This window comes from Aquibacillus salsiterrae, assembly GCF_028416595.1.
Lineage (GTDB): Bacteria > Bacillota > Bacilli > Bacillales > Amphibacillaceae > Aquibacillus_A > Aquibacillus_A salsiterrae.
Map to the genome: position 1 here is coordinate 57672 of NZ_JAMQKC010000007.1, position 57671 is coordinate 115342.

General features: G+C 37.6%; 53 protein-coding genes (2 of these 53 cut by a window edge). 13 read left to right on the forward strand and 40 right to left on the reverse strand.

From position 1 onward, the window contains the following. From asnB to NC799_RS10000, 12 genes are all read right to left on the reverse strand, one after another. A protein-coding gene (gene asnB, locus NC799_RS09945) for an asparagine synthase (glutamine-hydrolyzing) (protein WP_272446373.1) crosses the window boundary here: on the reverse strand, nt 1-1840 show its 5' portion. 8 nt of this gene lie to the left of the window's left edge; only the first 1840 of its 1848 coding nucleotides appear in the window; the start codon lies at nt 1838-1840; its stop codon lies beyond the left edge, outside the window. Nucleotides 1841-2215: 375 nt separating this feature from the next. Further along, on the reverse strand, nt 2216-2587 hold the full coding sequence (locus NC799_RS09950; protein ID WP_272446301.1) for a YisL family protein: 372 nt from the start codon (nt 2585-2587) through the stop codon (nt 2216-2218). A 75-nt stretch (nt 2588-2662) separates the two neighbouring features. Further along, the gene (locus NC799_RS09955; RefSeq protein ID WP_272446302.1) at nt 2663-3163 is read right to left on the reverse strand and encodes a GDYXXLXY domain-containing protein; all 501 of its coding nucleotides are present in this window, start codon (nt 3161-3163) and stop codon (nt 2663-2665) included. Further along, nucleotides 3160-4371 (reverse strand): DUF2157 domain-containing protein, encoded by a 1212-nt coding sequence (locus tag NC799_RS09960; RefSeq protein ID WP_272446303.1) that lies wholly within the window; start codon nt 4369-4371, stop codon nt 3160-3162. Before NC799_RS09960 ends, NC799_RS09955 begins: the two co-directional genes overlap by 4 nt. 7 nt (nt 4372-4378) lie before the next feature. After that, complete coding sequence (locus tag NC799_RS09965; protein ID WP_272446304.1) at nt 4379-5566, reverse strand: DUF418 domain-containing protein; 1188 nt, start codon at nt 5564-5566, stop codon at nt 4379-4381. Nucleotides 5567-5713: 147 nt separating this feature from the next. After that, complete coding sequence (locus tag NC799_RS09970; protein ID WP_272446305.1) at nt 5714-7207, reverse strand: DUF4153 domain-containing protein; 1494 nt, start codon at nt 7205-7207, stop codon at nt 5714-5716. A gap of 112 nt (nt 7208-7319) precedes the next feature. Beyond that, on the reverse strand, nt 7320-7952 hold the full coding sequence (locus NC799_RS09975; protein WP_272446306.1) for a hypothetical protein: 633 nt from the start codon (nt 7950-7952) through the stop codon (nt 7320-7322). Further along, complete coding sequence (locus NC799_RS09980; RefSeq protein ID WP_272446307.1) at nt 7949-8281, reverse strand: PadR family transcriptional regulator; 333 nt, start codon at nt 8279-8281, stop codon at nt 7949-7951. The genes NC799_RS09975 and NC799_RS09980 overlap by 4 nt, the downstream gene beginning before the upstream one ends. Before the next feature lie 359 nt (nt 8282-8640). Beyond that, a complete protein-coding gene (addA, locus tag NC799_RS09985) occupies nt 8641-12369 on the reverse strand; it encodes a helicase-exonuclease AddAB subunit AddA (RefSeq protein ID WP_272446308.1) in 3729 nt (1242 codons plus the stop codon). Nucleotide 12370: 1 nt separating this feature from the next. Beyond that, entirely contained in the window at nt 12371-15859 is a 3489-nt protein-coding gene (addB, locus tag NC799_RS09990) for a helicase-exonuclease AddAB subunit AddB (RefSeq protein ID WP_272446309.1), read from the reverse strand. 244 nt (nt 15860-16103) lie between these two features. Next, nucleotides 16104-16652, reverse strand: coding sequence for a signal peptidase I (gene lepB / locus NC799_RS09995; RefSeq protein WP_272446310.1), 549 nt, complete (start codon nt 16650-16652; stop codon nt 16104-16106). A gap of 53 nt (nt 16653-16705) precedes the next feature. Next, entirely contained in the window at nt 16706-17377 is a 672-nt protein-coding gene (locus NC799_RS10000) for a TVP38/TMEM64 family protein (protein WP_272446311.1), read from the reverse strand. A gap of 187 nt (nt 17378-17564) precedes the next feature. On the opposite strand from NC799_RS10000, the gene NC799_RS10005 reads away from it, so the two are divergent. Next, the gene (locus tag NC799_RS10005; RefSeq protein WP_272446312.1) at nt 17565-17939 is read left to right on the forward strand and encodes a YhjD family protein; all 375 of its coding nucleotides are present in this window, start codon (nt 17565-17567) and stop codon (nt 17937-17939) included. Nucleotides 17940-18085: 146 nt separating this feature from the next. Here the strand turns inward: NC799_RS10005 and NC799_RS10010 are convergent, their stop codons facing one another. The 5 genes from NC799_RS10010 to NC799_RS10030 form a co-directional block, all read right to left on the reverse strand. Then, the gene (locus NC799_RS10010; RefSeq protein ID WP_272446313.1) at nt 18086-18496 is read right to left on the reverse strand and encodes a hypothetical protein; all 411 of its coding nucleotides are present in this window, start codon (nt 18494-18496) and stop codon (nt 18086-18088) included. 149 nt (nt 18497-18645) lie between these two features. Next, nucleotides 18646-19158 (reverse strand): competence protein ComK, encoded by a 513-nt coding sequence (locus NC799_RS10015; RefSeq protein WP_272446314.1) that lies wholly within the window; start codon nt 19156-19158, stop codon nt 18646-18648. Nucleotides 19159-19573: 415 nt separating this feature from the next. Continuing rightward, a complete protein-coding gene (locus tag NC799_RS10020) occupies nt 19574-20749 on the reverse strand; it encodes a M48 family metalloprotease (RefSeq protein WP_272446315.1) in 1176 nt (391 codons plus the stop codon). A gap of 129 nt (nt 20750-20878) precedes the next feature. Beyond that, complete coding sequence (locus tag NC799_RS10025) at nt 20879-21874, reverse strand: lipoate--protein ligase (RefSeq protein ID WP_272446316.1); 996 nt, start codon at nt 21872-21874, stop codon at nt 20879-20881. A gap of 112 nt (nt 21875-21986) precedes the next feature. After that, nucleotides 21987-22718 carry an MBL fold metallo-hydrolase gene (locus NC799_RS10030; RefSeq protein ID WP_272446317.1) on the reverse strand — a complete coding sequence of 244 codons (732 nt, stop codon included), beginning with the start codon at nt 22716-22718 and terminating at the stop codon, nt 21987-21989. Nucleotides 22719-22832: 114 nt separating this feature from the next. On the opposite strand from NC799_RS10030, the gene yhfH reads away from it, so the two are divergent. Both yhfH and mnmH read left to right on the forward strand, forming a co-directional pair. Then, complete coding sequence (gene yhfH, locus NC799_RS10035) at nt 22833-22961, forward strand: protein YhfH (protein ID WP_272446318.1); 129 nt, start codon at nt 22833-22835, stop codon at nt 22959-22961. Nucleotides 22962-23130: 169 nt separating this feature from the next. Beyond that, nucleotides 23131-24177, forward strand: coding sequence for a tRNA 2-selenouridine(34) synthase MnmH (gene mnmH, locus NC799_RS10040; RefSeq protein WP_272446319.1), 1047 nt, complete (start codon nt 23131-23133; stop codon nt 24175-24177). A 136-nt stretch (nt 24178-24313) separates the two neighbouring features. Here the strand turns inward: mnmH and hemY are convergent, their stop codons facing one another. The 4 genes from hemY to NC799_RS10060 form a co-directional block, all read right to left on the reverse strand. After that, nucleotides 24314-25714, reverse strand: a complete 1401-nt coding sequence (gene hemY / locus NC799_RS10045; protein WP_272446320.1) for a protoporphyrinogen oxidase — start codon at nt 25712-25714, stop codon at nt 24314-24316. Then, nucleotides 25707-26657, reverse strand: coding sequence for a ferrochelatase (hemH, locus tag NC799_RS10050; protein ID WP_272446321.1), 951 nt, complete (start codon nt 26655-26657; stop codon nt 25707-25709). Before hemH ends, hemY begins: the two co-directional genes overlap by 8 nt. 17 nt (nt 26658-26674) lie before the next feature. Continuing rightward, nucleotides 26675-27712 (reverse strand): uroporphyrinogen decarboxylase, encoded by a 1038-nt coding sequence (gene hemE / locus NC799_RS10055; protein WP_272446322.1) that lies wholly within the window; start codon nt 27710-27712, stop codon nt 26675-26677. A gap of 119 nt (nt 27713-27831) precedes the next feature. After that, entirely contained in the window at nt 27832-29985 is a 2154-nt protein-coding gene (locus NC799_RS10060) for a PBP1A family penicillin-binding protein (protein ID WP_272446323.1), read from the reverse strand. 297 nt (nt 29986-30282) lie between these two features. Between NC799_RS10060 and NC799_RS10065 the strand changes: the two genes are divergently transcribed. Next, nucleotides 30283-30789, forward strand: coding sequence for an antibiotic biosynthesis monooxygenase family protein (locus NC799_RS10065; protein WP_272446324.1), 507 nt, complete (start codon nt 30283-30285; stop codon nt 30787-30789). A gap of 751 nt (nt 30790-31540) precedes the next feature. Here NC799_RS10065 and NC799_RS10070 read toward each other — a convergent pair. The 5 genes from NC799_RS10070 to NC799_RS10090 form a co-directional block, all read right to left on the reverse strand. Further along, nucleotides 31541-31987, reverse strand: a complete 447-nt coding sequence (locus NC799_RS10070; RefSeq protein WP_272446325.1) for a thioredoxin family protein — start codon at nt 31985-31987, stop codon at nt 31541-31543. Between the two features lie 2 nt (nt 31988-31989). Next, nucleotides 31990-32622, reverse strand: coding sequence for a response regulator (locus NC799_RS10075; RefSeq protein WP_272446326.1), 633 nt, complete (start codon nt 32620-32622; stop codon nt 31990-31992). A gap of 48 nt (nt 32623-32670) precedes the next feature. Continuing rightward, entirely contained in the window at nt 32671-33708 is a 1038-nt protein-coding gene (locus NC799_RS10080; protein WP_272446327.1) for a sensor histidine kinase, read from the reverse strand. 11 nt (nt 33709-33719) lie between these two features. Continuing rightward, nucleotides 33720-34493, reverse strand: coding sequence for a cell wall-active antibiotics response protein LiaF (gene liaF, locus NC799_RS10085; protein WP_272446328.1), 774 nt, complete (start codon nt 34491-34493; stop codon nt 33720-33722). A gap of 154 nt (nt 34494-34647) precedes the next feature. Then, entirely contained in the window at nt 34648-35322 is a 675-nt protein-coding gene (locus tag NC799_RS10090; RefSeq protein WP_272446329.1) for a phosphatase PAP2 family protein, read from the reverse strand. Between the two features lie 143 nt (nt 35323-35465). On the opposite strand from NC799_RS10090, the gene NC799_RS10095 reads away from it, so the two are divergent. Both NC799_RS10095 and NC799_RS10100 read left to right on the forward strand, forming a co-directional pair. After that, entirely contained in the window at nt 35466-35930 is a 465-nt protein-coding gene (locus NC799_RS10095) for a ferritin-like domain-containing protein (protein ID WP_272446330.1), read from the forward strand. Between the two features lie 233 nt (nt 35931-36163). Further along, a complete protein-coding gene (locus NC799_RS10100) occupies nt 36164-37336 on the forward strand; it encodes an amidohydrolase (RefSeq protein ID WP_272446331.1) in 1173 nt (390 codons plus the stop codon). 147 nt (nt 37337-37483) lie between these two features. Here the strand turns inward: NC799_RS10100 and NC799_RS10105 are convergent, their stop codons facing one another. The 3 genes from NC799_RS10105 to NC799_RS10115 are packed head-to-tail and all read right to left on the reverse strand — an operon-like array spanning nt 37484 to nt 40159. Then, nucleotides 37484-38197, reverse strand: coding sequence for an EcsC family protein (locus NC799_RS10105; RefSeq protein WP_272446332.1), 714 nt, complete (start codon nt 38195-38197; stop codon nt 37484-37486). An 11-nt stretch (nt 38198-38208) separates the two neighbouring features. Further along, nucleotides 38209-39423 (reverse strand): ABC transporter permease, encoded by a 1215-nt coding sequence (locus NC799_RS10110; RefSeq protein WP_272446333.1) that lies wholly within the window; start codon nt 39421-39423, stop codon nt 38209-38211. Further along, the gene (locus tag NC799_RS10115; protein WP_272446334.1) at nt 39416-40159 is read right to left on the reverse strand and encodes an ABC transporter ATP-binding protein; all 744 of its coding nucleotides are present in this window, start codon (nt 40157-40159) and stop codon (nt 39416-39418) included. The genes NC799_RS10110 and NC799_RS10115 overlap by 8 nt, the downstream gene beginning before the upstream one ends. Before the next feature lie 495 nt (nt 40160-40654). Here NC799_RS10115 and NC799_RS10120 point away from each other — a divergent pair, with 495 nt between their 5' ends. The 3 genes from NC799_RS10120 to NC799_RS10130 all read left to right on the forward strand — a co-directional run bounded on the left by NC799_RS10120 (nt 40655) and on the right by NC799_RS10130 (nt 42405). Then, nucleotides 40655-41089, forward strand: a complete 435-nt coding sequence (locus NC799_RS10120) for an HIT family protein (protein ID WP_272446335.1) — start codon at nt 40655-40657, stop codon at nt 41087-41089. A 213-nt stretch (nt 41090-41302) separates the two neighbouring features. Beyond that, nucleotides 41303-41818 carry a tryptophan transporter gene (locus tag NC799_RS10125; RefSeq protein ID WP_272446336.1) on the forward strand — a complete coding sequence of 172 codons (516 nt, stop codon included), beginning with the start codon at nt 41303-41305 and terminating at the stop codon, nt 41816-41818. Between the two features lie 221 nt (nt 41819-42039). Further along, on the forward strand, nt 42040-42405 hold the full coding sequence (locus tag NC799_RS10130) for a YtxH domain-containing protein (protein WP_272446337.1): 366 nt from the start codon (nt 42040-42042) through the stop codon (nt 42403-42405). Nucleotides 42406-42525: 120 nt separating this feature from the next. Here NC799_RS10130 and NC799_RS10135 read toward each other — a convergent pair whose 3' ends face one another. From NC799_RS10135 to NC799_RS10145, 3 genes are all read right to left on the reverse strand, one after another. Further along, nucleotides 42526-43491, reverse strand: a complete 966-nt coding sequence (locus NC799_RS10135; RefSeq protein ID WP_272446338.1) for a glycine betaine ABC transporter substrate-binding protein — start codon at nt 43489-43491, stop codon at nt 42526-42528. Between the two features lie 70 nt (nt 43492-43561). Next, nucleotides 43562-44398 carry an ABC transporter permease gene (locus NC799_RS10140; protein ID WP_272446339.1) on the reverse strand — a complete coding sequence of 279 codons (837 nt, stop codon included), beginning with the start codon at nt 44396-44398 and terminating at the stop codon, nt 43562-43564. Then, complete coding sequence (locus NC799_RS10145) at nt 44391-45590, reverse strand: quaternary amine ABC transporter ATP-binding protein (protein ID WP_272446340.1); 1200 nt, start codon at nt 45588-45590, stop codon at nt 44391-44393. Before NC799_RS10145 ends, NC799_RS10140 begins: the two co-directional genes overlap by 8 nt. A 284-nt stretch (nt 45591-45874) precedes the next feature. Here NC799_RS10145 and NC799_RS10150 point away from each other — a divergent pair, with 284 nt between their 5' ends. Beyond that, on the forward strand, nt 45875-46399 hold the full coding sequence (locus NC799_RS10150) for a GbsR/MarR family transcriptional regulator (RefSeq protein ID WP_272446341.1): 525 nt from the start codon (nt 45875-45877) through the stop codon (nt 46397-46399). On the opposite strand, the gene NC799_RS10155 is transcribed toward NC799_RS10150, so the two are convergent. Then, nucleotides 46396-46743: a DUF1878 family protein gene (locus tag NC799_RS10155; RefSeq protein WP_272446342.1), complete on the reverse strand. Its 348-nt coding sequence runs from the start codon at nt 46741-46743 to the stop codon at nt 46396-46398. The genes NC799_RS10150 and NC799_RS10155 overlap by 4 nt on opposite strands. 254 nt (nt 46744-46997) lie before the next feature. On the opposite strand from NC799_RS10155, the gene NC799_RS10160 reads away from it, so the two are divergent. From NC799_RS10160 to NC799_RS10170, 3 genes are all read left to right on the forward strand, one after another. Further along, nucleotides 46998-47531: a DUF3267 domain-containing protein gene (locus NC799_RS10160; RefSeq protein ID WP_272446343.1), complete on the forward strand. Its 534-nt coding sequence runs from the start codon at nt 46998-47000 to the stop codon at nt 47529-47531. Nucleotides 47532-47805: 274 nt separating this feature from the next. After that, complete coding sequence (locus tag NC799_RS10165) at nt 47806-47985, forward strand: hypothetical protein (RefSeq protein ID WP_272446344.1); 180 nt, start codon at nt 47806-47808, stop codon at nt 47983-47985. 236 nt (nt 47986-48221) lie between these two features. Next, nucleotides 48222-49106 (forward strand): peptidylprolyl isomerase, encoded by an 885-nt coding sequence (locus NC799_RS10170; protein ID WP_272446345.1) that lies wholly within the window; start codon nt 48222-48224, stop codon nt 49104-49106. Nucleotides 49107-49262: 156 nt separating this feature from the next. Here the strand turns inward: NC799_RS10170 and NC799_RS10175 are convergent, their stop codons facing one another. The 7 genes from NC799_RS10175 to NC799_RS10205 form a co-directional block, all read right to left on the reverse strand. After that, a complete protein-coding gene (locus NC799_RS10175; protein ID WP_272446346.1) occupies nt 49263-49463 on the reverse strand; it encodes a sporulation YhaL family protein in 201 nt (66 codons plus the stop codon). An 86-nt stretch (nt 49464-49549) separates the two neighbouring features. Then, the gene (locus tag NC799_RS10180; protein WP_334313860.1) at nt 49550-50749 is read right to left on the reverse strand and encodes an MDR family MFS transporter; all 1200 of its coding nucleotides are present in this window, start codon (nt 50747-50749) and stop codon (nt 49550-49552) included. Nucleotides 50750-50897: 148 nt separating this feature from the next. Next, nucleotides 50898-51842: a 3'-5' exoribonuclease YhaM gene (yhaM, locus tag NC799_RS10185; RefSeq protein WP_272446348.1), complete on the reverse strand. Its 945-nt coding sequence runs from the start codon at nt 51840-51842 to the stop codon at nt 50898-50900. Between the two features lie 217 nt (nt 51843-52059). Next, entirely contained in the window at nt 52060-52611 is a 552-nt protein-coding gene (locus tag NC799_RS10190; RefSeq protein ID WP_272446349.1) for a GbsR/MarR family transcriptional regulator, read from the reverse strand. A 159-nt stretch (nt 52612-52770) separates the two neighbouring features. After that, a complete protein-coding gene (locus tag NC799_RS10195; protein ID WP_272446350.1) occupies nt 52771-55716 on the reverse strand; it encodes an ATP-binding protein in 2946 nt (981 codons plus the stop codon). A 7-nt stretch (nt 55717-55723) separates the two neighbouring features. After that, nucleotides 55724-56953: a metallophosphoesterase family protein gene (locus NC799_RS10200; RefSeq protein WP_272446351.1), complete on the reverse strand. Its 1230-nt coding sequence runs from the start codon at nt 56951-56953 to the stop codon at nt 55724-55726. A 367-nt stretch (nt 56954-57320) separates the two neighbouring features. Then, nucleotides 57321-57671, reverse strand: partial view of a YlbF/YmcA family competence regulator gene (locus tag NC799_RS10205; protein WP_272446352.1) — the 3' portion only. The gene runs 3 nt beyond the window's last position; the window shows 351 of its 354 coding nt (coding positions 4-354); its start codon lies off the right edge, out of view; it ends in the stop codon at nt 57321-57323.

The window sequence follows — 57671 nt, forward strand, 5'->3', positions numbered from 1 at the left end:
CAATTTTAATATCGTAATGACGTAACCAATGATCAATTTGACCGAGGTGAGCCAGTAATTGTGGGCCGGTCATTAGCTGGCCAAACCAAGGCGCATCAATTTCTTCTCCTTCACTCTCGACAAGCTTCCGAATTGCTTCTTTATCAAATATTTCAAATAACCGTGCATTGGGATCTTCTAAGATTTCATTCATCCATGCAATAACAGCATTTTTGTATACAGGATTATGCGTTTTTGGATATGGACTCTTCTTCCGGTAAAGAATATCATCCGGAAGTAGTCCTTCTAAAGCTTTACGAAGAATTCCTTTTTCACGGCCTTTATACGTCTTCATCTCCCAAGGAATATTCCACACATACTCGACTAACCGGTGATCACTAAACGGAACCCTAGCCTCAAAACTTGCGCCCATACTCATGCGGTCCTTCCGGTCAAGAAGATTTGGCATAAACCATAGCATATTTAAATAGAACATCTGTCTTCTTTGTCGTTCAATCTCATTGTCCCCTTCAAATGCAGGTGTATCATCAATCGTTTCTTGATATCTTTTTAACATATAGTTTTGTAAGTCAAGCTTTTCTTTCCATTGATCATTTAAGAGAGAGTTCCTCACTTCAGACGAACGAATCCACGGAAAGCCTTCTCTTGCTAAATCATCTTCACGGTAAAACCATGGATAGCCTCCAAAGATTTCATCTGCGCACTCACCAGATAATGCAACCGTCACTTTTTCCTTTACTTTTCTGCAGAACCATAATAAGGATGAGTCAACATCAGCCATTCCAGGCAAATCTCTTAGCTCCACTGCCTCTTTAAGCATATCCGCCAACGTTTTATTATCAATTATAAAATTATGATGATCTGTTTCATGTTTATCAACCATCTGCCATAGAAAGTCCTGGTCACTATTCGGCTGAAAATCACTCTTTTCAAAGTATTTGTCGTTGCCTTCGTAATCAATGGAGAACGTTTTAAGTGTTCCTTTGTTATGCTTTTTCAAGTAGTTAGCAGCAATAGCTGTAATTGCACTAGAATCGACTCCCCCTGATAGGAACGTCCCAAGCGGAACATCAGATACTAATTGTCGCTCAACCGCATCTGTTAGTAAAAAGCGAATTGTATCTGCTGTTTCCTCCACATCATCGGTATGTGCTGTACTTGTGACATTCCAATACCTGCGCGTTCTAAAGCCATTCTTATCAAAAATGCCTATGTGTGCTGCGCGTAATTCATTAATGCCTTTAAAGACACCGTGCCCTGGTGTTCTTGATGGACCAAGTGCTAATACTTCACTTAACCCCTCTTTATCAATAACTGGATCAATTTCATCATGAGCAAGTAATGCTTTTATTTCTGATCCAAACAGGATTCCGCCGTTTCTTTCAGTATAAAATAATGGTTTCACACCTAAGCGGTCACGAACTAGAACTAATTGTTCTTTAACCGGATCCCAAACTGCAAAGGCAAAGATACCATTTAATTTATCAACACATGATTCTCCCCATTCGATATAGCTTTTTAGTAATACTTCTGTATCTGAGTGGGAATCAAATGTCCAATTTCTAGTAAGTAACTCCCTTCTTATATCCTCTGTGTTATATAATTCCCCATTATAAACTAGGACGTAATTAGATTTATCTTTAGCACGTTCCATCGGTTGTTTTCCACCTTCTGGATCGACAACAATTAGGCGTTGATGGCCGAATGCAATGTGATTTGATATCCATTCATTAAACTCATCAGGCCCGCGATGAAAAATTGCACTAGCCATTTTTCTAACGTTAGTCACTTCTTTTGATAAATCTCGTTTGAAATCTACCCAGCCTGTTATTCCGCACATATTCAATCAACACCCCTTTAAATCTAGATAGGCCACTATACATCCATATGATAAAAGTGCCCAGAGTGTGAAAACTTTTTTGAAAAAGTGTGCCTCGGCACCGTTGGCGAGGCTCGCTCGGGAGTCAAAAAGGAATCCTGAACCTAAAGATCCCCTATAAAACTAAGGAAAATCAACGCCTTGGTCACCCCCGACAAGCTTTTTTGCTTAAGACCTCAGGCGAGGTAGGCGCCGGGATCTAGACAGCTCTTAGATCTTTTTATTTCTTATCTTTAAATAAAAGAAGGAAGAAACGTTTAACAATATAAACGTTTCTTCCTTCTTTTTGTTTGGACTTTTTCAGTGGCCTAAAGGTTTAGTGCTAAGTTTTTTTGGTTACGAGAATAGGGCAAGGCCCATTGGCAGACGCCCAAATCCAAGTATTAGCACTAATACAAATGCAATGACAAATTGAATCCAAAACGCCTTCGTCGGCTTATTCTTCGACTGTTTAACTAGAATCATCTCAAGCGCTGCAATTACCCATAATCCAAGAAAACTCTTAGTAATAACTTCCCCTAACATTGTTCCAAGTGTGAAATACTCAGACAAAAGTGACCCACCCGAATAAAGAATGAACAAATAATCTAACCGCAAAATCATATGCAGAATTTTACCAGACTTTTTTCCTTGTTTATAAAACACTAAAGCCAAAAAGAACAGAATTAACGCGAGTACCCATGACGTAATATGTAAGTGTGTTGTCAAACTTCTCTCCTCCTTTTAAGGTCAAGCATATCATATCATGTTTTGGTTTTGGTTTCATCGTTTATACGTTTCTTTTTAATCTAACGAGACTATTTTCTTCTGCCCCCACGGAGCGATTGCTACAGTTACAATCATTTTTCCAGACTGTTCATAATTCTTTCCACTGCCGTCTTCAATATAATAACGGCCTAACCCATAGTCCACATGCATAACGCGATCATATGAGTCGCGGTAAAGGTACCTCCCTTTTAGCATTACTTCTTTTGCCCCCACTTCGAGTCTATCTGTTGAGCCCTGAACTACTTGATACGTGCCATCGTCAGTTTCTTCGACCAACACATAAACAGTATCGCCATTTTCAGGCTCCTTATCTCCTTGCCATTTGGACTCATCGATTTGTTCAATCTCATAACGCAGTGTCACATAATCACCGTAAAAGATGTCTTGTGGGTCCACCGGCAGTGTTTCTAGCTTAATTGTTTTACCAACTTGATCAATTAAATAATAGGAAAGAGACATGCCAACTAAAAACAACGCTTGCAATGTGATAACGAAATAGGTTAGTAGCCGTTTCATCTAGTTGTCTCCTCCTTATTTTCACTCTTCATCTGTCTTCTTTTTCGCTCCAACAAATAACTTAAGGTAAATAGGAGAATTCCTCCGATAAAGAAAAATAATGATTTATTTAGAAAAGCCCACGCTAACTGGACGTATGCAATGAATGTGCTAATCAAAAAGGCAAACGTACCATGATATATTCGTTTAGTATCCACCACTTGATAGCCGTTTAAAAGTAGTCCGAGCGAGAAAATAAATAGAGCTAACATCGCAATCATGTCTCCAAATGGAAAATAGAAAATTGGCAAGAATAGGACAACCTCAGTGAGCTGCTCATATGATTTTCTCCATATCTTTTCAACAAGAATTAAACCAAACAACACAAACCAAACCACGAGGAACACAAAGTTATATTCCATCTCCCAAGATAAGAAGTAGGTACCATTAAGGATAAATATGTGAAAAATGTTCCAGACAAACATCGACAATACGCCTATCCTATAGAATGGTATCTTGATCGATTGCTCATTCGCTACACGACTTAGAAAGTAAATGACTAGCATAAAACAGACAAACCAAATATATTCAAAGCGTTCTAAAAAGGTAAACACGAGTGATTGAATCATGAAGCTTGTCACAAATAGATAGCTGTATAAGTACCTCGCATGATGGTACGTAAAATGACCAAATGCAAAAACCAATAATAAGAACAACCAATAATTAAATGAGCTATACACTGCGGCACTATACAACTGTCCAACCGTTGTTATGAATATAGCAACAGCAAAGAGAGGTGCTCGCTGGTAAATAGCAAACAAGCAAAATCCTGCAACAGACCAAATAACGAATGGAGTTGCAGCAAAATACATGTAATTATACAATTGACCTGTGAGAAAAATACCAGCTCCAAAAACAAATAACCCAATAATGATTAAACAAATTCCGACGGTTTCTGTTCTATTACGGTAAACATGTTCCCCAATCAGGTAAAAACCTAACATAAAAAATAAGATGATAGTCATCTTCGCTAAATCTGGAATCAGCGACCAGTTTGAGGCAATAAATGTTAAAAAACCTAATCCAATAAATAGACTAGCGAACAATAATAAAAGTACTCTCCCGTTTCTTTTTGGATACAAGCCCAGAATTTTGTCTTTCTGCTCTTCTGTAATAATTCCTTCCTGCACCCATTTTCGTGACTCTTTTTTTAATAACTCTTGATTCATCAACTGCTCATCCCCTTTTCACCATCCGCTTAATGGCAAAATTTTGGCCATACATGAGTACTCGCCATAGCCACTCCAATGGACCAAACTTGTACCGCTTCATCCACCATTTACTTGCCAGTATTTGAAAACAATAAATTACTAACACGATGATGACACTTCCAAATGGACTAACTTTTCCGTATAGACCAAGGCCAACCGAATAAAACAGCCAGAAGCTAATAACAGATTGCAAAATATAGTTTGAAAGTGACATTCTCCCGACATAAGTGAATGGGACCAAATATCTTTGTAAATTCCTTTTTTGGTAGAGAAGCGTAAGACTGATTATATAAAAAATGGCTGATGCAGTACCACCAATGATATCCTGTGGAAAAGATAACCATGTTGGATTACCTACTAGGTATGGTCCAGCTTTTCCGACGATAAACAAAACAAGGGTAATAATCCATAACCTTTTTAATACAGTTTTATTTACTTCCACATCATGCAGCCAGCGTTTTCGAGCAAACACCATTCCTAACAGAAACAATGGTAGTAAGGTGCAGATTAAAAAGAAATAGCCAAACACTGTATTGGTATTAGCCCAATCCTGATAATTTTGTTGAAGTACTTCTATGTATGTCCCCTGTCCATAGTTGGCAAATGCTTGGCTAATCGCTTGATTATCGACTACATCCAATTGATCACGGAACTGATAAAGTAAATAGGTATATAAACCTGCTGGGATAAGTAATAAAGAAAAAGCCCAGAGCGTTAGTGTTCTATTTGTACGCTTAAAAAACAAGAACAGAAACATCCCTATCAAACCATAGGATAATAAAATGTCGCCATGCCATAATAGAAACGCATGAATCAGTCCAAAGCATAGTAATACAAACAATCTGCGAAAAATGAAAGTATTGATTTTCGCTGTTCTTGTAGACAACCGGTCGATAAGCATCTGAATGCCAAAACCAAACAAAAATGAAAAAAGTGTATAAAAGCTAGCCTGGAAGAAAATATCAATAAATGATTGGGTCATGTAGTCTATTGAACTACTAAAGTATTCCTTCTCGCCACCGTACAAAAAGAATGGTGCATTAAATGCAGGGACATTAACCATAAAAATTCCTAAGATGGCAAACCCTCTTGCCGCATCAATCCATGCTAGTCGATCATTCGTGTCTGAAAGTGGTCCATTAATTTTTTGCATATTTTGCATCCCCCCACCATGTAACGTCAATTGTATCCTAAACGAAACAGTTACTCTACACATTTGACGCTCACATTGGTTCTAGTGTTTCACTAAAAAGACAAGATGTTTAAAATTTGTGTGAATTAAAGTAGGTGGTGGGAAAACCTACTCAAGCTCTAAGTCCTTTAATCTGCCCACAACATGCGCTTTACTTATATTATACGATTGCCAGTTTGTTTCCTGATCGTTTGCCCACTTAATTCTTCGCGATAAGATTGACCTCAACTCAGGATAATCCGGATTTTTTTCATACAAATCGATTAATCCATCAACACCTGTATATGAAAGTCTATTTAAATAATCAACATCAATTTTACCGGACTGCACATACCTTTCCATATTATATTCAACAATAATTTTATCTAACGGCACAATGTTGAGCGCTGTGTAAAAGAGTAACGCTGTAACAAAATAAAAGTGACGTAATGCTAAATGCTCCATCCAGACTCGCATTAGTGTATAAGCAAAAATAATAAGTAAATAAATCATAAAGGCATGGGCCAAAATGCGGTCAAATGTAAACCCATAAGCGGCTTCATACAGGCTCAAGCGTTGGAATGCTGAGGCAAGCATCACCCCACTAACCACTACTAACGATGAATAAAGCACCTTTAACAACATGTTTGTTCGAGGACCGATTTCGCGGACAGTGGTTAGGCACGCAATCAATACCGTCCAGTTAATTAACGTAACTAACACTAATTCAAAAAAACCTTTTCTAGCATATTCCGCATACGTTAAGCCTTCTTGCAAAGCAGTACCAAAAAAATAACTAAATTGAATAACGGTAAATAGCAGATAGACGCTATTTAACAATATAAGTATAGTAGCAACGACGACACCATCTAATTTATACACATCGTGTTTGACAAGAGGAAACTCGCCTCTTCCGGCTTCAAGTTGTTTCTGCTTCACTGTATGACTATTGGTGGTTAACACTTGAAAAACACCAAAAAAGACAAATAAGTAAAAGATGACAATCAGTGAACGTAACAACTGTTCTTGAAAATCAAGTTCCAAGATTATATTTGGAATACGACCAACAAGACTTTCAAAAACACTGTCAGCTGACATTAATAACGAAGTGACGATGCCTAGTAGTGGAACACCTATTAACAGACCAAGTCCAACTCTTTTTATCATCGTGGCTGTTTTTTCATCGATATTTTTAAACAAGTACCGGAAACAACTAGAGATAAAACGGTTGTTGTAAGAAGCAGCATAAAGTAGTTTCTCAAATAGCTTTTGAACAAAGGGTAATGAAAACCATTCAAGGCGCTTTGCTGAAGTTATCAAAACAATATGTGTGAAAATAAGCCCTGGAATCAGGAGGATGTTCAACCAATAAAAAAAGAAGTGATCATACAAAAAGTAACTGATAGACAATAGCCATATCACAAGTACGAGTAACATACCCATTCGTCGATGAGTAAACATGACAGTACGAAAGTGTACAAAAAACACGGCATAAAACGCTGTTACAAATACGAGATAAGAAATACCTATCTCACCATGAAAAAAGCTAAGTTCTGCTAGGATTGCAAGACCTAAACAGACGAGTAGAAACAATAAATTTTGTTTTGTCAGTTGCTTTTCCATTTAAAAACCACCTTACATCGTTTTTCTATATACATAGCATTTCTATGTATATGATCAAAAAAATATCTGGACTACAGTGGCACTGATGACAGACACAGCACCACGCCAACAGTTACACAGAAGCCTTCTTCCCCCACCTATAGCCAAGCACGCTAATCGGATAAAGTAATGCCGTAAACCCAATACAAATGAGGATAAATTTAATGTTCAATAGTGGTTGGAACCATTCCATCGGTATAATACCAAACACAGTCAGATTCATTAAAAGTACATTCGGGGCAATACAAACAAGAAAAGTTCGCTTTAACATTTTCCTCCCTCTTGGTCCAAACTCCTTACCAATTTCATAACCGAGTAATGCCCAAAAAACGAGATAAATCATAATGATTATCGCTGGAATCGATGTGAGGTAAGACCAGGTGATCTCAATCAAACTCCAATCCAACAAGTTGTAACCGATCGTTAATAGGCCACCACCAACAAACAAACAACTATTAAAAATAATAAAAATAAGTTGTGTTTTTCTTGGTGTGATGACTATTTCTTCCTGCCAAAGTTTGGCAATTTCAGCAGGAGTACCTAGTCGTTGTTCAATTTTCAAATACTGATCTTGATGATTAGCGTCGTCTTCTTCGGCAATAATTTCCGAAACATGTAACTGATATTCCATTAAAATTTCTTGTTTATTAGGATAGTTACCTAGCGATTGATCAAGATTCTTCATGAATTTATCAGCAGTAGTCATGATTCATTTCTCCGAATCAAGTTGTTCATCACTTGGACATAACGATGCCATTCACTTGTTTTCTCTTCTAACATTTCTTTACCGTCGGCTGTTATTTTATAGTATTTTCGGGCAGGACCCTTTGTTTGATTTTCCCAGTAACACTCGATGTATTCCTGCTTTTCTAACTTATGCAGGGCAGGATACAGTGTACCTTCTTTAATTTGAAAATGATTATCGCTACGTTTTTCCATTTCTTTGACAAGCTCATAGCCATACATATCGCGCTCATTTAGCAGTTGTAATACAAGTAAAGAAGTACTCCCCTTTACCAGTTCCCGATTAAACATATTATCACCTACCTAGTAATATGAGGTATAGTCTTATAATACCTCATATTACTAGGTAACGCAATGTGAATTTGAAAAACACAACAGCAATTACATGCTGTTGTGTTTTTATTAATAGGTAAGAATCCACCATGGCTTTCTGCAGCCACCGAGGATGAAGAAAGGATAGCATTTATTAATTTTGAGTATACTGTATTTTCGGTTAAACGGTAGTAAAAAACGATATACACGCCCGAGCGAGCACATCCAACGGCCAAACGGATTCTTATTAATTTATACGCTGCTTACAATGTCTTTTTTCATACAAAAGTATAAAAAATCCAAGAGCTGTCTAGCTCCAGGCGCGATTTGCATTTTTCTTAATCAGATTGAACCAATAATCCTCGGTCAAAGAAATATAAGTACTTAAGATTAACTGGCTGTTTCCAAATGTCCTCCAATGCTTTAGCGTAGAGATCAAGTTGAACCTTATACCGTTGTTTTAAATTCGCAATAGTTGCTTCTGTTATTTCACCTGGTATCGTATCCGTCTTATAATCTACTAGGATAAAGCCATCATCCTCTGGAATCAAACAGTCAACAACCCCTTGGATCAATACCTTCTCATCTGTTTCCTGGTTCCAATTGGCATAAACCTCTATAGCTGGAACCGTGTAACTAAACGGTATTTCTCTTTGGATTGCACTCGTTTGAACAATCTTCTCCCCTAACTCTGTCCCGAAAAATTGCTCAATCGCTTTGACGTCAATGACGTCTGCTTCTTCATCTGTTAAAATTTCTTTAACGACAAGGTAGCTAACAAATTCTGATATCTCATCTGCATCCCATTTCTTTGTTAATGGGATATGTTGCATCACTGCGTGCATCGCCGTACCTTTTTCACTTGCCGTCAATTTTTTTTCCTTCTGCAGGAATTTAGGGCGTTTGACAATCGGTGCCTTAAATGCTTGTACTAAGGAAGAATCACTATATTCATCCTTCATTTCCCGTTGTCTTTTAATTTCGGTGACAGACTGTTTAGCACGGTACATAGAAGCATCAGAGAATGGATAGGTAAACGATAGCCGCTCACTCACCTTTTCATCAAGTTCCACGTCTTTATACTTGACAGGTTCCCAGGTTGAAATTGCCTGTTTTAGTTCCTCTTCTTCTATTTCATTAGCTACATTCCTACCAGCAAACTCACTTCCATGCCTTAGCATTATATTCCACTGCGACTTATCTTTTCTAATCGATTCTGGTACTTGTTCACTAACTGTAATTGTCCTTAATGCTTCCCCTTGATCATGACGGATTAACGCAGGAGCCACCCAATCTAAATAACTTTTGGACTCTAACCGATAATGTGGCGGCAAGACCCATTCTTGATGGTCAATCACTTCTTGCCACCTCTCTTGTTTTTTCGCAAAAGAGGTAACATTTCCAACCATAACAAGCTTTTCCTTTGCCCGGGTTAGCGCAACATAGAGCACCCGCAATTCTTCTGCCCATAATTCTCGTTGCTTTTCTTTTTTTAAGGCGTGAAAAACAAGGGTAGGATAGACAATTCGTTTGTCAGGATCGATATATTTACTACCAAATCCTAAATCTTTATGAAGCAAATATCTTTGACGTAAATCTTGTTGGTTAAACTGCTTATCCATTGCTCCCAAAATAACAACCGGAAACTCTAACCCTTTACTTTTATGGATAGTCATAATTCTTACAACATCTTCTTGTTCACCGAGTGCACGCGCTGCACCTAAATCGTCACCTTTATCCTCCATTCGTTCAATAAACCGTAAGAAGCGAAACAACCCCCTGAACGACGTAGATTCATAGGCACGAGCTCTGTCATACAAGGCGCGTAAATTTGCTTGACGCTGTCTTCCACCAGGCATCCCACCAACAAAATCATAATAGCCAGTTTCCCTGTAGATGTGCCAAATTAATTCAGAAAGCGAACCTTGTCTTGAGCGCCTGCGCCAATCCTTTAGCTGATTTAAGAAATTCTCAACTTGAATCGCCTTTTCATTTGATTCTGTTTGTTTGATAAAGCTTGCTAGCGCATCATAGTATGCTGCCCGTCTATTGATCAATCGAATTTGTGCTAAGTCGTTTTCATTTAAGCCAACAATTGGCGAACGCAACACCGCAGCGAGCGGAATATCCTGTTTTGGATTATCAATAATTTTTAATAAACTAAGCATAACCTTAATCTCAATCGCTTCAAAATAACCAGTAGATAGCTCTGCATAAACAGGTATGTTGTTTTGTTTTAACTCATCTGTGATCGTTGGTGCCCAAGTCATAGACCTAAGTAATATGACAATGTCACGATACTGTATATCTCGCTTGGTCCCTGTTCCTTTGTCTACGACCTGCATTGGCACACCATCATTATGGCCAATCCACTTTTTTATCATATCAGCATAGGCTCTTGCTTCAATTTGTGCCTTTTCTAAATCCTGAAAATTCTCTTCTTCGGTTTCTTCTTGGCTATTTTCTTCCTGAAATTCACGATCAATAATAACTAGGTCAGCTTCGGCATTACTTAACACAAGCTGGTCATATAGTTGATTCGAATAAATAAGTTCAGCATCTTGATCGTAATCAATTTCCCCTACCTCTTCGTTTAAAAGCTGTCGAAACAAATAATTCGTAGCCGCTAATACTTGATCCCGGCTTCTAAAATTACGAGCTAAATCAATCCGTTTTCCGGGATCAGCATCTTGACTAAATTTCTTATACTTATTAATAAACAACGTTGGTTCCGCATGCCGAAATCGGTAAACACTTTGTTTCACATCCCCAACCATAAACATATTTCCCGCACCTTTTCGATTAGATATGAGGGAGATAATGGTTTCTTGTACTAGGTTTGTATCTTGATACTCATCAACCAAAATTTCCGAGAATTGATTTTGCATGTCAACAGCAACAGAAGATGGAATAATATCAGCTTGTGTTGCTGATTCTTCTAATAGTAACTGAAGTGCATAATGCTCTAGGTCAGAGAAATCAACGAGCGCTTTTTCCTTTTTCAACTGATTAAATTGCTGTTTAAACTCTTTTACCAGTTTCGTTAAGTGATGAACAGTTGGATAAAGCACGCGCATATCGGCTAGATAAGAAGATAGTTTCCTAGAAAACCAGTCACCGGCAAGGTCATTCCACCGCTTTTTATAACTATTTCTTACTGCCTTTACTTTCTCTTTTTTATCTTCATCACAGTCTACCTTTTTCCGTGATAAGCCTTGAAATTTACCGGATATAAATACTTCCTGGACCTCGTCCCAACCAAATGCAAGCATTGCTTTTGCTTCATGAACCAAAGCTAAATCAGCATCAATTGCGTCAGCATAATGATACGGTCCGTCACTCTGTCTTGTTAACTCCAATGCTGCATGGGCTTCTTTTTCCATTGCAGCTAACTGACTAGCTACCTCTCGCTTTAAAATAGCTAACCACGGAATGTCAGCCTCGTCGACGTCTTCTGTGACATCATACATCTGAGCTATTTGATCCAGCCATTCATCTGGAGCAGGATTTTGCATTGCGAAGTCATATAACGTTAAAATTAATTCCTCAACGTCTAGGTCACTACGGTCGTTAGAAAAACGATCAACAACGGAGAAAAAAGCAGCTTGCTCTTCTCCTTCTTTGCCGTACCAAGTTTCAAACAAGTCTTCCAAAACTTCCTGCCTGATCATATCTGCTTCAACATCATCAGCAATACGAAAACCTGGGTCAATGTCCAGTAAATAGGCATACCTTCTTACTAAATCCATACAAAAAGAGTGTAGTGTTGAAATCGAAGCACGTTGTAGTAAAGATAACTGCTTTTTTAAATGGGTTGAATTCGGATTCGCTTCTAGTGCTGCCTCTAGTGCTTCACCAACACGATTACGCATTTCTTGTGCCGCAGCATTGGTAAATGTTACGACGAGTAGGGAATCAATATCAATAGGGTTCTCACGGTTTAATAGCTTTTGAATAATTCGTTCCACGAGGACAGCTGTTTTACCTGAACCAGCTGCTGCAGCTACTAAAATATCACTGCCACTTGAATAAATCGCATCTTCTTGTTCCTTTGTCCATTTCGGCACATTATCCCCCCCTTTTTGCAATCCTATCTAATATTTCATCGTCCTTCATTTCTTGTAATCTTCTAAAGTTATTTTCTGCTAGCGTTGGATCAAATTGACAGACCGATTTAAAGTCACAATACGTGCAAGCTGTCATTTGCTTGTGCTGGTATGGATTTAAGTGAATCTGTCCGCTCGTTATATCCATTCCTGCATCAACCATTAAGTCGCGTATATACCCTTTTAGTCTATGGAATGTATCAGCCTTAGCTGTATTCGAACCTTTGCGAAACTCGCCGTCCTTCTTCAAGCCAGCAGGAACGATTCGACTAGAACCACTATCTAAACTAGTGTCCATCAACTTAACGATCTGTTCATCTTCTAAAAGAAGCCCTTGCATCTTAAACTTTTTAAAAATTTCTTCTTCAATAGCTTCATCGTCCAACTGTTTGTTTTCACTAATCATTGGGTTGTGCACGTGAAAATAAAGGACCCCGGCTGGATTTGCTTGTTTCCCTAACCATTTCTCGGCATTGGCTAGTACAACATCCAAGTAGCTTAGCATTTGCATGGCAAGACCATAGTAAACCTCGACTAAGTTTAATCCTTTCGAGCTAGACTTATAGTCAATGATTCGCAAATATAACTCATCTTGATTAACCGCTTTGTCGACTCGGTCAATTCTACCTCTTAACACTAATTCAAAACCATTAGGTAATGACAAGGAAATTGGTGCTAAGTTTTCATTTCCTGTCCCAAAGCCTAGTTCAAGGCCGACCGGAGAAAATTTACTTTTACGAGATTGCTCACTAAGAACGAAGGTTGCCCGTGCAATAACGTCTTGGAGTTTTTGCTGTATATACTTATAACGATTCGAGCTATGCAAAATTTGATGTTGCAAAATGGGCGCTAAGCTTTTGACAGCTCGCTCAGCGTAAAACATTGCTTCATCGCGTTGTATTTGTGAGAAGTCTCTACCTTCTGTTTGGATCCATTCAGTTATTTGCTTTAGTGCTTCATGAAACAGCTGACCAATATCTGGTGCATCAAGCTTATACAAACGGCGATCTTCTAAAGCTAAGCTGTACCTGAGAAAATGTTGGTACGAACATCGATGGTACATTTCTAAGCGTGAGACACTAGCCTTGATTTGTTTGGAATAAATTTGATTCACGGTTTCTTTAGCTAAATTGGTCGGTTCATTTTTATAAAATAAGCTCTGTACTATTTTGTTTGTCGTCCCTTGTTTCTCGCTATGCTCTACATACCAGTTAAATACACTCCACCAAATGGGATCAACTGGATATCCCCGTAGTTTCTTAGCCAATTGTGAAGTAAGTGCTGACCTTGTTTTCGTCGCTGTTGTAACAAACCTGTCTGCATCAACCATTTCCTCAGGGTCTTGCAAAAGTAAGTGAGTGACTGCTGGAAATAAATCTTCCATTCGCTTGATAAGCTGTGAAGGCACTTTTGACTTACCTTCTTCATCACTAAGCGGGTAACTAACCCATAATCTGTCTTTTGCCGAAGTGAAAGCTAAATGAACATAAAACCAATCATCGAGAAGCTGTCGCTTACTTCCTTCAGCAAGCTGAATGCCTTGCTCTGATAATAATGTGCGTTCATCTTCAGAAATCATCCCGTCTGTCTGTGGTTTCATTGGCCATACACCTTCATTAACCCCTAAAAGGAAGGAACATTTTATCCCACCAATCCGGGAACGATCAATGGAGCCGATGACGACATGGTCCATACTCGGTGGAACGTGAGCAAACTTTAATGATTCTAATCCCGCCTCAATTGTTGCTTGAAATAACGGCAATGACAGCTTTTCATCACCAACAATCTCAACCATCTCATCGAGTAACTGAATGACTGCCTCCCATACTTGTTCTTGTTCACGACTTCGTTCAATTCTTCCTTCTTCCTCTAGTAAGTCTCGTGTTTTTTCTAGTTGCTCTGCTGCTTGGATCCTTTCTAGCCATAGGAACAGAACCGTTGCACGTTCTCTTATTGTTTTTGCTTTTCTTAAACTAGTATCTAAACCTTTTAATGCTAAAGCAACCTGGTTACGGTAGTAGTTAATCCGTATTTGCGCTTCTTTTTCTTGATCGGTTTGGGACGCTTGATCGAACCCACGAAATCGTTGGAAAATCCATTGTTTATCCGATAACCAGCTATTTCTTCCTCTAACCCCGTACTCAAGACAATAGTTCTCAAGCTCGTCAATTGCTTCATCTGTTAACGGAAACTTCGAATTTGTCTGCGGGATGAAACCAGTTTTCAGCAAACGGAATACTGCATCATATCGCCAGTTTCCTTCAACAACGTCAAGTGCAGACCTTATTAGTTCAATGAAAGGGTGATTCATCATTGTTCTTTTTTCATCGATAAAAACTGGGATACCATAGTCACTAAACACCGTATCAATTAAATCATGATACACATCGGTTTGCCTAATTAAAACGGCCATCTCTTGATAACGATAACCTTCATCTCGGACAAGTCTTAGTATTTCTTGAGCTACACCTTCTACTTCAGCCCTTGGGTGGACAGCTTGTGCTAATTGAATTGGGACTTGTCCCTTAAACCTTGGCACTGGTCTCGTATCAAAATGCTTTTCTAAATGGGCAAAATATTGACGTTCTGCAAACATCCCTCTTGCCTGGTCGAGTAGTTCTATTCCGTCAACCGTAACATTCGCTTCTAACGCTAATTGGGTTAGTGTTTGATACGTTTCTTTCGTCTGTGAGAATAAATCTAACTCTGATACATTACCTTCCGTTAACTTGTCTAGTGTAAGGGTTACTGTTACATGATCTACCTTTTTCAACAAAGCCCGGACGACTAGTAATTCTTGCGGAGTAAAACGGTGGAAACCATCAAAGTAAACCTCTGCATTGTTTAAGAATTCTGCATCCTCAATTTTACTTGCCAAAAGCTGAAGTTGGTCTTCACTATCGATATATTTATCTTTTAACGCAACTACCAGTTTTTCATAAATATAATGAAGGTCTTCTAATTTATTTCTTAGCGCTTGTTCGCCGCGATATCGATGCTGGAACTGATCCATTTGCGTAATTTGCAGTGCGAGTAATTCAGGAGTAATCCGGTACCGCTTAAACTCTGTAATCATTCCCTCTAATTGCTCCATAAATCCTTGTTTTTCAATCGCTTTTTGAAATACTTTCCATTCGGATTTTCTTTCGTCTGTTATTTTTCGTAACATCATTTGGACACCAGTGGAACTTATAAATTTCCGTGTACCACCGCCAGTTTCCTGTAAGACACGCCAGGCTAACCGAGAAAAGCTAAACACCTGCGCTCGGATGCTTCCATTTACCTCTTCATCTTTTAATAAGTCATATTCCTGTTGGAAGGTCATCTGGTCAGGTACCACGTAAATTATCGAAGCACCCTTGGGGTTTTTTGTTAATTTTCGTTTGATTTCTTTAACACATTGCCCACTTTTATCGGTACTTGCTCGCCCAAGCAAAAAACGTATCCCCATCTAAAATCCCCCCTATTTTCGCAACTGTTTCATGCTACCTTACTCCGATTACTACTATTATTTTAACATGTTTTGAGTATCACGCCTGCTAAAAGCTATAGGTCACTGCCTTTCTCCTACTATTAACAGAAGGGATTGACTTATGACCTCAGACGGGCTAGGTGCCGGAGCTAGACAGCTCATACGTTTTTTATACTTCCTTATCTCATAAAAAAAGCGAAACCAAGAAGGCTCGCTTTTTTGTTTAGTTTTTAAAGTTGAATCCCAATTCTGTGACAGGCCAATATCTGATATCTACTTTACCTACTACACTTTCTATATCAATAAAACCAAAGTATCGACTATCTAAACTTTCTCGGCGATTATCTCCTAACACAAACAACTTGCCTTCTGGTACTTCAGTTTGACCGGTTACTTCCTCTAATGTAAAATCGTCTGTTAATGGCTTTCCATCATTTTTTCGGTATCTGTCTAGATATGCTTCATTAATTTGTTCCCCATTTAAAAATAATTGATCATCCTTGTAAACGATGTTATCTCCTGGTTTACCAATGACACGTTTCACATAATCTTCTGTAGCGTTGGCATGGAACACAATCACATCAAATCTACTAATCTTTTTCTCTTCTTTTACCAGTTTATTTACCATTAACAGGTTTCCATCATGCAATGTAGGTTCCATTGACTTACCTTCAACGATGTAACTTGCAAATAAATAGGAGCGGAAAAAGAAAGCAAGAATTACTGCAATGATAACCGTTCTTGTAATTGGCCAAATCCTTATCTTTTTCATATTCTTCCCTCCACGGGTGTCGTATGTATCCATTTTACCCTTTTTCTATTATTTTAATCTTCATTCACCCCTATTTGGGCTTGGTTATCTGCCTTTTTTTGCAAGCGTTTTTCGAGATACTTACCTACTATCCAAAAGATTAAAATTCCAACACCAACAAGAATAGTTTTGGTTGGATTTTTAGCAAATGACATAATACTACTTCCAATATAAGAAATCGTAAAAATCATTACCGATTTTCCTAAGAATACCGCTAATATAAATTGCTGATAGCTGATTTTTGATAGACCAGCTACAATATTAATAATTGATGACGGTGAAAATGGAAAGCACATCAATAAAAACAATGGACCAAACCCATGCCGATCAAACCAATCGGTTACCCGTTTCACTTGTTTATTTTTCCGTATCCAAAGAAAAAACCGTTTATCTCCAAGCTTTCTTACGATAAAAAATACAGAAATAGCCCCTGCACTTGCACCTATCCATGAAAGCAAAAAACCTTCTAACAGCCCGTAAGCTGCTGCGTTCGTCATAACAAATACAACTAAAGGCAAAAAAGACAGAAATGCCTCAATAAATGGTAAGGCTATTCCTGGAAGTGGTCCTAAACTTTCATAGCTTTGCAAAAGCTGAATAATAAAGTCACCAAATTGGTTATCTTCAATCAATTGTTTGATATCAGATATATCCATGTTTTCAATTGTTACGCTTAACAGATACATGTAAAAACTCCTCTAATCACAATTAACCACTTCTTTAGTTTTCCTAATTTCATTTTAATGTAAACCTTAAAATTTTCCTATTATTAGCACTGTTTCCACAAAAATTATTTGCAACTGTCTTTTCCTTTTTGTTCATCTAGGATATAATATAAACAGAACAAACGTTCGTTAATAAGGAGGGAACTACTTGCGTTATCTCAACGAAGACGAACTTCGTTTAGCTTCTCGATTTTTGTTTCTTTCCATGGCTATCACTGTTATTAAACAAGACCTTGAGCTCATTGAACAAGAAAAAATCTTTAAAATAAAAGAACCCTATCTCAGGCTACTTCAAAAAATGCAACATGTTGCGACGATAGAACGAAGACATTTACGTAAACAAATGACGGATCAACACCTACAAGTCATCACTTACGAAAAAACAGATTCCTTTACATCCTTTTTATTTATTTGCAAAGGAAAGGAAGAAAAAAGAAATTATTTTAATCCAGCAATCAGGAAAAAAGTTGAAATCATTATTCACGAACTTATGCAAACAGTTGCTGCCCCTTCTCGCGTCTAATTTTTGCTTCGCTTCTTGAAGAGCGTGAGCTAGTTACATTTCGAAACATATGAAAGCTACTCCGAAGCTAGACATAGCTGACTTTAAACGTTATCCAAACTGAGACAAAAACAAAGAGAAAGAGCATTAATCTCTTTCTCTTCTTCTCATTGGTCAACCATTTGGTCAAGTTCTTCTATCTTATTTTCACGGTCTTGCTGTAATTGACTAAACAGCTGATCTAGACTATAGCGTATTCCTAAGGATTCGATTTCAATTATAGTTTCGCCGTTTTCTTTTTTTATCCAGAAATCGCCTGAAGTAATTGTACTGATTAAGTTATCATCGCTACCCATCGCTAGTAACTGTGAGCCAGAATCGGCAATTTGTTTCCCTTTGTCAATTACTTCTTCAGGCTTAAAGTTAAAGAATACAACTAAAACTAGACCTATTACCGCTACAATCATCGCCATTCTAACAAGTGATTTGAGAATACTAACAACAATACTGACTGCTACAATAGCTACAAGAACTCCCCATAAGGAATGATCACTTATAAAGCTAGTAATCGACTCCAACTATTTATGCTCCTTTCTTAGGTGAAAAATAATCGATAGATCTCCTTATACAGCTATTGTTAAATAAATACGTCGATTTTAAACATTTGACACAGTATTTTGTTAAAATAATTTTTAAAAGTCTTTTACTCTCTAAGCCCTAATTATTACTAAAACGGTTCAGCAACTATATCTATCGTATTTTTCAACAAATATTTAATTCGGTTGTCCAACAAATACCTGAATTGAGCAGTACGTTGTAACTGATTTAATAAAGAACCATGTGAAATTTCTAATGTCACATTGCTCCCATTTTTGAAAATAATTGCTGAATGGTCGGTAGAAATTTTTAAAATACGGTCAATATGGGAATGGGATATCCAAGAACAGTCGGGGTTGAGCGGAGATGAAGTTGGAAAAAAGTACATTCCACTTGATGGATCAATTGAAATTGGGGCTTTATGTGTAATACCGCAAATACCTTTGGTCCCTTCTTGTCTTCCTCGTAAACTGCTGCCGAAAAACTTACACGCATAATCAATTAATCGACTCGGAGGCTTGTTGACAAAGAAGCGTTGATCATCTTCCATGACTACAGAGGTATAGTGTCCATCAATTTCTTCTGCAAGGACAGCCAAAGTTAGGGGGGTAATTTCATAATTTACTCTCATTTCATTTACCAAAGTTTATCATCCTTTTCGTTAATGTGAAGTAGAGAGCAAAAGACTTAAGATAAATATAGCAAATAGTTCCCAAAAATGGAAGAAAATAATTAATTTTTGTTATAATTTCACCTTTTTCTCATCATCACTACCATCTGTTATAAAAAAAGAGCCATTACATGGTTGTAAAAATCAAATTTATTAGAGGAGAGATCAACTAAAGATTTCTATATTTCCGATGAAGAAAACTTAATCACTACAAAAAACCCAGTTAATGGTAAACAAACTACAAACTCAGGACCCCCTTTAGGAAATGGCAATATGGTGCCCGCTCCCATCTTTTATCCTTTACCAAATCAAATGTTTACGGTGGCCTGTCTTGAACCACTGTAAACATTTGGCAGCTAACCTAACCTAGTCACATCATTAAGTTGGCTTAATTGCGTCTCTCTTCTATTTCCTTCTCAACTAATTGAATCCGCTCACTTATTGATGGGTGACTATATCGCATCCACTTTACCCAAAAGACTGGATCAAGGTCACTTTTTGATTGAACAGCAAGACGTTTAAAGCTGTTAATCGCTACTGTCAAATCATCTGTGCGTTTCAATGCATATATATCTGCAGACTTTTCTATTTGTCTTGATACATACATGGAAACTGGTTGTGTAGCAGTTAATAAAAGCGATAAGATTAATAACAATAATGGTATTGCTCGCCACTCTCTTTCAGCAACATCCTTTCGGTTCATTCGTCTATATAAGAATGCAGTTAAATACAGTAAAAAGAAACTTAATAAGAGATAACCAAATACCCCTTTGTACACATGCCGTTTCACGTAATGGCCAATTTCATGAGCCAAAATAAACATAACCTCGTCTTGTTCCATCCCGGCTATCGTCGTATCCCATAGTACAATCCTTGCATTCCCAAAAATCCCTGTCACATAGGCATTAAATGTTGTTACTTTTTCACTCATGTTCACCTGGAGGAGTGTAGCATCTTTTAGACCAACCTCCTCAACAAAATTTTCAATTTCAGTTTTGAGAGGGCCTTCCTCCATTTCACTAAAGTCCTCGTACAATGGATCTATCCACACTGGCTGAATGTAAACAACAAAGATGGCAATTGGCAGAGCTAATAACCACATGGCAAACCACCAGTTTCGTTTATACTTGGCCATCAGAATTCGTAGTACATATATTCCGACCATAAGCACTAACCAGTAGAATAATAAATCTAATCCCATTTCAAATAACCAATCAGCAACCGGCTGTTTACTTGTCCCCTCATTTCTAGAAACCTTAAACCATAACAAGTTAAAAGGAAAACGGACTAATCCATATAAACTGACTAATAGAAAGGAAAACATCACAGACCTTACCCACTCAAACTTTCCTATTTCTGATAACTTATTGATCCATCGCTGCATTGCCGGATGTTTATAAAAGTAATAAAGGAGTAACCATTCTAAAGGCAACTTTGAGAAATAAACAGCATGGGCAATTGCCGCATATCTAGACTCCGCATAGGATTCAAGTGGATAAAAATATAAAAAGTAACCCCAAAGCAATACCAAATAAATAATGTAAATTACTATACTTTTGTTCATATGTAAACCTCTTTTATTAAGCTATTATAGTCCTTCGAGGAATCGACTATCGACCAATTAAGCAACTACACCTTAGTTGATGTGACAACAGAAAGAGGCTGACCTTCTACGTCAACCTCCGCGCCTAGGTTAATAAATTAGTTCGATGAAATCCTCTTTTGAAATCTTTCCTAAATAATGGGACACATTGAATCCAGTTAGTGCCACTTCAATAGATTTCGGCTCGTAGCGGATATCAACAAGTTTCTGTTCAAGTTCACTAACATCTCCGACGCCGAAAAAATCACCGTAAATTTTACAATTTTTGATTATTCCTTTGTCAACATCCAAACGTATATCAACAAATCCTGCCGGAAATTTATGTGACTGCTTTACATTAAAGGATGGTGATTTCCCATAATTCCATTCCCACTTTTGATACCTTTCCTTTGATAACTGATGAATGTTTTGCCAATCTTGCTTAGTTAATTTGTACTGCGGAACGTCTTTAACATCCTCGACATGAAAAATATAGCGCAAAATGTGTTGTTTAAACTTGTCCATCGTTAGTTTTTTCACCATAAATTCAGAAACATTTGCCACCCGGCTTCGGATGGATTTAATTCCTTTGGATTCGATTTTTTCAGCCTTAACTTGTAAAGCAGATACAACATGTTCAATCTCTGAATCATACATAAGCGTTCCATGACTAAACATTCGACCTCTCGTAGTAAACTGGGCGTTACCAGAAATTTTCCGCCCATCAGCAACTAAATCATTTCTACCTTTTAGTTCCGCTGGTACACCTAACTTTTTCAACGCCTCTACGACAGGTTGAGTAAATTTGGCAAAATTGTGAAAGCTGTCTCCATCATCCTTGGTTATAAAACTAAAGTTCAGGTTACCTTGGTCATGATAAACGGCTCCACCACCTGACAGGCGGCGCACAACATGGATGCCATTTTCCTCTACATAGTTCGTATTAATTTCTTCAATCGTATTTTGGTTCTTACCAATAATGATGGATGGTTCATTAATATAGAAGAGCAAATAAGTATCCTGCTCACCAAAGTTATTTAACACATATTCCTCAATTGCTAAGTTAACATGTGGATCAGTAATTCCTTCATTATCTATAAACTTCATTGCTTATCCAGCTCCTTTTGTTGTTAAAAGGTTCATTTGGTTCATTAACCGTTTTTTGTTATTTACCGTTAGTATAAACTGAAATGGATAAGAAAGGCAAAACTATAACAATTTAACAGTTCCAGACGAAACCTTCAACCGCAAGAAGAACATCACCTGAGTAATAGTGCTTAGCTTGCTTAACTAATTGTTGATGGTCACCAAAATGGGGAAGATGCGTTAGAAGCAACTGTTTTACGCCTGCTTGTTGGGCAATGTCTGCACAGTCTTTGCTTGTCATGTGGCCCGCATTCGAACCATCTTGTCCTTCATAAAAGCTAGCTTCTGCAACAAGTAAATCAGCCCCCTCGCAAAAAGGTATAAACGACTCCTGAAAGCTAGAATCAGCGGTATAAACTATCGATGTGTCACCATCACTAATTCGCATGGCATAACAAGGAACTGGATGAACAGTCTTTAAAAAGGTAAAAGAAAACGGACCAACCTTTAGTGCTTCGTTTGGATTGTATGCAACCCCTCTTGTATGTTGATGGGATAACTTTGCAAAAGCTTCCCTATTTAGTTCGTGTCCATATATCGGAAGCATTCCTTCTGTTTGATGGATGGAATGTTGAACGAGCAAACTGTATTGTAACACGCCAATATCTGCAATATGGTCTTGATGGTAATGGGATAGGACCACTGCGTTGATATGTAGTATTTGTTTAAATGCCTGAATTCGTGACAATGCACCACTTCCAAAGTCTATGACACAAGTAAAGCCATCTTTTTCTACTAAATAGCAAGAAGTTGCTGCTCCCTGTTCAGGGTATGCTCCCCAACATCCAACAACCGTTAATTTCATTTGTTCCACCCTCTTCGTTTTTTATAATTTCATATTGTTGTAATACAGACTATTGATTATTCCTCGTTGTTATATTACAATAAAACTACACCAATCGATACGGAGGGATAACCAATGATGAATATAATTGAATTTTTCCGTAATCTACCTCAAAAAAAGTGTAGTAAATGCGGAAATAACATTATCGAAAAAGCAGACTGTTATGGGAACCTATGCGATAATTGTGACCATCCAGCTCGATAAATTTATTTATTAAAAGTAGCTATATTAGCTACTTTTTTTGTGTGATTTTATTTCTCTACCCTATCCACCGGCTATTTATAGTTTTAGCACTTGATTCTTTTTTTTACAAATGTAACGATAACCGATACAATAAACATATGATACAGGCTTGGAAAAGAAGGTGACTTAAGTGTTTCAAGATATTTCAATAAACAAATTATGGCAAGCACAACAAGAAAAGTCAGTTATGTTAATTGATGTTCGCTCCCCGTCAGAATATAACCATTCGACAATTCCTGGGAGTATTAATATTCCGGTCTTTTCAGATGATGAACGGGCTGAGATTGGCACCATATATAAACAAGTAAGTCAGGAAGCTGCCAAAGAGCGCGGCCTAGAAATAGTGTCTCAAAAACTCCCGTCCTTTATAAAACAGTTTAAACAGCTTCCTCCACAGAAAAAGGTTGTCTTTTGCTGGCGTGGCGGAATGCGTAGTAAAACAGCAGCAACTGTCGTTGATTTAATGGGAATACCTGTAGCACGATTGGAAGGCGGTATGAGGAGTTTTCGACAGTTGGTAGTTTCTTCTTTCGAAAATTATGACCTACCAACGAAAACTTATTCGTTAAACGGCTATACAGGCTCGGGAAAAACAGTGATTCTTCATCACCTTGAAAACCAAGGATATCCGGTTATTGATTTAGAAGGAATGGCCAATCATCGTGGTTCGATTTTTGGTGAAATCGGTTTAGAACCTTACAACCAAACGACTTTCGAATCACTACTGTTTGCACGATTGCAAGAGCTTGACCAATCTCCTTATTTAATCTTTGAAGCTGAGAGTAGACGGATTGGTAAAACAATCATCCCAGACTTCTTGCTTAAGCAAAAGGAAAAAGGAATTCAAATTCACTTATTTATTCCTCTTGAGGAAAGGGTTAAAAACATTTTAGATGATTACCAACCTTGGAATCACTTAGAGGAATGTATCCATGCGTTTTCGCTAATTAAAAAACGAATCCACACACCGATTGCATCTGAAATTGAAACTGCTCTACAGAGTGAAAACTATGAAAAAGCAGTACGGTATTTACTTGAGTACTATTATGATCCAAGATACAATCACACAATGAACCAATATCCTTCTAATCAACACGTGGATATTGAAGCAAAAGATACCGAAGAAGCAATTAAAAAGATAAAAGCAGTGCTTGAAGCGATCACGATAAAACATTAACAGGTTTGTGAGCTACTAGTGTAAGAAAAGCGCAGCGCACCCGGAGCTAGACAGCTCTTGGATCTTTTTATACTTTATTTTCTTTTAAAAAATAAAACACGAATAAGAAAGCGCAGGACGCTTTTCTTATTCGTGTTTATTTCAAATAGGTTAACACTTTTTGTACGGCAGCTTCTCCTTGGTCAATACAGTCAGGGATTCCGATGCCTCGATAAGAACTACCAGCTAAATAAACACCCGGCAAGTGCCTAGCCATTTCATCAGTAATTAGGTCTATCCGTTCTTTGTGCCCGACTGAATATTGCGGCATTGAATCTTTCCATCTCGTGATAACGGCAAACTCTGGTTGGTCTGTAATATTCATTATTTTATTTAAATCCTTCATGGCAATTGCTACGATCTCCTCGTCAGATAAATCAACAACCCCTTCATCTAAAGGTCTCCCCAGATAACAACGAAGGAGCGCCTTCCCTTCCGGCGCAGCAGTCTCTGGCCATTTTTTATGTGTCCACGTGCAAGCAGTAATCCGGTAATCATTATTACGCGATACGACAAACCCAGTACCATCAATATCATTTTTAATTGCCGTTTGATCAAAAGCAAGAGCAACATTAGCTACAGAAGTAGCTCCCATTTTTTTAAAATCATCGACAAAACTATATTGACTTAACATTCTTTGTGTAGCAAAAAACGGGGTCGCAAGGACAATGGAATGTGCTTTAAAAACTTCTCCATTACCTAATAGTAAATGATAGCTATTTTCCTTTTTCTCAATATGGTCAACAGCGACATTCTTTTCAATGACACCTGCATTAATCTTTTCTTCTAATGCTTCAACTAGTGACTGTAAACCATTTCGTAACGTATAAAACATACTCGGCTTTGGGCCTTTCGTTTTTTTCTTTTTTGGCATTGTTTTTTGTAATCCTTTAACCAAACTCGTGTGTTCTCGTTCCAATTGATAGAAGTTTGGAAATGTCGCCATTAAGCTTAAGTCGTCGATATCACCAGCATATATTCCAGAAAGTAATGGCTCGACTAAATTCTCTACTAATTCATCGCCAAACCTTCTCCGAAAAAACTTCCCTAACGATTGATCAGTAGCTTCAGGTCCTTTAGGCAAGACAAAATCACCCGCAGCTCGAAGTTTTCCCTTTACAGAAAAAATACTAGAAAAAAGGAATGGGCGCACTTCTGTTGGTATCCCCATAAACGATCCGCTTGGCATCTTATGAAGTTTGTTATTAACGAGAATATAAGATTGTCCCGTCCCGTTTTTTACGAGATCTTGCTCAAGACCGACTTCTTTTGCAAGTCTTGTTGCCGATTCTTTCCTTATTAAAAAAGAATCTGGTCCTCGTTCGATCACGTAGCCATTCTTTCTTTCTGTCCGAATCTTTCCACCAACCTGGTTACTCGCTTCAAATAATTTAACTTGGTATGGTAATTGTTTTTCTTCTATTTCCTTTTGTAAATAATAAGCTGCAGTTAATCCTGCAATTCCGCCACCAATAATAGCAATTTGCTTTCTATTCATATGCTACATCAGTGCTCATTATTTTACTTTGCACGACTCGAGCTAAGGTTTCAATAAATAATGGAGAAACGTTAGGCATTGGTGGACGATAGTAATTGGCACCTAATTCCTCACAAATCACTTTACACTCGTAGTCATTATCATATAATACTTCCAGGTGATCCGCCACAAACCCCACTGGTGCATAAACAAAAGAGCGATATCCTTTTTTCTCGTAAAGCTCTCTTGTTAAATCTTGAACATCTGGACCAAGCCAAGGTTCAGGCGTATTGCCTTCACTTTGCCAACCGATTTCATAATTGCTTATACCAGTCTCTTCTGCAATTAACTCAGCTGTTCTTTTTAATTGGTCTGGGTATGGATCGCCATTTTTCAATATTTTCTCTGGTAAGCTGTGGGCTGATACAACCAAAACTGCCTTTTCTCTTTCTGTTTCATCCATTTTAGCATATTCACCTTTAATTGCCTCTGCCCAGTATTGAATAAATCCAGGTGCGTCATACCAACTCTCAACAGAGGTAATGGATGGTTTACCGTGCTTATCTGCCTCTTTTTGTGCACGACCATTATAGGATTTAACACTAAACGTGGAATAGTGTGGTGCAAGGACAATCGATACTGCCTCTTCCATACCATCTTTGGCCATTTGAGCAACAGCGTCTTCAATAAATGGTTCAATATGTTTAAGTCCAAGATAATAAACAAATTCAACCTCATCTTGAAGGTGATTTAACTTCTGTTCTAAAGCCTCTGCTTGTTGCTTCGTAATCTTAGCAAGCGGCGATATCCCACCAATTGCACGGTAGCGCTCTGTTAAGTCTAACAGAGCTTCCTCAGATGGTTTTTTACCGTGACGGATATCTGTGTAGTAACGTTCAATATCTTCTTCTTTATATGGTGTTCCATATGCCATTACAAGTAAGCCTACTTTTTTCTTTGCCACCTAAAGCACCTCTCCAATTATTTTTTCGCTGAATACGTGTGGATAAACTCAGTTAATTTTTTCAGTACAGCAGGATCTATTTCTGGTGTGACACCATGCCCCAAATTAAAAACATAACCAGGCTGTGACTGTCCTTCGTCCAAAATTGCTTTCGTTCGTTGCTCAATGACTTGCCAATCGGACAGTAGTATAGCAGGGTCTAAATTGCCTTGTAACGTTTTCGTAATGCCTTGATTACGAGCTTCTGTAATTGACATACGCCAATCTAGCCCGAGGACATCCACCGGCAAGTCGTTCCATTCTAAGATTAAATGACGTGCACCAACACCAAACAGAATCAACGGGACACCTTCTGATTGTAATTCCGTAAAAATCCGCGTCATGACCGGTTTTATATAATAGCGATAATCTGCTTGATTTAATGTTCCAACCCACGAATCAAAGATTTGAAGTGCCTTAGCACCTGCTTTAATCTGTGACTTAGCGTAATTAATCGTCATGTCGCCTAGCTTGTCCATTAACGTAAACCATGTTCTTTCATCACTGTACATCATTGCTTTTGTTTTATGGTAATTCTTCGATGGACCACCTTCGACCATATAACTTGCGAGTGTAAATGGTGCTCCTGTAAAGCCAATTAAGGGAACATCTAATTGTTCTTCAGCAAGCAACCGTATCGTTTCTAATACGTAGGGAACATCTGACTCTGGATCAATCGTTCCGAGTTTCTCCACGTCTGAATAGGAACGTATAGGGTTATCTATCACTGGACCAATTCCTGATTTTATATCGACATCGACACCAATTGCCGGTAACGGGGACATGATATCTTTATATAAAATGGCCGCATCCACACCATATTGTTCGACCGGAAGCCTTGTAACATATGCACATAATTCAGGCTGATGCGTAATTTCAAATAGCGAATATTTTTCTTTTAATTCACGGTATTCCTTTTGCGACCTACCTGCTTGGCGCATATACCAGACCGGTGTGTAATCTGTCTTTTCACCTCGAAAGGCCTTGATCATTGTGTCGTTTATTTTTCTAACCATCTTTAGTTCACCCTTCGTCCTTAATCCATTCCATACAACACTATACCGATATAATGAACGCATGTATAGTAATTGCGATGAATTGTCACTAATTTGTAATTATTATAATCTAATACAATTTATAGTTCCACCTTGTTCGATTGTTTTCCAATTTCTTCTGTTAAAGGATTTACTGGTACAACATAATAACTTTCTTTAGTAAAGATACTAATTCGGTCAATTGTATATGTTCCTTGCCCAGTAACCTCTCCAATCTTAACCGATCCTGTCTTTCCTGATTTAAAAATATAATAGACAATTCGCTCATCGTCACCTGGTGTCCAGGTTAACTTGCCTTTGAGCATAAAACCTCCAAGCTTATATGAGAGCTTCAAATCATCTATTGTAGGTAAGCTTGCAACTGGTTCTTCTAACTCATCGACATTTGGCGGAAGTCTGAAGTCATCATTTAATGGTTGCTGTTTATCTAACTCTGCCAGAATCGCCTTTGCTAACAGCGTAGGAGCAGCACTCCCCTTAGTTAAATAATGGGTTTCATCTGATTCATCGTACCCCATCCAAAGTGCTGTTACGTAGTCGGGGGTAAATCCAACAAACCAAGCATCCTTAAAAAAGCCTGGTGCTAGTGGATGCTGTGTTGATCCTGTTTTACCTGCAAGTGCCTTTTGGTATACACCACCCTGGGCAGTGCCAGAATTCACCACTTCCTCTAGAATCCTGACCATGTTCCAGGCGATCTGTTTAGTGAAAACTTCTCGACTTTCTCGTAACGGTTTCGGTAAGGGTTGACCTGAATGGTTAATAATATCACTTATGGCAATGGATTGTATCCACTCACCTTGATGGATAAACGTACGATAACCTTCTGCAAGCTTAAGCGGAGATAGTCCTGTTTCTAGTCCTCCAAGCGCTATTGCAAGTCCTTGATCTTGGATGGAAATGTCCATCTTTTCCAAAAATGTTTTGCTATAGTTTATCCCAATTTTATTTAATAGCCAAACAGCTGGGACGTTCTTTGACTCGATAATGGCATCGTACATGGAAACGTTCCCTGCATACTGTCCATCTGCATTAGCAACGGTGTATCCATCAATACTTTGGTACTCATCTTTTAAGCTACTATAGGGATTGTACTCTTCTAACATCATAGCAGGACCATAAACGGCAATCGGCTTCATGACTGAGCCAGGTTGCCTTGGAACTTCAGCCCTGTTAAGTCTACCTGGTTCAAAATTTCTACCGCCAAGTACTGCTTCTAACTCCCCTGTCTGTTCATTTAGTAAAATAAAGGATGCCTCGACACCGGGTGTAGAACCAAAATAAAACTGGTCATCTTGAAGCTTTTCATAAGCGATGCGCTGGGCAGTTTCATTGACATTTGCCACAATCTGATAACCACCCCGCTTAAGTTCTGCAGGGCTAAGCTGATAGTTTCTCTCTGCTTCTTTAATTACGAGATCGAGGTAACTCTCCATCGAAGGCAAATTTTCTGGTTCTGTTATGTTAATACCTAAAGTTTTCCCTTGCGATTCAAGCATTTGTTCAACAGATAGTAAATCTAAACGATTCATCTGCGTTAAGACTAAATCACGACGCTCTTTCGCCTTCTCAGGATTGTTTAGTGGGGAATACGTATTAGGTGCTTTCGCTAAAGCGGCGAGCATCGCCCCCTCTTCGATCGTTAACTCGTTTACATCTTTACCAAAATAAAACATCGACGCCGTCCCTATTCCATATATCCCGTGGGCAAAATAAATATCATTTAAATACAACTCTAAGATTTTCTTCTTACTTATCGTTCTTTCCAAATAAATCGAAGCCATAACCTCTTTTGTCTTCCTCATCCATGTTTTATCATTGTTAAGAAAAAGGTTTTTAGCTAATTGTTGTGTAATGGTGCTTCCACCCTCCACTTTATTCATCGCAAGAATATCTCGATAAACAGCACGGATAACAGACGGGAATGACACGCCAGCATGCTGATAAAATCGTTGGTCTTCGATAGCGATAAATGCATTTTGCACATATTCTGGAATGTCAGCTATCGATACCAAGCTTCTATTTTCCGAGTAAATTTCCCCAATCACATTTCCCTTTTTTGAAAGGACTACTGATTTTTCCGGCAAAATTAAATTCTTTTCATTAAATACAAATTGTCCACCAAATAGGATAAACAAGTAACCAAGTAGACTAAGAAGCATTGTAGCTGTAACAATTAACAGCGGCCACTTCAGTTGGATTAACTTTTTAGGAAGCATATTAACAACCTTCAATCAACAATCCCCTCCTAAGAAAAGCGAAAGTCGTTCCTGCTCTTTTCTTATGACATCTTCCCTCATTATATGACAGTTTTCGTCAAACATAAAGGAATGGCATTTTGTAGGGCGCCTTGCCCACCCCCGACAAGCTTAAGGGGGTAGGCGCCCGGAGTTAGACAGCTCTTGGATTTTTTATATTTTCTTATTTGTTAAAGTAGTTAGAAACTTGGATATACTGCTAATTGTAATTGCTAATTTAATGGATTGGTTGCTAAACTAGTTATATAGAACGTAACCGAAAGGGGAATGATGATGAACGCATATATGACGAATGGAAGCTTTGATATTTTGTATAAAATTAAGGATAAATACCCCAACAAAGACTTCTACTTTATGCATGATAACCAAACAACACTAGCCTACTACGAAGATGCGGAAAAAACGAAATTTGCTACAGCTAGAGAATATGAAGTCGTTATTTCAAACGGCACGATACAAACGGATGGATTTGTTGTGATGAACAATATTCCAGTCACGGATGAGGGCCGACCAATCTTTGAAGATCAATTTAAGCAAAGGTCGGGTTCAATGGACAGTGTACCAGGCTTTTATGCCTTACGTGTACTTCGTCCAAAACGTGGGAATACTTATGTAGTATTTGTGCAGTGGAAAGACGAACAAAGCTACGAAAGATGGAAGAACTCTGGAAATTTTGCCAAAGCACACAAAAAAACAGACGGAGTTAAAAAAAGCGCACCATACTCCGCAGGCCCATCCTACGTTACCACCTACCATATGGCGGATTTAACCGAAGGATAAGAAAAGCGCAGGGTGCGCCTTTGTCAGCCTAACAGATTTTAGTTCCGATTCAGCCATTCTGTCGATGATGATGCCTCTTATCGACATATTTAAGTTTCGTTTCAGCCATTCTGTCGATGATGATGCCCTTTATCGACAGATTTGTGTTCCGATTCATCCATTCTGTCGATGATGATGCCTCTTATCGACAGATTTTAGTTCCGATTCATCCATTCTGTCGATGATGATGCCTCTTATCGACAGATTTTAGTTTCGTTTCAGCCATTCTGTCGATGATGATGCCTCTTATCGACAGATTTTAGTTTCGTTTCAGCCATTCTGTCGATGATGATGCCTCTTATCGACAGATTTGTGTTCCGATTCAGCCATTCTGTCGATGATGATGCCTCTTACCTACAGATTTTAGTTTCGTTTCAGCCATTCTGTCGATGATGATGCCTCTTATCGACAGATTTTAGTTTCGTTTCAGCCATTCTGTCGATGATGATGCCTCTTATCTACAGATTTAAGTTTTGTTTCAGCCATTCTGTCGATGATGATGCCCTTTATCGACAGATTTGTGTTCCGATTCATCCATTCTGTCGATGATGATGCCTCTTATCGACAGATTTAAGTTTCGTTTCAGCCATTCTGTCGATGATGATGCCTCTTATCTACAGATTTAAGTTTCGTTTCAGCCATTCTGTCGATGATGATGCCTCTTATCGACATAAGGCAAGCTTAAGCAGAAAATATATGCAGCTTTCGTTTCTTACGTTAATAAAAAATGGCCGTCCGAATAAATCGACGACGGCCATTTTTCATGCAATACATTTGTATTGAAAAAATCTTCAAATTTCTCCTTAGGCTGTGCACCAGTGATACGAGCCGCTTCTTCCCCACCATCAAAATGAACTAATGTTGGTGTACCTTCAATGTCATACGTGTCCCACTCTGCCGGAAATTCAAGTAGATTTAGCTTTTTCATATTTACACCTAGGTCGTCGGTTATTGGCACAAGGATAGGAGTGGTTTTTTGACAGTATATACACGTTGGACTGTAAAAATAAATCGTAACTTCCTCGCCGTTTTCTAGCTTTGAACTTAATTCATCTGGCAAAATTTGATTCTGATACAACGGGTCGTCTAGTTGATCAATGGTAGCTTGATCAACTGTTTCCTTGTTATATGGAAAAAAATCGAGGAAGTAAAAAACCATGTTTATTTTCTAATCAATCCATTTTTGTGTGCATATACAGCCGCTTGTGTCCGGTCATTTACATGGAGCTTACTTAATATATTGCTCACATGTGTTTTCACTGTTTTAATACCTATGTACAACTGTTCACTAATCTCTTGGTTAGTTAGTCCCTCACCAATACACAATAACACTTCTAATTCTCGGTCTGTTAGTTGGTCATGAGGTTTACGTTGGGTAGTCCTAAAGCTTGTCATCATTTTGCTTGCTACTTTTGACTCTATTACATTTTCTCCGTTAAAAGCCTTTTTTATTGCTGTTGCAATAGTGTCAGCCGATGAAGTCTTAAGAATATAACTAAATGCACCGGCTTCTAGTGCCGGGAACACTTGTTCATCATCATAATAACTAGTTAAAATTATTACTTTCGTAGTAGGAATAGCATCCATGATTTTCTTTGTAGCCTCGATGCCCGTACCATCCTCCATGATTAAATCCATAAGAACGACATCAGGTTTTTGCTCAATTACAACTTTTGCACCCTCATTTCCACTTGAAGCTTCCCCTACTATTTCCAAATCCGGTTCGGTCATTAAATAAGAGATGACGCCCTTTCTTACTACGTCATGATCATCTATAACTACTACACGAATCATCTATCGTACTCCCACTTTCTGAATAATTTTACCTTCCAACTAGCATATCTACAGTGGTATTCGAATATCGATATGCGTCCCTTCTCCTTGCTTGGAACGTATTGCAAATGTTCCACCTATTTCTTCTGTCCGTTCTCTCATTGTTTTTAACCCGTAAGAGGCCTTTTTCTGTTGGTATGTTCCCATGTCAAACCCTTTCCCATTATCAGCTATATGTACAAAAAATTCTTTGTTACGTTTGGCAAACTCTACATTTACCTCGGTTGCGTCCGCATGCCGCATCGTGTTAGAAAGAGATTCCTGAATAATCCGAAATAAATGCTCGGCTGTGGACTCAGACATCCCTTCTACTTCCTGTAGATCAAGATGAAAGTCGATATGGCACTTTTGCTTCAATTCTTCCACTAAATTCTCAATACCCTCACGTAAAGGTTCACCAGATAGATCAATTGGGCGCAAGTGTAATAATAATGCCCGCATCTCAGTTTGGGCTTTTAGGGCGGCTTCTGCGATGTCTTCCATTTGTTCCCTTGCTTTATCCGGACTTCGATCCAGTAAACGTAAACACGCCTGCGACATCATTGTTAGTGCAAACAATTGTTGACTGACAGCATCATGTAGATCTCGAGCCAACCGTTGTCTTTCTTCTATTGTTGCTGCTTTACCTGCTGTTTTGGCATACTCCGCCTTTTCATCAGCTAGTCGTTGTAATGACTTTACTTGTCCTTGCATTTTTTCCCCTAGTTCATTGAGTTCTGATCCAATTCTAGCAATCTCATCATCAGCATTATCATAGACACGTGAGGAATAATTCCCTCGGGCTAGTTGTGCAATCAACACAGATAAATAATCTAGTCGCTCTTTCATATCCCCACTAGACTTAAAGCCAATATAAAAAGAAAAAAGAAACGCTACTACAACATATAATATAATAAAGACGAAAATACTAGTGACACTTAACCAATTAGGCTGAAATAACACGTAGATAGATAATACTATGGCCATTAGTGTCACAGTTGTTAGAAACAATCCATATAAGTGCGAGCGTATATAGGCATATCTAATTGAATTTAGTCTTTTTAACAAATTCTGTCCCCCTATACCCGATCAACCCGAATGGAACCTGCTTTTAAATGTAGATAAATGTTTAACTTTCTAGTTGATTCGGCAAAATTTGGTGTAGCATAAATAATTTGGCGGTTAATTCCTTCCGCATTTTGACCAAACACATGAATATCCCCAGCCTTAACATGGGCTTCAAGTGTAAACTCCACATTTTCAGGCATTAGAATACGAATATCCCCTGCCCAACCTTGGATGCTAATCGGAATCTCTTTATCTGGTATGAAAGCTTTCGTGAAATCAATGTGGTAATCTCCTACTGCATTCCACAGTTCCAGTGGCTCTACTGTCCAATTAGGGGTATTAAATTTGTGATCACCAATTGCGAAGCTTTGCCTCTTTCCGTACACCTTCTCCGTATTCGCATGATCATCTGAATCAAAAATAAATTGGAATGTCTTTTTCTTGTTTCGCTTATTCGTTGTTCCAAACAAACTAAAGCCAATGTAGATAATAAGTAATGGCCACAACTTATAGACATCACGAAACGAGAAATCCAACAGGTTGAACCGGTCGGAAAGAAGGAGTCCACCAAAAATAACGAAAAAGGACCCCATTCCTAGCCCACCCTTCCCCTTCAAACCTGTCCACATCCATTTAAAACCGACTAAAACAAAAAATAAGGGATAGATATAATACCATGCCTCGGCAAACTCCCACGAAACAACACCAACATTAGTTAGTACGAGTGCAATCCCAAATAAAATAATTAGAATGGCAATTATATTTTTCAGGAAATTGTTTTTCATTCCATTCACCCTTCACAAAAATCATACTTACTATTTAAACCTTCCTTGAAGCTTAGACTTAGTCCACGTGTCCCTTTCAATGAAACTACTATACTTCTTCTTCACACCATTGTAAATAACAACTGCCGGTCATATAACGACCGGCAGAATGGTTTTATCTACGTCTAGAGACTGATTTCCAAATGACAATCTTCCCTTTCCAAGTAAACAAGTACTCGTATATTTTAATACAAAGCAACAAGCAGACAACTCCAAAGGCAAAACCTGCGAGGACATCTGTTAAATAGTGAACGCGGATGACATACCTGCTCATGCCAATTAAGATGATAAGGATGATTCCAATCAAATTAATTCGAAATGCTAATTTCGTAGATTTTACGTACTTAATAGTGAAATATATAACTAGCCCATATACAATAACAGATATCATTGCATGGCCAGATGGAAAACTATATCCTATCCCCTCAGCCTCGGCAAAAATCCTTGGGCGCTCTCGTTCCACATTGATTTTGATCCAATAGTTTAATTTGTGCCCTAAATAGGGACCAACAAGTGCCACGATGCTCGCCAACCAATCTTTTGTATAAAACCAAAGTCCTATTGCAAATAGAATACTTAACGGGGTAAGAAAAGTCGATGAACCGAGCTCAGTTATCCATCGAAACACCTCAAAAATAACTGTATCCTCTAAACCAACTGCAAATGGCATTGCCCATTTATCAATGATAGGCATATCCGTATACCTAACTCGTAATAGTACAACTAAACCAGTAACGAGAGCAAGCATTAAAAACGACAAATAAAAATTAAACCGTATACTTCGATTCATCTTATCCTCTCCATTTCCAAATTACATTAATCCCTTCTAAGATTATATGTAGACAAGTATATAAAATTATTTTTTTACACATGTTTATCCAATCAATTATTGGGAAATAATATCTATAAATCTATTAAACAGGAGGATTCCAAATGGCAGACAATGTACGTAAATTTAAAGAAGATAGCAAAATTCAAGAATTAGTTGACGGGTTAAACGAGGATTTAGCAAATGAATACGCAGCTACAATAATGTACACGTACAATGCATCTGTAGTTACTGGATTATACAGAACCGTGCTAAAGCCATTTTTCGAAAAAGAAATTAGTGATGAAATTGGGCATGCACAATATTTATCAGACAAAATCAAGACATTAGGTGGAACGCCGACTACGACGCCAACAAAGGTAAAACAAGTAACGCATGTTAAGGAAATGTTAGAACAAGCAAGGGATGCTGAGCGAGATACTATTAAACGGTATGAACAAAGAAAACAGCAAGCTTTGGGCCTCGGTTTGACTGAACTTGTCGTAAAACTGGAAGACATGATTGCAGATGAAACAAATCATAAAGATGAGCTAGATCGTCTGTTAGCTGATCCCTCCTTTTCCAAATGATAAGGAAAGCAAATGTAACCATTCTTTTTCACTTCCTTATTGTAGCAAAGATGTTCCATAGTTGGGACATCTTTTTCTTTTAAAAGAGAAGACAGTATAAAAAAATCCAAGAGCTGTCTAGGTCCGGGCGCGACTTGCGCTTTTCTTAAAGGTTATTGAGTGGAGAGCATTGATTCTCTCTGATTAGGATAAATGGTATAATAATAATCAATAGTGAAGGGGGAGAATAAATTTTGTGGAACACTATTATCGAAGAAATGGATAAGTATTATGACGAAATGGTTGAGATGAGAAGATACTTACACCAATACCCTGAACTCTCTTTTCAAGAAGAAAAGACAGTCAGCTATATTAAAAATAAATATGATCAATTAGGCATCCCTTATCAGGCCAATGTAGGCGGCAACGGTGTTATCGCCACACTTTCAGGTGGGAAACCCGGCAAGAAAATTGCACTTAGAGCAGACTTCGACGGGCTTCCAATTCAAGATGAAAAGGATGTTCCTTATAAATCTAAGGTTGATGGTGTCATGCATGCTTGTGCTCATGACGGACATACAGCAACACTTCTTACGATTGCAAAAATTATGAAAAAATACCAAACAGAGCTTCCTGGGACAATTGTTTTTGTCCACCAACATGCCGAAGAGTTAGCACCAGGTGGCGCCAAGTCAATTGTCGACTCTGGTGTACTGGATGATGTCGATGCCGTTTTTGGTACACATTTGTGGTCAAACACACCTTATGGAGTTATCGAAACCTCACCAAAGGAATTCATGGCAGGTGCTGACCGCTTTTCGATAAAGATTCAAGGAAAAGGTGGTCATGGAGCGATTCCTCACCAAACAAAAGATGCCATTGTGATTGGGGCACAGGTTGTCACAAACCTACAACAAGTCGTAAGTCGGAGAATAGATCCCTTGAATACTGCCGTTCTTTCAATTGGTACATTTAACGCAGGTAGTACATTCAACATAATCGCTGATACGTGTACCATTACGGGAACGGTTCGTACCTTTGATCCTTTATTACAAAACCAAATCATTGATGAAATGGAAAAAGTAATTAAAGGTACGTGTATCGGTTATGACGCAACGTATACGTTTGATTATGAAAAGGGCTATCCGCCAGTTGTAAATCATCCAAAGGAAGCTGCGTTAGTGTTAGAGGCGGCTGCAATGGTTGAAGGAGTGGAGAAAGCTATCAATGTAGTTCCAAGTATGACTGGTGAAGATTTTTCCTATTACTTACTGAAAAAACCCGGTGCATTCTTTTTCACTGGAGCTCAAATTGAGGGTAATTTCCAACCCCACCATCACCCAAAATTCGATATCGATGAACGAGCAATGGTTTTAGCAGCAAAAACACTTATTAATATTGTTGCCTTATATCAACAAAAACAGTAACACTAGCCAAACTAATGAAGACATCCAAATTTAAAAGGCGCATAACATCGTTTTCAATCTTATGCGCCTCCCTTCCGCGTTCTTATAGAATTTACCGATTAGACCCGGCAATTTTCACTTACCAGACACCAATCGAATACGAAAAAATTATCGAAGAAGTCGAAACCGGTACATATTCATTGCACTTTCCCCTAATTGCCCAATTAACTTCTTATTGGCCATTGCTCCTACTACTGCCCCAAAACCAGGAATTAATTGTAGCATTTTAACAAAGTCAATCGTGTCCCGATATTCCAATTGTAGTGACTTCCAATCTAATTCTTGTAATGAATCCTTGTTCATTTCCCAGTTTATTAGTAGCTCCAACACATTTTTTTGCTTTTGATCGCTTGAAAAAGTTAACATGAAAATGTAGAGAAGATACAAACGCTCTTGATAATTCTTGACATCGAAACCATACAGTTGTCCCGCATCGAATAATAACTTCATTTTTATACTTAGGAGTAAAGGGAAGTCTACCATCCCGAGTAAAAATCCTCCTGCTCCAGTTCCTGCCCCTTCTAACATCGCAGTATGTCGGTACTGCTTCATGCGATTCTTTAATACTTGCTCCCGCTGTTGTAATGGCCAAGCATCATCAACCTCAATCGGGTAAATATACTCAGAGGTAGTTAGCGCCACCTCTACCATCCTTTTAATACTCTCGGTTATTACTGCATGTACTTTCTCTGGTATCCTTTGATTAAGCTTCTCTTGAACATGCTTAGTCGAACGTTGAATAACCGAACTGTTCCGCGTCAGGGAGCGTACATACCGCTTTGCTTCTTTTAAAGCTTGTTGCTCGTATGAATTATCCCTCATAATCCCTCTCCTTAAACCAATCGTTTTTTCACAAAACCATGAATAAAGACATAACTAAACAGAAAACCACCTATCCATACGACTGCTAACCCTAACAAGTTTCCAATGAAAACAAATAGTAAGCCAAAAATGATGGTTTGAACAATCATAAGCTGCATCAGCCATTTAACAAGAGCAGCCTGTCTCCATTCCTTTTTCAATGGATATAGATCTAACCATGCAATTGTCCGGTGATGCTGCCACAGCGTCATCATTTGAAAACCACTTAGGTAAAGAAATAACAGGCTAAACACTATTTTCATCCATAAATTTGGTATAAAGTAGATACATAATCCACCAATAATGATTAACCTCAGATACATTCCTAGGTAGTCCCCACTTCTAATAAAAGTAATCCGGTAAAGGTAATGATAAGATTGCTCCTGTGAAAAATTGATTCGACTCGTGACAGCAGCAACAAGCGAATGACGCTTTTTGATTGCTGTTTTAAGCTGTGGTACATCAGTAAACATGTTAGCTATTCGATAAAATGTGTGCATCCTTTCCCTGTCTTTTTCCACTAGTAAGTCCCAAGCAATTCCAGGATATTGTCTAGACAGAAAATAGTTATAAATAAATAAACCAAACAAAAGGATTGTAACAATTCCAGATAAAACCATTTCCCCTTTAACAAAAAAGTAAAAAATAACGATCGTTAACACAAGCCGAATCAATGTATCCAATACTCTTGTCCGTCTGTCTCTTATTTTTAACATCCACCAATTGGCTAATAGGCTCCATACCTTTAACACGAGTAACACTACTATCGCCACTAAATACTGTGTTGTTGGTTTGTTAGGGTATGTGGCGAAATAAAGCGGTCCAAGTGCAGCTGCAATAAGTAACACCAAATACAACTGAATCAAGAAGCTGTATAAAAGACTAAGCCAAAAATAACCATCCATCTTATGTTCTGCTGGTAGTAAGAAGACTAAGTCTGCTTCTTTTAATAGCGTTCTTACCGGACTATAGCTCGTTACAAGGCCAAACAGGATTGCGATAATTGCAGCAGTCGGAAACCGGTCTGGAATCTGTACAAGCCAAGCCTGATAATAATAGGCAAGTGCTGAAACAAGAAACAACATCGCAAATACAAGATGTCCATTAAAGATATATTTTAAATAGCGACTCACCTCTAGCATGTGTGAGGAAAATCGTTGGATGAAAAATTGTTTGGAATTAAACATGATGCTCTTCCTTTGTTAACTGGACATAAATATCATCTAATGTAGCAGAAGGCATATCAAATTCCTCGCGTAAGTCCTTTAACGTTCCTTTTGCTCGAACCTTCCCATCGTGTAGTATAACAATCCGGTCGCAATACCTTTCTGCAGTAGCTAATATGTGAGTCGACATTAATACCCCTGCACCTTTTTCTTTCATTTCGTTCATTAACTGTAAGTACGATTGAATGCCAAGTGGATCTAAACCAACAAAAGGTTCGTCAACAATATATAGCTCAGGCTGTACTAAAAAAGCACACATAATCATGACTTTTTGTCTCATTCCTTTTGAGAAGTGAATCGGGAACCACTTTAACTTTTTTTCAAGCCTAAATTCTTGTAATAATGGCTTTAACCGCTGTTTAAATGTTTTCTCTGGTAAGTTATAGGCCATAGCTGTCAAACGAAGGTGTTCATATAACGTTAATTCATCATATAATAATGGCATTTCAGGAATGTAGGAAAACTTGCTACGGTAAGCCTCAGGTGCTTGTTCAAATGTTTTACCTAAAATCGAGACACTCCCCTTTTTTGCCTGCATTAAACCGATGATGTGCTTAATTGTTGTACTTTTCCCTGCACCATTTAAACCAATTAATCCGACAATTTCGTTTGGATAAACATCAAAAGATACACCATGTAATACATTTTTATGGGTGTATCCCCCTTCTAAATTTTCTATATGTAATAAAGGATTCAAACTGTTCCCTCCCGTATTCATTCGTTCATTCAAATTTTACCATCTTAGTCTAGCTTTGCCAAAAATATTCCCTGTATATAAATTGCTTTAGTTGACCATAATAGTTACTGAAGGAGTTGGATGACACTTTTACGCAGGCAACCTTTGAAATGAGGTGTTCGTGAAAGATCATCAAAAATTTTCAGAAACCAGAACACACTACCAATAAAATGGGGTGTTGACAGAAGATCATCAACAGTTTTAGAAACCGATAAGATTACACTACCACAGCCAAATGGGGTGTTGACGAAAGGTTTATAAGCTAAAGATGAATCTCCAATGGTAAAAAAATGATTTGATGTTAAATCCTCTCCTTCAAGAGCGGGTTGGTCCATGGTAGTCAATAGACGAACATGGAATCCAACCCGCTTATTTTTTGTCAACTCGCCTTTTTTGCTTTACATAATAAGTGGACTATAGATACAATTAGAAAAAATAATAAAGGAGACGATTCCGTTGAGCCAAACAAACGATTGCATTTTTTGTAAAATAATTAATGGTGATATCCCATCAGCTAAAGTGTATGAAGATGATCAAGTTTATGCGTTTTTAGATATTAGTCAAGTCACCAAAGGACATACACTTGTTATCCCAAAACAACATGCGAAAGATATTTATGATACACCTGAAGATGTAGCGAAAAATTTGTTCAGTCGTGTGCCAAAGTTAGCGAATGCTATTAAAGAAGCTTATCAACCAGTTGGCATTAATATTCTTAATAACAACGGAGAACAAGCAGGCCAGTCTGTGTTTCACTTACATATCCACCTTATTCCTAGATACGGTGAAGAAGATGGCTTCGGTGCAGTTTGGAAAACGAATAATAGTGCTTATACGTCAGAAGATTTAACCAAAATCGCTGATACAATTAATTCTTATGTAAAATCTTAAGATTTAGACTCTATACAAGATAGATAGGAAAGTTCATAAACAAATATCTAGCTTCGTTCGTCTAGCCCGGCTTTGGACAAGTACTCTTTGTAGCATATATTTTGGATGTTTTTTATAAAGGTATAATTTGTTATAATAGTACTAACCTTTGCAGTCGGCAACATGTGCACAGCTGCAAAAGTTAGTAGCCCTGAGCTTTTAGGAGAGATTAGTATGAAGACAAAAATTTTAGTTATCCTTGCCCTATTTATTGGCATAGGCACAGTACTCCACACCATTGCACCACCTATTTTATTTGGTATGAGACCAGACATTATGTTACCAATGATGTTCCTAGGTATCCTATTATTCCCTAAGCCATCTTACGTTTTATTATTATCGATAGCTACAGGAGTAATATCAGCTTTAACAACGACGGTGCCTGGTGGTCAAATTTCAAATATTGTGGATAAGCCGATTACAGCATTTATCTTTTTTGGGTTATTTCTACTTGTTCGCAATCAACCGATCAGAATTTCAGCTCCTATTTTAGCTGCTATTGGTACTATGGTTAGTGGAACAGTGTTCCTTGTAATGGCCCTTTATGTAATTGGACTATTGCCAGGGTCTTTCTTTGCACTATTTAGTGCTGTGGTATTACCTGCAACACTTTTCAACGTTATCTTTATTGTGATTTTATACCCAATTGTTAATAAAATCATGGAAAGATCACAGGTCGTTACTGATTAACTGTTCTTTTGAAGAACTACTCTGGCATATTAAATACCAGAGTAGTTTTTTTATTTCTCGTGGCTTCGCTTGCTTATGCCTGCCTGAAGCTTTGTAATTCACTCTAAGCTTCTTATCATTTATCCATCCTTATCTTTTTAAAAAAATAGCTATAAAATTCATGTTTTTTGTCTACAAAAAAAGAGAAAATAGTATAATAAAGAGAGAAAGGAGTGAAAGCAATGGTACATGGAAAATCTTTACTACTTGGCATCTTAGCGGGTGGGGTTGTAAGTGGCACTGCTACCTTATTTAGTGCACCGACTTCAGGCAGAGAGTTACGCACACAAGCAAAAGAACGTGGTGAGGAGATTATTCATTCTGTTGACAAACTTAAAACAGACGGTCGCCATCTAACAGAACAAATAGCTAAAAGTTCTAAAGAAGGAGCTTTACTAATTAAAGATTTATCAGAGGAGATGAAATCCTCGATAGAACACTTTAGAAGTACAATTGCTCCACACCAAAAGAATATTCAGAAATATTTAGCTCAAATTGAGGAAAGCTTAAAGGAATTAGAAGAAAAAACTCGGCAAGCAAATGAATAGCTTATCACATCTTCTAATACATGTGTGTCATCACTCCAGTAAGAACGGAAAATAAATAATGCCTATAGCATACCAATCACATTGGTATGCTACAAGCTTTGCTGATACATTACTTTTCAATTATTCTAATCCAGCAACCCATTCGCTTACTTTATCTTGGTTATCTTCCACCCAAGCTTTAGCAGCTTCCTCTGGCTCAGTTCCATTTTGAATATCTAACATAACTGCTTCCATATCAGCTGGAGTCCAGTTAAATTGATCCAAAATTTGGTATGCAGCAGGGCTATCTTCTTCTAGTCCTTTTCGTACCATTGTTCCGATATATTCTTCCCCACCAAACGATCCTTTAGGGTCTTCTAAATACTTAAGATCATATTGGGCAAACATCCAGTGCGGTGTCCATCCAGTAACTACAATTGGCTCTTCATTAGAAATTGCTTCACCTAAAGAAGTAGCCATAGCACCACTTGATGATGGTTGGACTTCAAAATCTTCTAAACCATAATCCTCCACTGCTTTCTCTGCAGCTTTAACAACGCCAGCACCAGGCTCGATACCAGTAATCTTTCCATCAAGCTCATCAGCATAGTTAGCCAAGTCTCCGATTGTTGTCGCATCCATATATTCAGGAACAACTAACCCAATCTTTGCACCAGTTAAGTTTTCACCTAAATCAACTACTTGATCTTTATATTCCTCATATAAATCAGCATGTGTTGCCGGTAACCACGCAGCTACCATTCCATCAGTTTCTCCTTGTGCGACCGACTGCCACATATAACTATTATCAAGCGGTGTTACAGTTACGTCATACCCTTGGTTTCTAAGTACTTCTGCAATAACATTAGTAGACGCTACCTCAGAATCCCATGTCACATAAACCAATTCTAATTCCTCATTACCAAGTGCGACACCTTCACTAGCACTATCCTCACTATTTGTATCATTTGTTTCTTCCGTAGCCTCTCCACTGTCAGCTCCACCATTATCATCTGTCTCTTCTTCAGCACTACCACAAGCCGCTAATACTAACGACAGTGCTAAAACTGCCAATAATCCTAGATGTTTCCACGTTAATTTAAACATTTTAATAAATTCTCCCCTTTTCTTTAATTTGTATATGGTTAACTTTCCATTGAGAAAAGTATCCAACGATCTATTTTTTGTTTAAGTTTTGCGTAAATCTGTCAATAATGATTGCTAGGATAACAATACCAATACCAGCAACAAAACCAGCACCTACTTGCGCACGTTGTAAGGCAGATAATACTTCTCTACCTAACCCAGGTGCACCAATCATCGATGCAATAACTACCATAGAAAGTGATAGCATGACAGTTTGATTAATACCTGCCATAATTGTTCGTTTAGCCATCGGTAGCTCTACCTTAAACAATTTTTGCGAACCAGTTGTACCAAACGCGTCAGCTGCTTCCACTAGTTCAGTTGATACTTGACGTATCCCCAAATTGGTAAATCGGACGGTCGGTGGTGTTGCAAAAATTAGCGATGCAAAAATACCTGGTACAATTCCGATTCCAAAAAAAGCAACAGCCGGAATTAAGTAAACAAATGCAGGCATTGTTTGCATGAAGTCAAGAATTGGCGTAATAATAACTTCAGCCGTCTTACTCTTCGCCATTAAAATCCCTACTGGTACACCAATTATTACTGACAAAATACTAGAGATAAGTACTAAAGCGAAAGTATACATTAACTCTTCCCATAGTCCTTGGTTATAGATAAACCACAAGCCTACAATGGAAAAAATCGGTAAACCAATCCGTTTTTTGCTTATAAAGAATGTTACGATTGCAATGACTGCAATAACAAGAGTTGGCGGTATTCCTACTAAAAACTCCGCAAATCTTTCCATGAAATCGCCAAATTGATTTTTTATTGGATCGAATAAAAAGGAAAATGTGTTTGTTATCCATTTCGTTATTTCTTTAACTGCTTCGGCAACTGGTAATTTATCAATAAAATCAAGCATGATCCAATCTCACCTCACTCTCTCCAGCTAGTGCAGCAATAACAGCACCTCGAACGATGATTCCATGAAGTTTACCATGTTCAACCACTGCAACTGGAACTGGCGAATTATGAATTATTTCAAAGATATCGTGCATGGACGTGTCCTTTTGAACAGTTGGTACGTCTGTTCTTAAAATCTGTTTGATATCACGAATATCCTTATTACGTGCTTCCATTGCGTCATCTGCTGTGACGTATCCTTTCAAGTTGCGTTTACTGTCGATGACGTAAATACTAGATAATCCTTCATCCTTCATCCGTTCTAACGCAACCCTTGGACCGTGTTTCTCAAGATTAATCGTTTCTGGTCGTTTCATGATGTGTTCGGCTGTAAGAACTTTCGAACGATCAACATCTTCCACAAATTTTTCTACATAGTCATTGGCCGGATTAACTAGAATTTCTTCTGGGGTTCCTATTTGTACAATTGAACCATCCTTCATTAACGCAATTCTGTCCCCAATTCGTAACGCCTCGTCTAAATCATGGGTGATAAAGATGATTGTCTTTTTCATCGTTTCTTGTAATTCTAATAACTCATCTTGCATATCTTTTCGGATGAGAGGGTCTAACGCAGAAAATGCCTCATCCATCAGTAATACTTCTGGGTCATTAGCCAAAGCTCTAGCTAGACCTACTCTTTGTTGCATACCACCAGATAATTGTTCTGGATATTGATGGATATAATCTGTTAAGCCAACTAACTCTAGAGATTCTTTCGCCCGTTTGCTTCTCTCACCTTTTTCAATGCCTTGGATTTCAAGACCAAATTCAGCATTTTCTAAAATAGTACGGTGTGGGAAAAGGGCAAATTTTTGGAATACCATACTTAGTTTTTCTCTGCGTACTTTACGTAAAACTTGATTATCAACCCTTGCAAGGTCTTCTCCACCTACCAAAACACTTCCTTCAGTTGGTTCTATAAGACGATTTAGTAACCGAACTAATGTTGATTTACCACTACCAGATAAACCCATAATGACAAATACTTCCCCTTCTTCCACCTCAAAGGAAGCTCGATTCACACCAACTGTACACCCTGTTTTCTTTAAGATTTCTTCTTTTGATTTTCCTTTATCTAAAAGCTTAAGTGCTTCTTTAACGTTCTTGCCAAATACTTTAGATAAGTTATCTACTTTAATAATTGACAAACTATTCACCTCTCTTACCAAATTAAATATTACATATTGGACATTTTAGAAACGGACAATCTCGTTCACCTTTTATACTATACTCTGTTTTGCGAGTAAAATTCAAACCGAAAAAACCAATGTATTAGTTTGTATTTTTCGTACAGTTTATTCTGTACGAACTTTAAGAAGAGTTTCCTTTCTTTTTCGTCATTTTCCTCTAAATTCCACCTATTAACCCTATTTCCAATCTCTGCCCATCTATTGTAACCTAATAGTAGTAATGGGTTGTTAGGGAGGATTTTATGGCTGAGAAGCAAATTGAGAAAATAAATAATGTTATTGTTACTGAATTTGCCAAAACAATAGAAATGTTTGACTTATCCCCGTCTGAAGCAAGACTATTTTCCATCCTCTATCTAGAAGGTAAACCAATGACGTTAGATGAAATGAGTAAAGCACTAGGTAAAAGCAAAACGTCTATTAGTATGGGAATCAGAAACCTTTTGGACTTAAATTTAGTATCACGAGTTTGGAAAAAGGGCGTTCGAAAGGATTTATATGTAGCTGAAGAAAGTTTATATAAGAAATTTATGACATCATTTATCCACAAATGGTTAGAAGCAACAACAAGACAAAAGCTTTCTCTCAAAGAAATTGAAAAGGACTTGGAGGTGAAAAAAGAGTTGTTTACCGGTGAGGAAATGGACGAAGAATTTTACGAGGCTTTCTCTAGGCTAAAAGAAATGATAGCGTTTCATCAATCCATTGAAAAAGCATTCAAACAGATAAAACCCCCCTCAAAGTTTCACTCTAATATTCAGGATTAATTCGTTTTTACACGTTGCTTATGTGCATCGAGAAATACATCCATCAAGGAAGGGTAATGCCCTTCCTTTTTTAATGCATCAATCGTCTCAAATGGATTTAATTTAGTAGTTAACATCCCAACAAAATGCAGTAATAGTGGTTCGAAATTAAGAAAACCTTCTTCTTTTTGTTGGATAAATTCATCGTTAAGCTTGTCTAATAAATGAAAAATCTCTTCATATTCTTCTTCTGTTAGCTGATGTTGGATAACTAATTTTGTAAAAGGAAATCTCTTTAGATCACTAGTTTGTGTAAGCAATTTAATCTGAAATAATAAATTTTCCATCTTTCCATTAGTACCCATCCGAAAGTTCCTCCTACAACATACGATTTTTATAACGAACCAACCATTTTCATTTCATTTATTTGTAGTACCAGATTAGTATAGTTTACTCGTTTACTTTTGTACATTTAGCTGTATTTAATTTGGCTTTTTCACTTTTTACTAAAAAAGTATTGATTTTTACCTAGAAACGTACTATATTCGTTGAGGGATAAGTACAGGAACCCTTTCCCACACACACATTTTAACACTGGCTAGTAAAGGGGGAATTGATGATGAATTGCTGGAAAACAATTAACGTTACCAGAGAATTCGGTGTCAATCGCATTTATGTTGTTTCTTTATTATTAGGTATGTTATCTTTCATATTTCTTTATCTACCATTTTCAATTATTAATCAAACTCATGAATTAAAAGACCATGGATTCATCCCTTTAGTAGTAGGGTTAGCATTGTTGCCTTTGGTACACAACCTTATGCACATTTTACCATTGTTCCTAGTAAATCGACGATTAAAAATTAAATGGCAATTTAAAAAAGGAATCATACCAATTATATCAAATTTAAGTAAATCAAAGATGTCAAAGTATACAACTGTTTTCTCATTATTAGCACCGACACTATTCTTAACAGTACCAGGGCTAATATCTAGTTATTTATTTGTTGACTATTATGCTTATTTCTTAATTTTCACTGCATTTAATATTGGTTTATCTTTCACTGATTTTCTATATATCCAACACCTTCTAAGAGCACCTCGAAAATGTATTGTGGAAAATGATCAAGATGGCTATGATATATTAGTATAAAAGCGAAAGCGCCTTGGTCAGACTAAGGAGAGCTAGACAGTCTTGGATTTTTTATACTTCTTATCTTTTAGAACTAATAGCTGATTAAAGTAAGTATCACTTTGTTTCCTAAAGTCCCATGCAATTTGATGGATATTTTTTGTTGTCCGTCATATGATTGGATAATAGGCAAAAGTGATAATACTTAGTCAGCTTTTTTATTCCCTTCTAAACCTGTTCAATTTGCTCATTTTTTGATAAAGTAGTTTCATAGGCAAAAGGAGGTCACTGATCAATGGTAATAGTTTTTGTATTCTTTGCTTTTTTCGTACTGTTTTTATTCAACTCACTAACATTAAAGCTGTGTATTCAAACGGAAATGTCGAAGGAACGCCAACCAAATGTTTTTCGAACAATTAATATCCTAGTGACAATTTTGTTAATTTCTTCCTACGTTGAAGTATTATACACATAAAATAAATGAGTTAAAAGAAATGTCGGAAGTTCCCTTTTTAATTGGGTAGTTCGGGCATTTTTTTTGGACAATCTTGTTTTTTGGACAGGTATTAACTATGGAAAAAGTAAGGAAATTGTCCCGGGAACTATTTTTTTTACATAAAAATGTGGTATATTATTTCAAGAGCCTGTACAACTTGGTTATGTTAAATAAAAATTACTTAGGTAAAAGTAAAGATTAGGAGTGTTCATGTAATGAAGAAATGGATAATTGCAGCAACAATGACAGCAGGAATAATAACTTTAGCTGCTTGCTCACAGGATGACCCCGAAACGGTTGTTGAAACAGAAGCAGGAGATATTACAAAAGAGGAATTTTATCAAGAATTAAAGAGTGAAAATGGTAGTGCTGTATTACAGCAAATGGTTATGAAAAAAGTGTTAGAGAGTCAATATGAAATAGAAGATAGTGCAGTCGATGATCAAATTGATCAGCTAAAAGAACAATATGGAGACCAGTTTGATATGGTTCTTCAACAAAGTGGATATACAGACGAAGATGCGTTTCGTGAGGCAGTAAGATTAAGTATGATTCAAGAAAAGGTATTAACGGAGAATATTGATGTATCTGACGAAGAAATTCAACAACGTTATGACCGGATGCAAACGGAAGTTGAAGCTAGTCATATTCTTGTAGATGATGAAGAAACGGCTAATGAAGTAATTAGTAAATTGAACAATGGTGAAAACTTCGCAGACCTTGCTAAGGAGTATTCCCAAGATCCTGGTTCCGCTGACAAAGGTGGCGAGTTAGGATTCTTCGGTGTTGGTCAAATGGTTCCAGAATTCGAGAATGCTGCGTACTCGCTTGAAGTCGGCGAACTTAGTGAGCCTGTCCAATCATCGAACGGATGGCATGTCATTAAAGTAACAGACAAACGTGAGACGGATACAGAGCTTGATCCATTGGAAGATATGAAAGATGATTTGCGTAGAGAAATTGCAAACAGTAAAATCTCTAACGAAGATGCACAAGCCAAGATTCAAAAGATTATGGATGATGCAAAAATAGACGTTAAAATTGAAGAGTTTAAGGATTTATTTGAACAACCGGAACAAACAGCACAAGCAGCAGAATAATACTTACGAGTCGCTTGGCGCTTTGAAAAGTGATCTCATATAGAGTTTTTATCTGTTGGTGCAAAAAGGTCGAACCATAGCTGGTTCGACCTTTTTTTACGTATAAAATTCAGAAGATGTCTTGTCTTAACTGATAAATAAAATGAATCCCGCTGCTTACTCTGACATTAATTCAGGACTAGTCTTTTTCTTTTTCTCCCGTTCTTGTTCAATCCGTTCCATGTATACCTTCCCTTGGCTCTCAATAAATTGTTGTTCAAGCTTGCGTTCTGCTAACATGGCCCGAAATGACATATATCCACTAAAGAAGATAAAGAAAATAAACATATATACCCACCATGGGACACCCAAAATCATAATTTTTTCCTCCCCTTGTCCTACTTTGTAACAAGTATATGTGGACGAGAGTTAAAATATGATGAAAGAATATGAATAGAGTTTATCTAACTGTATCGCCTATCCATTTTCTTAAACATTATAAAATAAACACCACCACTAACAAACGCTAATAATCCAAGAATGATAAAAACAAATGTATAAGACATATAATTGCTTAATATCAAACTGATAGGCGCAACTAGCTTACCAACTGTAAATCTTAGACTTGCTGCAGAAAAATATTGCCCTCGCATGTTTTCCGGTGCCAGTCTTGAAACAAAACTTTCTTGTATTCCGACAATCATTAATTCAGCGGTAGTAAAAATAGCCATCGCAAGCAGGAAAATCCATACATTTTGGGATAGTCCATAAATAATGATTCCTATTCCGTACAAAAAACTAGAGGCTACAAATACACGCCGTTCTTTAAATTTATTCATCACTCTCGTAATAGATACTGTAAACAGTGCCACCAACAGACCATTTTCAGCCAAAACTAGCGCAAAGGCTGTTTCACCAGAGACAGAAAGATTCCTTTCACCAAACTGTAGTAGCGATTGGTACTGAATAACTTCACTTGTATACACAGCGATTAATAAGTCCAACTGCATAAACGTTTGAGCGACGAGAACACCTGCAATGATAAATAGCAAAAAAGTTTTATCTTTAGCAATTACACGATAGTCACTTAGTTCATCCCAAATTGCTTTATACCATCTAGTATCTGCAGACTTTAGACGTTCTTTAAACACTGCCGTTTCTCCAAGATATTTCTGCAAAACAACCATCAGAACTGCGGTCAACACAAAGCCCGCTACTAACATCTCAAATCGATAATGATAAAAGACAAAACTCCCTATAATTGGGCCAACAACAACAGCAATATTAATTGATGTATAGAATACGGCGAACACCGATGAACGGTTTTTTTCACTTACTACATCAGCTACCATTGCATGGGATGCAGGCCAATACAGCGCTCCCCAGACACCTAACATGGTGAACGATAAAAACGTTAAGGTAGGAGATGTGTACCACGGGGAATTTGCGATGGCAAAAAGGACAAAAGTCAAACACTGTCCAGCCGTTGATAAAACCATCATCCGCTTTCTGCCAAATCTGTCTGCACAATAACCGCCAACTAAACTTGCGATGACGGAGAAGGCTTGTGAAAGGATCAATAATAATCCTGCATTTTCTTTTCCAAATGACTTTTCAAAAAATATTGTCATAAAGGGGAAATAAGACCAAAATAGAAAATTCATCGTCCCTTCCCCAAAAAGACGAATTTTTAAATTTCGATCCCAGTCTGACCATTTCATCTGTTTGCTCCGTTCTAAGCTGCATATTTAACTTTCGTCTAACATCCAATTTCTCGGATTTAGTATTTCTATTATACTACCTACCAATCTATCATTCATCAAAGGTAGGCTTATAAAACGAGCGGTTGTCCATTGCAAACATTCGCTCAGTGAATTCACCTGGCTTAACCTTTGCAAGTGTTCGGTTTAGCATATTCATTTTTGCGTCAATGAGATCAATCAAGTGCAGTATTTCAGCTTCTCGAACAAGTGGAGGTTTTGGGCTTCCCCACTCCGCTTTCCCGTGATGACTTAATACCATATGCTGAAGGATCGTTACTTCTTCCCCGATAATTTGCAATTCCTCAGCGGCTCGACCAATTTCTTCGACCATCATAGGAATATGACCAAGTAATTTTCCTTCCAATGTGTAGGTAGGTGCGCTAATCCCTGACAATTCCTTCATTTTTCCTAAATCATGTAGAATGATGCCTGCATATAACAAATCTTTGTTTATCTCTGGGTAGAGATTTTTTAGTTCTTTAGCAATATTGAGCATCGAAACAACATGATACAGCAAGCCTGACACATATTCGTGGTGATTTTTCGTAGCCGCTGGATAAACACCCAATTCATCCTGGTACTTTTTGACAAAATACCTAACTATTCGTTGCAAATTAGGATTTTTCATATCAAAGATAATTTCTGTTAATCTACCCATTAATTCTTCTTTATCAACTGGCGCCTTTTCAATAAAGTCTGCAACCTGAACGCCATCGGTCGGTTGGGCTTGTCTAATAGAATGAATCTTCAATTGTGAACGACCACGGAATTGATTTATTTCACCCATAACTTTCACAAGCTGCTCTGCGTGAAATAGTTCTTCATCCTCCGGCGTTGCATCCCATAATTTCGCTTCAATTTCACCCGATGTATCACTTAAGACAAGTGTGAGAAAAGGTTTGCCATTACTAGCAACACCCTTAGTTGCAGCTTTTACTAGCATAAAAGAATCAAAAAGATCTCCTACATTATGATACCCAATTCCATTTTTCATAAAATCAACCCCCTTAGAACAAAAAGCGCAAGTCGCGCCTTGCACACCCCCGACAAGCTTAAGCAAAATTTTTTTCTTAAGACCTCGAGGGGCCCGGAGCTAGACAGCTCTTGCATTTTTTTATACTTTCTTATCTTATTAGAAAAGCGCAAGTCGCACCTTGCTAGACTAAGGCGGGCTAGGCGCTAAAGCTGGACGTTGCTGTTACTGAATTTATCTAATTGTCATGCCTTGGCACATACTTAAATATTCCCCCTGATTCCACCACTTGAATAAAGCGCATTAGCCAACGATAGTAATTTTTCGCATAATCTAGTCGCTCGATGTCTAAGTCAATCTTATCTTTTAGTGCTTGATCACTAGTCTTACTTTTTATTTCTTCTAAATCAAGAATTGCTTCTTCTGCTTCCTCGATATTTGTCTCCGTTTGATTTTTCCATCTATTTCCGAATAACGAAGTGAATGATTTATACCAATCTTCCTCTGACTTATATAAATCTTTTCGAACACCTTTTTTAAATGCAGGTTCAACCATTTTCATTTCTGAAAGGGAACGAACACCGGTAGACATACTTGTTTTACTCATTTCCAAGGCTTTGGTCATTTCATCTAACGTCATTGGACCATCATTAAAATAAAGTGCTCCGTACAGGCGTCCAACTGAAGGAGTAATTCCATACAGATTCATATTTTTTGCAATAACTTGGACAAATTTTTCAATGATTTCCTCATACTCGTTCCATTCTGCTTTCACATTATCGTTGGGCAATAGGACGATACCTCCACATACACTATTTACGGGGAGAGGACCCCGTTATTTTTATCAAGACTATTTTATCACTAAAGAAGGAATAATTCTATTACACAAAGAAAAGCGTAAGTGCCTCGGTCAGCAGTTCTTGGATCTTTATACTTTTTTAAAATGACATTAATCAGTAGTTAATACCTCTTTTACAAAGACACCACTTCTTTTGTTAGCATAGTCTTTCCATATTTGGTCATAAGTAAAAACAATCACTTGTTGATTATTAGAAACCTCTACTAATATGTCAAACATCACTTGTTCTCTTCGGTGATCAAAATGGACAAAAGCATCATCGATAAAAAATGGTAGGTTTGCATCACTATTTGATAGGGTACTTAACGCAATTCGTAAGGCAACATACAACTGGTCTCTTGTTCCTTGTGACAATTGTTCGGCAGTAAACCGAATTCCCCGTTCATCCTCTACTTGGATGGAGTGCTTATCGATTGGGGGATAAACCTGTACATATCTACCAAATGTTAATCGTCTAAAATAAGTGGAAGTTTGCTCAATCACTTTCGGAAGATACTTATCCTGGTATACATTTTTCGTCTCGGTAAGCTTATCTTTAGCAACTGTCAACACTGCCCATTTCTTAGCTAAATGTTGTAAGCGGTCCAAGTCGTTCGCATAACGATGCTTCATCATCGAAAAATCCTCAGAATTTTCCAGATGATGAATAACTGACCTTATGTCAGCTAATGCCTGTCTTTTAGATTCGAGTAAGCCATCCATTTCTGTCATCGTTTGTGTTATTTGATCATACTTTCCTTTTATAAATGCAATATCAGTCTCTTCTAGTTGATTGATATTGCTATTAGTTACAACTGTTTCTAATTGTTTCTTTAATTGGATTAGTTTGTCATTCAATTGTTTTTTTGCTTCTGCCTGTTTTCCTTTTTTTAAGAAATCCTCTTCGTTGGTAACAGCAGCAATCGAGAATAATTGCTGCAACTCCTCGTTATATGGAAGTAATTTCCGGTTAAGTTCACGTTCTTGTTCATTCAGTTGCTTAAACAACTGTGTATAATGGTCGTGCTGGTTACTTAACCTTGTTTGTTCCTTCAATAACTCTTTTAAAAATACTACTGCATTTTCGATCGTCTGCTTTTCCTCCATTAATCCTTTTTTTTCAATCCAATGAAATAAGTCCTGTTCGTAATTTCGGTTTTGGTTACACAGATAATTGAATTGCTCTTCTTTTTCAACCATTTGTTCATATTTATCTAAGATGACAGACAATCGCCTGTAAAGCAGTGGCCAATGTTTTACGGAGACACCTTGTAGGAATGGGTATGCCGCAATCTCTTCTTGTACATACTGATCCGTTGCTGACTTTTTTTGATTAAAAAAACGTTGCCTTTCCTTCCGTTTTAGTCTATCTACTTCAAGCTGGTGAAGCTCATTGTTCATCGAAAGGATATGTTGTTTGATTTGTTCCTGTCGGCTTACCATTTCTTTTAATTCGTAATATTCATCATCACTAATGATTTCCGTTCTTGCTTCATCTACATCAAACAAGTTATCCATCCACTTATTTCTTCGTTTTGAGATCGATTGAAAAAACACGACGATACTAACTAGTACAATACTTACCAATAAAAGTAATGGTTGATTGGCAAACCATCCAACTAAAATAATAAGCGCACTGAGGATTCCAGCAATAACAAGAGTCCTATGATTAATTTTTTTGTCGTTTTCAATAAACTGTTGCCATTGTGTTTGCTTGTATGTTTCAGGTTCTCGTTGATTGTGCGCTTCTTTTTTCTCTACTTTTTGAATAAATTGCCCTAATGAATGCTCCTCGATTTGCTCGTTTTCTAGCTTATTCCTTTCCGTTAGAAGTTGGTTCATTTGGTGATCAATCCGTGATAATTCATTGGCAATATTATCTTTTTCCTGCTCAATTTGTTCTAATTCCTGCTTGAGACGAAACCATGTTTCCTCAACATGGAATGGAAAGGATAATGTTGCTAAATTGTCTACTGTGAACCCAATTTCTAGTGTCGATAGCTCGTTTGTTAAGGTCTGTTTTAAATGGGTGACTTCCTTATTCTTTTCCTCCATTTGTTTCTTCGTTATAGCATAGCTATCAAAGGATGCGACGGTATATTTCAATTGTTCAAGAACAGAGGCGGAAAGCATTTGTGCTTGAATCATCGTCAAATGCTCATGATAGTCTTTTAGTTGATTGGTTACGGCAAAAAGTTCACTCCTTAACGGCAACACGTATTCCTTTACTTGTTGATATCGTGTAAAACCATTTTCAGGAAATGTTAATTGCTCTGGATAAAGACTTAGCTCACGAACCGTATGGTGATAATCTTCAATAAGAGGATACATATCGATTAATTTGTGGTAACTATCTCTTTTGTGTGTTAACTGGACAAGTTCCCTTTGAAGTAGGTTAATTTCTTCAGCTAACTCCCGCTCCGTTCTCTTTTTATCATTGTAGGCTATTTCTCGAATTTCTAATTCTTTCATTTTTGTGTAGTGTCTCGCTATTTCATTCAAACATTCATTAATTGTTGGTCTTCTTCCTTGTGGTTTAAAAAGGTCATTCAACTCATTTTCTAATTCTTTTTCAATGGTATATATTTTTTCGGTACCAGCCATACCAATACCTAGTAAGACATCACCTAATTGTTCTCGGCTGATGTTATCTAGTGTCGTTAACTGTTTCGCATCAAACGAGAATATGGAATTATAGGTTTTTTCATCGATGCCATTGAGCCTTATTTTCAGCCATTCTTCATCCATTACAGTTCCATCAGCTAACCAACAAACTGCCTCACCATTACGTCTGTCGTGAATCCTTTCAATCGAAAATACCCCATCTGATTCAGTTGATACCGTTAATTGGCCACCCATTCTTCCACCCGTTTTAGGCATGTATAGTTCCCTTTTCTTCGGTGGAAACCCAAACAGCATGAATAATAAAAATTGCCTTAGTGTTGACTTTCCAGACTCATTTGCTCCATTAATGACAACAAGGGAAGTGTCCGGAAAATCAATTTGATAATCCTGCCATTTACCAAATCCATATATATTAGCACGTTTCACTCTCATTTTACATTCAATCCTTTAGCAGCCTGTACACGAGGTACTGCTCTGCTTCTTTTAATATTTCAAGTTCCTCTTCGTTAGTAAATGGCTTTATATGCTTCCTTGCAGTTCGGTGACTAAATAACGGCTGAACTGAATCATCAATACTAGTTGTATTTTCAAAGGATTGTAAGAGTTCCCCAATGAAATGCTGGCCATTTATTAACTGATTCCTATTCCAGTGGATAGTCTGAACGAGTTTTATCTCCTGTATAAAAACCCATTCCGTTTCCTTCTCGTAGAATTCGTTTAAATAGTCAACGATATCTTGCAGGGTTCCGTTTCTTCCCCATGTTTCTAGTAGTTCTGAATCACTTTCGAGTTCAACCTTTAAAATACATTTCCCTATTCGTTTCCTCAACTGGTCAATTGTTTCCTCCATTAAGGTTTCGATATCTTGAGGCTTTCTACACTGACGAACATGTATCGGCAGTGTTTCAAAGCGAATGTGCTGTAATGGAAAAAATTCAAACGCACTACCATGCTCATCCATTTCCACGTAAAAACACCCTTTTTCACCTGACTCTTTCTTTGAGCGTCCCTGAATATTTCCCGGATAAATGATCGGTGGGTTATCTTTTAATACCTGAGATTTATGAATGTGCCCTAATGCCCAATAATCCACTGGTTTTTCTAATAAATCTTTAACTTGAAAAGGAGCATAAACGTCGTGTTCTGTGTTGGTATTAACGCTACCGTGAAGCATTCCAATGTGAAACGGTGTCGTATTTGTAATTTCAAATTCCTTAGACTTGTTATCATAAACCGCACGACTTTGGTAACTGAAGCCATAAATAGATGCTATAGGAGTGCCGTTTTTATAAAAGATTTTGTTTGTTACTTGTTCTGATTGGAAACTATGAACATTCGGCGGATAACCAATATCAAACACGCGCCCGCCGGTGTAATCATGATTACCGTAAGATAAATATACTTGAACACCACTTACTTCTAACCTCTCGAACGCTTTTCTCAACTTTGTCTGGGCTTTCATACTCTGTTGTTCACTATCAAACAGATCACCAACGATTAATACAAAATCGACTTGTTTGTCCAGTGCTAGTTGAACAAGATTGTCTAATGCCGTATAAGTACTATCGTGAATTTCTTTAAAAAGCTTGTCCCCTATCGATGATAGCCCTTTGAATGGACTATCAATGTGTAAGTCTGCACAATGAATAAAAGATATTTTATCGCTCATAGGAAAAGTCCTTCCATATTGTACTTACTACTAGTTTATCAAAATCAACAACCGAATGCACGTTCGATAAATTTATCTAAGATAAAAAGCACCCTGCATTAGACAACTCGTGGGTCTTGCTATGCTTTCTTATCTTTGAGCCAAGGCGAAGAATAGACGTGGCTAACTTTACAGTTCCACACATCAAGCTAGGCAACAAAAAAGAGCATCAAATTGGATTCAATTAAATGCTCTCAAATACGCTATTTTATTAAATAAGAAAAGCGAAAGCGCCTTGCCAGCTTAAGACCTCAGGCGGGGTAGGTGCCCGGAGCAGACAGCTCTTGCATTTTTCATCTTATCTTTTTTAAAAAACAAGCTGTAAGTGTTAACTTTCTTCTGGTACTCCGTATAATTCTTCTAAAGGTTTTGTAATAATTCGGCTGACATCATTTATAAGCACATTCAACCGTTGTTCCTGCTCCATTAACTTTGAAATTTGTGCATGCTGCTGAACAAGTTGAACAACGTTTCTCGCTTTTTCAACCTCTTCTTCTGAAATTTGCTCTCCTTGCATCTGCTTCTGTTGCAATTCAATTTGTGTTTGACGGAAATCATTAAACATTTTTTTAGCAGGTTCGTTTGCCATTACATCTTCATAAGCTTGCTTTAGTTCTTGAAATTCTTGACTACCTCGGATAGCTTTTTCTAATTCGTACGCGCTGTCATGTATATTCGC

Excerpts from the sequence above, each read along its gene's own strand:
- NC799_RS09955 (WP_272446302.1), bottom strand. The coding sequence starts at position 3,163 with ATGAAACGGCTACTAACCTATTTCGTTATCACATTGCAAGCGTTGTTT.
- NC799_RS09960 (WP_272446303.1), bottom strand. The coding sequence starts at position 4,371 with ATGAATCAAGAGTTATTAAAAAAAGAGTCACGAAAATGGGTGCAGGAA.
- NC799_RS09965 (WP_272446304.1), bottom strand. The coding sequence starts at position 5,566 with ATGCAAAAAATTAATGGACCACTTTCAGACACGAATGATCGACTAGCA.
- NC799_RS09970 (WP_272446305.1), bottom strand. The coding sequence starts at position 7,207 with ATGGAAAAGCAACTGACAAAACAAAATTTATTGTTTCTACTCGTCTGT.
- NC799_RS09975 (WP_272446306.1), bottom strand. The coding sequence starts at position 7,952 with ATGACTACTGCTGATAAATTCATGAAGAATCTTGATCAATCGCTAGGT.
- NC799_RS09980 (WP_272446307.1), bottom strand. The coding sequence starts at position 8,281 with ATGTTTAATCGGGAACTGGTAAAGGGGAGTACTTCTTTACTTGTATTA.
- addB (WP_272446309.1), bottom strand. The coding sequence starts at position 15,859 with ATGGGGATACGTTTTTTGCTTGGGCGAGCAAGTACCGATAAAAGTGGG.
- lepB (WP_272446310.1), bottom strand. The coding sequence starts at position 16,652 with ATGAAAAAGATAAGGATTTGGCCAATTACAAGAACGGTTATCATTGCA.
- NC799_RS10000 (WP_272446311.1), bottom strand. The coding sequence starts at position 17,377 with ATGTATCTGTTAAGCGTAACAATTGAAAACATGGATATATCTGATATC.
- NC799_RS10020 (WP_272446315.1), bottom strand. The coding sequence starts at position 20,749 with ATGAACAAAAGTATAGTAATTTACATTATTTATTTGGTATTGCTTTGG.
- NC799_RS10025 (WP_272446316.1), bottom strand. The coding sequence starts at position 21,874 with ATGAAGTTTATAGATAATGAAGGAATTACTGATCCACATGTTAACTTA.
- NC799_RS10030 (WP_272446317.1), bottom strand. The coding sequence starts at position 22,718 with ATGAAATTAACGGTTGTTGGATGTTGGGGAGCATACCCTGAACAGGGA.
- yhfH (WP_272446318.1), top strand. The coding sequence starts at position 22,833 with ATGATGAATATAATTGAATTTTTCCGTAATCTACCTCAAAAAAAGTGT.
- hemY (WP_272446320.1), bottom strand. The coding sequence starts at position 25,714 with ATGAATAGAAAGCAAATTGCTATTATTGGTGGCGGAATTGCAGGATTA.
- hemE (WP_272446322.1), bottom strand. The coding sequence starts at position 27,712 with ATGGTTAGAAAAATAAACGACACAATGATCAAGGCCTTTCGAGGTGAA.
- NC799_RS10065 (WP_272446324.1), top strand. The coding sequence starts at position 30,283 with ATGAACGCATATATGACGAATGGAAGCTTTGATATTTTGTATAAAATT.
- NC799_RS10070 (WP_272446325.1), bottom strand. The coding sequence starts at position 31,987 with ATGGTTTTTTACTTCCTCGATTTTTTTCCATATAACAAGGAAACAGTT.
- NC799_RS10075 (WP_272446326.1), bottom strand. The coding sequence starts at position 32,622 with ATGATTCGTGTAGTAGTTATAGATGATCATGACGTAGTAAGAAAGGGC.
- liaF (WP_272446328.1), bottom strand. The coding sequence starts at position 34,493 with ATGAAAAACAATTTCCTGAAAAATATAATTGCCATTCTAATTATTTTA.
- NC799_RS10090 (WP_272446329.1), bottom strand. The coding sequence starts at position 35,322 with ATGAATCGAAGTATACGGTTTAATTTTTATTTGTCGTTTTTAATGCTT.
- NC799_RS10095 (WP_272446330.1), top strand. The coding sequence starts at position 35,466 with ATGGCAGACAATGTACGTAAATTTAAAGAAGATAGCAAAATTCAAGAA.
- NC799_RS10105 (WP_272446332.1), bottom strand. The coding sequence starts at position 38,197 with ATGAGGGATAATTCATACGAGCAACAAGCTTTAAAAGAAGCAAAGCGG.
- NC799_RS10110 (WP_272446333.1), bottom strand. The coding sequence starts at position 39,423 with ATGTTTAATTCCAAACAATTTTTCATCCAACGATTTTCCTCACACATG.
- NC799_RS10125 (WP_272446336.1), top strand. The coding sequence starts at position 41,303 with ATGAAGACAAAAATTTTAGTTATCCTTGCCCTATTTATTGGCATAGGC.
- NC799_RS10130 (WP_272446337.1), top strand. The coding sequence starts at position 42,040 with ATGGTACATGGAAAATCTTTACTACTTGGCATCTTAGCGGGTGGGGTT.
- NC799_RS10135 (WP_272446338.1), bottom strand. The coding sequence starts at position 43,491 with ATGTTTAAATTAACGTGGAAACATCTAGGATTATTGGCAGTTTTAGCA.
- NC799_RS10140 (WP_272446339.1), bottom strand. The coding sequence starts at position 44,398 with ATGCTTGATTTTATTGATAAATTACCAGTTGCCGAAGCAGTTAAAGAA.
- NC799_RS10150 (WP_272446341.1), top strand. The coding sequence starts at position 45,875 with ATGGCTGAGAAGCAAATTGAGAAAATAAATAATGTTATTGTTACTGAA.
- NC799_RS10155 (WP_272446342.1), bottom strand. The coding sequence starts at position 46,743 with ATGGGTACTAATGGAAAGATGGAAAATTTATTATTTCAGATTAAATTG.
- NC799_RS10160 (WP_272446343.1), top strand. The coding sequence starts at position 46,998 with ATGAATTGCTGGAAAACAATTAACGTTACCAGAGAATTCGGTGTCAAT.
- NC799_RS10165 (WP_272446344.1), top strand. The coding sequence starts at position 47,806 with ATGGTAATAGTTTTTGTATTCTTTGCTTTTTTCGTACTGTTTTTATTC.
- NC799_RS10170 (WP_272446345.1), top strand. The coding sequence starts at position 48,222 with ATGAAGAAATGGATAATTGCAGCAACAATGACAGCAGGAATAATAACT.
- NC799_RS10175 (WP_272446346.1), bottom strand. The coding sequence starts at position 49,463 with ATGATTTTGGGTGTCCCATGGTGGGTATATATGTTTATTTTCTTTATC.
- NC799_RS10180 (WP_334313860.1), bottom strand. The coding sequence starts at position 50,749 with ATGAATTTTCTATTTTGGTCTTATTTCCCCTTTATGACAATATTTTTT.
- yhaM (WP_272446348.1), bottom strand. The coding sequence starts at position 51,842 with ATGAAAAATGGAATTGGGTATCATAATGTAGGAGATCTTTTTGATTCT.
- NC799_RS10195 (WP_272446350.1), bottom strand. The coding sequence starts at position 55,716 with ATGAGAGTGAAACGTGCTAATATATATGGATTTGGTAAATGGCAGGAT.
- NC799_RS10200 (WP_272446351.1), bottom strand. The coding sequence starts at position 56,953 with ATGAGCGATAAAATATCTTTTATTCATTGTGCAGACTTACACATTGAT.